Below are 56,819 nucleotides of genomic sequence, written 5' to 3'. Positions count from 1 at the left end.
CGACCTTCATCATCGGGCCGGGCTTGGTGCCGGGATTGGTCTGCGCCCAGAACTCCACGCGATCGGTGCCGGCCGGATCGCGCGAATCCGGATCGGTGGCGATCTCGGTGATGAACCGGGCCCGCTCCAGCTTCAGCGGCGGCAGCTCGGCCTTCACGGCGGCGTCGAGCTGCTTGGCCGCCCGGCGGCGCCCGGCGCTGAGTTTCTCGGCCGCCTCGGCGTAGTCGGTTTCCGCCTTCGCGAGCGCCTGCTCGAGCCCGGCCAACGCCGCCTCGCCGGCATCGATCGCCGCGACATCCCCGGCGTAGCGCTCCGCCAGCGCGGCGAGATCATCGGCCGCGACATCGTACTTGCGGGAGGCCGCCCTCAGGGCGAACAGCCGCTCCTCCACCCGCTCCAGGTCGCGGGGATCGAACTCGGTCTCGGACACGGCCGCGTCCAGAACCGCGCGGGCTTCGTCGAGGGCGACCATCGCGGCGTCGAGGGCGTTCACGCAGGGATCGACGAGGGCCGGCAACTGCGCCGCGCGGCGCTCCAGCTTGCGCAGGGCGGCCGAGAGATGGGGCACGCCGGAATGGGGGCCGCCCACGGCGTCGAGCGCCTCGTTGAGCTCGCGGGCGACCTTCTCCGACTGCTGCATGATGCTGCGGCGCTCCGCCAGCTGTGCCTCCTCACCCGGCAGCGGAGCGAGCGCGGCCAGCTCCTCGACGGCGTGGCGCAGGAAGTCGGACTCCTTGCGGGCCGCCTCCACGCGGGCGCGATGCTCGGACAGCGCGGTCCGCGCTGTCCGGACCGCGCGCGACGCGTTCCCCACTTTGGCGAGGTGGGCCTGGAGACCGCCGAAGGCATCGAGGATCGCCCGGTGCGAGGCAGGATCGGCCAGCGCCCGGTCGTCGTGCTGGCCGTGGATCTCCACGAGCGCGGCCCCGATCGCCCGCAGCACCTGGACGCCCACCGGCTGATCGTTGACGAAGGCGCGGGTCCGCCCGTCGGCCATCTGGGTCCGGCGCAGGATCAGGTCGCCCTCGGTGTCGATCTCGGCCTCGGCGGCGATCCGGCGCGCCGGATGGTCGACGGGCAGGTCGAACACCGCGGTGACGACGCCCTGCGCCTCGCCGTGGCGGACGAGGCGGCCGTCGCCGCGGCCGCCGAGCGCCAGGGCGAAGGCGTCGAGCAGGATCGATTTGCCCGCGCCTGTCTCCCCGGTCAGGACGCTGAGCCCCGATCGGAAATTCAGTTCGAGCCTATCAATCAGGACGATGTCGCGGATCGCGAGCTGCGCCAGCATGCGGCGACGGGGATTCCTCAGGACGGGACCGCAGACATAAGGCCGCCGCGGCGCGGATTCACCCGAAAAATGCGTCGCACCGGACGTCTTGGATGCGACAACGGAAAGGCCCGGAGCGGCGGCTCCGGGCCCTGAGTCTTCGCGGGTCGGGCCCGACCGGACCCGGCCGCCTTACTCGGCCGAGGCGGTCTTGCCCGTGACCGTGCGGTAGATCTTGGAGAGGAACGAGGACTTCTCCTCGCGGGGCTCGACGCCGCCCTGAGCGAGCAGCGCGTGCGCGTCCTTGTACCAGGAACTCTCCGGGAAGTTGTGCCCGAGCACCGCGGCGGCGTTCTGCGCCTCCTGAGTGATGCCGAGCGCCCAGTAGGCCTCGGTCAGGCGCTCCAGAGCCTCCTCGGCGTGGCGCGTGGTCTGGTACTTGGCGACGACGTCGCGGAAGCGGTTGATCGCGGCCGGGAAGTTACGCCGCTCCAGGTAGAAGCGCCCGACTTCCATCTCCTTGCCAGCGAGCTGGTCGCGGGTGATCTGGATCTTGGCCTTCGCATCCGCGGCGTATTCCGAGGTCGGATACTTCTGGACCAGCTCCTGCAGAGATGCGAGCGCCTTCTCGGAGCGTTCCTGGTCGCGGGTCACGTCCGGAATCTGCTTATAGTTCGACATCGCCATCAGGTACTGCGCGTAGGCAGCATCCTTGCTGGCCGGGTGCCGCTGCAGGTAGCGCTTCGAGGCGCTGATCGCGTCGTCGTACTTCTGGCCCTCGTAGTTGGCGTATGCCGTCATCAGCAGCGCCTTCCGGGACCAGTCGGAATACTGGTACTGCTTGTCGAGGCTATCGAACTTCTTGACGGCGCCCTCGTAGTCGCTGTCCTCGAGCTTGGCCAAGCCGTCGCTGTAGAGCTTGTCGGCCGGGACGTCCGGCACGACCTCGGGCTTGTATTTCTCGGCGAAGATTTGGGTCGGGTCGAAGTCGCAGCCGCCGAGGCCCAGGCCGAGGATGGCCACGAGCGGCGCCACGAAGGCCGCCGCCCGGCGATGACGAATGGTGACAGGCATCTGGCGCTCTTTCCCGAACCGGCGCCGTCTCGCGCCGTCATGCCATCGCGTGGGTGGATCCGGCCCGTCCGGGCCGCGCCCGCCGTTCACGGACCGTTAAACCGTGACGTTTGATTCGGGCACGAAAACGGCAAGGCTGCGGGCGGCCAGGATCGGTTGACGGCTGTGTCCCGCAGGACACAAGTTGCCGTTCAGAGGTCTGCCGCGAAGGCGGCGATCCCGAGGCCGGCGCCGAGCTCGGAGAGGACGGTCTCGCGCCGCGAGCCCTGCGCCTCGACGATCGCGTAGTTGGACCGGTCGGCGAAGAGGGCGGAGAGCACGCCGACATTAATCCGGTGACCGCCGCAATAGGAGCGGTAGGCGCCCTGGATCGGCAGGCCGGCCAGCGCGAGGTCGCCGATGGCGTCGAGGATCTTGTGGCGGACGAACTCGTCCGGGAAACGCAGGCCCTCGGGATTGACCACTGCGCTCTCGCCGACCGCGACGGTGTTCTCCAGCGAGGCGCCGAGGGCGAAGCCCGCCTTCCAGTAGCGCTCCACATCCCGCATCATCCCGAAGGTGCGGGCGCCGGCGATCTCGCGGCGGTAGGAGGCCGGCGACAGGTCCATGGCCTTGCGGGAGCGGCCGATCACCGGGCTCTCGAAATCGATCTCGACGTCGAGGCGGAAGCCGCGATCGATGGGCCGCAGCTCCGCGAAGGACGTCCCGGTCTCGATGCGGACGTGGCGGAGGATCTTGAGCCAGCGCCGCGGCGTGTCGCAGGTCGCGATCCCGACCTGATCGATCGCCTGGACGAAGGGGAGCGCGGATCCGTCGAGGATCGGCATCTCGGGGCCGTCGATCTCCACCAGGGCGTTGTCCACGCCCAGCCCGTAGAGGGCGGACATCAGGTGCTCGACGGTGGCGACGGCACCGGTCTCGATGTCACCCAGAACGGTGCAGAGTTCGGTGGCCGAGACGAGGGCGTGATGCGCCTTGATCAGGCGGTCATTGCCATGGGTGGTGCCGGTGCGGAGGAAGGCGATGCCGTGATTGGCGGGAGCGGGCCGGATCGTGATCTCGGCCGGGTTCCCGGAATGGACCCCGATGCCCGAGAGCGTTGCCGGCCCCTTGAGGGTCGTCTGTTTATGCGTTCGCATTCCTTAGCCCCCGGGCGCGATCAGGTCCCGCCATCTCGACTGAAGATGACAAGAAAACTGACTGATCCGTCCGCTGCTTGATGCCCCTGCCCACGCTACCAGGTTGTGTCCCGATGCGTGTGTCGTCGGTCTTGAGGTTCTATAGCTGCACCGCACAGGGCAGCCAAATCACGGATTCTTACGCTGTGTTACAGACACGCTTGCGGCGACGCCGTCGCAAACTGCTGATCCCCCAAAGGCTTAAAGGTTGGTTAATGCGTGGCTAACCAGCGACCGTTCTGTGGCGCGGATGCACCACGCCCCCAGGGATCACAGGATCCAGGCGAGCCCGGCTGCACCCGCACGCAGGTCAAAAAGCAACCGTTGGTTGTCTTGCTGCAGCGCGAAGAGCCGGCGGTTTCCCGCCGGCTCCCTCGATTCGCGTCCGGGTTCGCCGGCGCTCAGTTCGCCTGACGACGCAGGAAGGCGGGGATCTCGAGCTGGTCGTCGTCCATCATCCGCGGCTGCGGCGCCATCCGGCCCTGGCCATCGAGATTGCCCTGGGCCGGGCGGTATTGCGGGACCGCGGGAGCGGCCGGAGCGCGCGGGGCCTGCGGGATGGGGGGCTGTGCCATCTGAGGCTGCGGCGCGGCCGGAGCGGCGGGCCGGGCTGCCGGGGCGGCAACCTCCATCTCGTCGCGGCGGCCGCCGAAACCGACCGTCGCGAGGCGACGGAGGAGCGAGGTCCGCTTGGATTCCGGGGCGGCCTCCTCGGCGGCGCGGTTCGCCATGATCTGGTTCTGCGCGATCGGCGGCAGCTCGTGGATCTGCGGCATGCGCGGGGCCCGGGCGAGCGGCGTGCCGGCCGGAGCGGCCGGGCGCGGCGGGACGAACGGACCGGCCGGGAGCTGCGCCACGGGCTCAGATTGCTGGGGCGCCGGAGCCGGGACGAAGGGCGCCGCGGCCCGGGGCTGGACCGGGGCGAGCACGACGTCGTCGCGGGTCACCGGAGCGGGCGCCTCGATCCGCGGCTCGGCGCGCATCTCGGGGGCCGGCTGCGGCGCGTGGACCGGAGCGGGAGCCGGCGCCGGGGCGGCCGCCTCGGTGCGGATGCTCGGCACCGGCGAGGCGGCGCGGGCGCGAGCCTCGGCGCGCAGGCGCTCGGCGACCTCGGCGATGCGCTGCTCGGTCTCGGCGATCGCCGGGTTGTTCGGCGAGTTCGCCGAGATCAGCAGCGGCTCGATGCCGGTGGCGACCACCGACACGCGGATGATTCCGTCGAGGCTCTCGTCGAAGGTGGCGCCCAGGATGATGTTGGCGTCCTGATCGACCTCCTCGCGGATGCGGGTGGCGGCCTCGTCGAGCTCGTACAGGGTCAGGTCGGAGCCGCCGGTGATCGAGATCAGCAGGCCGCGGGCGCCCTTCATCGAGACGTCGTCGAGGAGCGGGTTTGCGATGGCGGCCTCGGCGGCGCGGTTCGCGCGCTTCTCGCCGGACGCCTCGCCGGTGCCCATCATGGCCTTGCCCATGCCGCGCATGATCGCCCGCACGTCGGCGAAGTCGAGGTTGATGAGGCCTTCCTTCACCATCAGGTCGGTGATGCAGGCGACGCCCGAGTAGAGCACCTGGTCGGCCATCGCGAAGGCGTCGGCGAAGGTGGTCTTCTCGTTGGCGACCCGGAACAGGTTCTGGTTCGGGATCACGATCAGCGTATCGACCGCCGCCTGCAGCTCCTGGATGCCGAATTCGGCGGTGCGCATGCGGCGCATGCCCTCGAACTGGAACGGCTTGGTCACGACGCCGACCGTCAGGATGCCCATGTCGCGGGCCGCGCGGGCGATGACCGGGGCCGCGCCGGTGCCGGTGCCGCCGCCCATGCCGGCGGTGATGAAGCACATGTGGGCGCCCGAGAGCTGGTCGCGGATCTCGTCGATCACCTCGTCGGCGGCGGCCGAGCCGACCTCCGGGTGCGAGCCGGCGCCGAGGCCCTGCGTGACGCCCAGGCCCATCTGGATCACCCGCTCGGCCTTCGAGGAGGTGAGCGCCTGCGCGTCGGTGTTGGCGACGACGAACTCGCAGCCGAGCAGGCCCGACTCGATCATGTTGTTGACGGCGTTGCCGCCGGCGCCGCCCACGCCGAAGACGGTGATACGGGGCTTGAGTTCCCGGATGTCCGGCGCCTGGAGTGTGATGGCCATGGTGTCGAGCCTCTCGCTAACTGTGCTGTCCGTGCGACGCTGAAAGCGCCGGATCCTCGTCGACACACCCGCCCGCAGGGGCGGATGTGGAATTTCAGAAGCTGTCCGAGAGCCAGCGGCTGACTCGGCGGATGTAGCTGTCGGTGCCGGTCGCCGCGAAGGCGCCGTGCCCCCGCGGCTCGAAATGCTCGGCATGGGCCACCTGCGGGTAGACGAGCAGGCCGACCGCCGCCGAGAAGGCCGGGCCCTTGGCGGCTTCCGGCAGGCCCCGGATGCCGAGGGGCCGTCCGATCCGCACCTGACCCTGGAGGACGCGGCGGGCGACCTCCGGCAGACCGACGAGCTGGCTGGCGCCGCCGGTGAGGACCACGCGCCGCCCGGCCTGGGCGGCGAAGCCCGCCTCCCGCAGACGGTCGCGCACCAGCTCGATCACCTCCTCGACACGCGGCTTGATGATCCGCACGAGCTGTGAGCGCGGGATGTGGGCCGGTGCCTCGCCCTCGTCCTCGCCGACGCCGTGCACGGCGATCATGTCGCGGTCGTCGGAGGGGGTGGAGAGAGCCGAGCCGTAGAGGGTCTTCAGCCGCTCGGCCGCCGCCATGCGGGTGGAGAGGCCGCGGGCGATGTCCATGGTGACGTGGTGGCCGCCGACCGCCAGGGCGTCCACGTGGACGAGGTGACCGCCCGAGAACACGCCGACGCTGGTGGTGCCGCCGCCCATATCGACGACGCAGACGCCCATCTCGGCCTCGTCGTCGACCAGGGCCGAGAGGCCGGCCGCGTAGGGCGTGGCGATCACCGCCTCGACCCCGAGATGGCAGTGCTCCACCGCCAGCATGACGTTGCGGGCCGCGGCGAGCTCGCTGGTCACCACGTGCAGGTCGACGCTGAGCGCCTCGCCGATCATGCCCGACGGGTCGATCACGGCGCCCTGCCCGTCCAGCGCGTAGCCGGTCGGCAAGGCGTGGAGCACGGCCCGACCGGGGCTGACGCCGTGGGCGCTCGCGGTCTCGAGCACCCGCTCGACGTCGCTGCCCGTGACGGTGCCGGAGCGGACGTTCACCCGCGCCTGGAAATGCTGCGAGGCGAGCCGGCCCCCCGACATGTTGACGATGACCGACTGGACCTCGACCTTGGCCATCCGCTCGGCGGCGTGGACCGCCTGACGGATCGCGCCCTCGGCGGCGGCGAGGTCGACGATGGCGCCGCCCTTCAGACCGAGGGAGCGCTGGTGGCCGATGCCGATGATGCGCGCGAGGTGCGTGCGGCCGCGGAGCGTCGTGAGCGCCTCGGCGGGCTGCAGCTCGGCGATGAGGCAGACCACCTTGCTCGTGCCGATGTCGAGCACCGAGAGGGTGGTCGAACGCCGGGCGGAGAGCGGCTTCAAGCGCGGCGTGAGGCCGTGTTGGCTGTGCATTGACGCTACCGGACGCGGGATGCGGGACGGGCGGAGATCTTGGTCGAGGGCATCAGCTGGCCGTGCCCTTCTTCTTCGCCTTCTGGGCTTCCGCGCGGGTGGCGGCAGCCTCTTCGGTCAGGCGCACCACGAGGCGGTCCGGCATGCGCAGATCCACGGCGATGATGTCCTTCTCGAGCAGGCCGGCCTCGCGCTCGAACCGGACGAGGCGGGCGAGCGCGGCGGCCGGATCGGCCTCGGGCAGGCGCACGTCGACGCCGTCGAGCTTGAGGGTCCAGCGCCGGCCGGACACGTAGGTGCCGGCCTTGATCCGCTCGGCCAGCGGCCCGGCGGCCGCGATCAGGGCGAGGTACTCGGGAAGCTTGGTGTTCGCGTCCTCGCCGACGACCAGCGGCAGGCTGGCATAGCGGTCGTCACGCATGGCATCGATCACCGTGCCGTCGGCGGCGATGACGCTGATCTCGCCGTTCTTCTGCCAGAGGGCCGCGGGCTCGCGCTCCACCTGGGTGATAGCGATCTCGTTGGGGTAGATCTTCCGGACCGAGGCCTGGGCGATCAGCGGCACGCGCAGCAGCTTCTCGCGCACCGCGCTGACGTCGATGAACGGCACGGAGGAGCGCCAGTCGATGCCGGCGGCCGCCAGAACCTCGCGCTCATACATCCGGGAGATGCCCGAGATGGTCACGCGCTCGACGCCGAAGCCGGTCAGGCGTGCGGCAATGTCCAGCGGGCGGCCCTGCTCGGCCACGAAGGCGTCGTAGCGCCCGCTCGCCACGAAGCCGGCGAGCGCCACGGCGGCGAGAGATACCGAGACCCCGACGACGCCGACGCCGCAGGGCAGGCGCTCGCCCAGGCGCTGGCCGGGGCGGGCGCGGCGGACCGAGAGCGAGCGCGCAGGGCGGCCGATGAGCCGGCCCAGGGCGGCGCCGAGGCGGCGCGCGGGACCGATCCGGCCGGCGGCGTCGCCGCTCAGCGATTCAGGGAAGCGTCCTCCACCATCCATCGGACGAGCTCACCGAAACTCAGGCCCGCATGGGCCGCCATCTCCGGCACAAGGCTCGTCTGGGTCATGCCGGGTTGCGTGTTGACCTCCAGCACGACGAGCAGACCGGTTCCACCCGGTGTGTCGTCGAATCGAAGGTCGGCACGGCTGACGCCCCGACAGCCCAGTGCTTGATGCGCCGTTAACGACAGTTCTTGGACACGCTGGTAAACATTTGGTTTAAGTTCGGCCGGGAGGACGTGGATCGACCCCCCCGGGGCGTATTTGGCGTCGTAGTCGTACCAGTCGCCCGTCGCGGCCTTCACCTCGATCACGCCGAGGGCCCTGTCGCCCATCACGCCGCAGGTCAGTTCGCGGCCGGCTATGTAAGGTTCTGCAAGGACTTGCTCGCCGAACGTCCACTCCTCGGAGGCGAGGATCTGGGGCGGGTGCGAGCGGCCGTCGCGCACGATGATCACACCCACCGATGACCCTTCCGCGATGGGTTTCACGACGTAGGGTGGCGGCAGGGGGTGTGTCTTTGCGGCCGCATGACGGTTAACGATCCGGCCCTCCGGCACGTCGACGCCGGCGGCGCGCATGACGGTCTTGGCCCGCTCCTTGTTCATGGCGAGCGCCGAGGCGAGGACACCGGAATGGGTGTAGGGGATCTTCAGGATCTCCAGGAGACCCTGGATCGTGCCGTCCTCGCCGTCCGGGCCGTGCAGCGCGTTGAAGGCGACGTCCGGCCTGAGCGCCGACAGCACCGAGGCGATGTCGGGACCGACATCGACCCGCGTGACCCGGTAGCCCTCGCCTTCCAGGGCGTCGGCGCAGGCCTTGCCGGAATTGAGCGAGACTTCGCGCTCGGCGGAGGTGCCGCCCAGAAGGACGGCGACGTGCTTGGACATGGTGCGCTCCGGGGCGAGGCGGTGGATGACGGGCCGGCTCATGCCGCGCCGATCAGGCTTCGGATCGTGGTGTAGACCTGCGCGGCCGTCTGATGAGGCAGCGTTCCGATGCGGCGCAGGATCCGGCTCGGTTCGATGCAGGCGAGTTTGAGCGGGCGCACGACGGAGGCGACGCCCAGGCCGGCCGACATCAGGTCATCGATCCGGACATCGCCCGCAGCGTGCGTGTTGCGGGCACTCGTGATCATCGCGATCCACACGTAGCCGGCAGCGGCGACAGCCTCTCCCGACACGACGAGAGCGGGCCGCCTCTTCTCTGCCAATCGGTCCGAATAGGGGAACGGCACGACGACGACCGTGCCGGCCGGTAGATCCGCTGTCTCAGAGGCCGGCATAATCTTCATCATCGATCGGGCCGGCCCACTCCGTGAAGGCCACGAACGGATCCTCACCCTCCGGCGGAGCCTTGTCGATGCGGATGCCGTCCGGCGTGATCCGGTAACGCAGACGATCGCCGGGTCGGATCGCCAGATGTTCGCGAACCTCCGCCGGCAGCACCGTTTGGCTCTTCACCGAGACTTTGGAATAGGCGGTCCGGGCTGGCTGTTCCGGCATGTCCTTCGTCCCTGCCGATAAACTTACATCTTACCGACTTACAGCCTGCGCCGCCAAGCCGATCCGACGGATCTCCCAGCGCAGCTCGACCCCGCTCGTCTCGCGCACCCGCCGACGAACCTCCTCGCCGAGTCCCTCGATATCGGCCGCGGTCGCGCTGCCGATGTTGATCAGGAAGTTGCAGTGCATCTCGCTGACCTGGGCGCCGCCCCGCCTCAGCCCGCGGCAGCCGGCGGCGTCGATCAGCTGCCACGCCTTCCCGCCTTCCGGGTTGGCGAAGGTCGAGCCGCCGGTGCGCTCGCGGATCGGCTGGGCGGCCTCGCGGGCGGCGGTGACCCGCTCCATCTCGGCCTCGATGGCGGCCCGTTCGCCGGGCCTGCCCCGGAACAGGGCGCTCGTGAGGATCACGTCCTCCGGCACACCCGAATGCCGGTAGGAGAAGCCCATGTCGGCGTGGGTGAAGGTGCGCGCCTGCCCCTGGCGATCGATGCCGCGAGCCTCAACCAGCACGTCGGTCGTCTCGCCACCATGCGCGCCCGCGTTCATGCGCAGCGCCCCGCCGATCGAGCCCGGGATGCCGCGATAGAAGGCGAGCCCGTCGAGACCCGCCTCGGCCGCGGCCTTGGCGAGGCGCATGTCCGGCACCGCGGTGCCGACCGCCAGCGTGTCGCCGTCGATCGCGACGCTGCCGAAGGCCTTGCCGCCGAGGCGCACGACGACACCGGGGATGCCGCCGTCCCGCACGATCAGGTTCGAGCCGAGCCCGATCACCGTGACGGACACATCGGGATCGAGGGCCGCGAGGAGGCAGGCGAGATCCTCCTCGTCGGCCGGCGTGAACAGCACCTCGGCCGGTCCGCCGACCCGGAACCACGTCAGGTCGGCGAGCGGCTGGTCGGCGAGCAGGCGCCCGCGGAGGTCGGGCGCGGCGGCCCGGATGCGATCGTGCAGAGAGGCGGTCATCTGTGTGTCTCCCCTCGCCCCGCCTGCGGGGAGAGGGATGCGGCGATCCTGGTGTCGTCGCATCGGGGTGGCAGCGGACGCTGCGAGGCCGGGGTCCGGAGAGTCACCGCCGGGTTCATCCTCAGAGCGCAGCCCAGTATAGACGGTCGAGGGTGCCGCCGACCCGAGAGGCCTCCCGGGGCGGACTCACGCACCGCGCCTACCGTCCCCGCGCGGCGAGTTCGTCCGGCAGGGCGTAGGCCCACTGCGTGATCGTGCCGGCGCCGAGGCAGACCACGTAATCACCGGGCTTGGCGAGGTCCGCGATGATCCCCGCGAGCTCCTCCGGCCGCTCCAGGGCCCGGGCGTCGCGGTGACCGCGGGAGCGCAGGCCGGCCACGAGGCTGTCGCGGTCGAAGCCCTCGATCGGCTGCTCGCCGGCGGCGTAGACCGGCGCGACGATGACCGTGTCGGCATCGTTGAAGCAGGTGCAGAAATCGTCGAACAGCGATTGGAGGCGGGTGTAGCGGTGCGGCTGCACGACCGCGACGACGCCGTGCTCGGTCGAGGCGCGGGCGGCCTTGAGCACCGCCTTGATCTCCACCGGATGGTGTCCGTAATCGTCGAAGATCGTCGCGCCGTTCCACTCGCCGGTGCGGGTGAAGCGCCGCTTCACCCCGCCGAAGCTCGCGAGCGCCTGGCGGATCGCGTCCGGCTTGACGCCGAGCTCGTGTGCGACCGCGAGCGCCGCCGTGGCGTTGAGCGCGTTGTGCTTGCCGGGCATCGGCAGCACGAGATCCTCCATCTCCATCCGGTAGCCGGGCCGACGGTCGCGGATCATCACCCGGAAGCGGCTCTGGCCGCCGCGCAGGTCCACGTCGATCAGGCGCACGTCGGCCTGCGGGTTCTCACCGTAGGTGATGATTCGCCGGTCCTCGATATGGCCGACGAGGTCCTGCACCACCGGGTGATCGATGCACATCACCGCGAAGCCGTAGAACGGGATGTTGTCGATGAAGCGCCGGAACGCGTCCTTGATCGCGTCGAACGAGCCGAAATGATCGAGATGCTCGGGGTCGATGTTGGTGACGATCGCGACATCGGCCGGCAGCTTCAGGAAGGTGCCGTCCGACTCGTCGGCCTCCACCACCATCCACTCGCCCGCGCCCATGCGGGCATTGGTGCCGTAGGCGTTGATGATGCCGCCGTTGATCACCGTCGGGTCGAGGTTGCCGGCGTCGAGCAGCGTCGCGACCAGCGATGTGGTCGTGGTCTTGCCGTGCGTGCCCGCGATGGCGACGCAGGACTTGAAGCGCATCAGCTCGGCCAGCATCTCGGCCCGGCGCACGACCGGGAGGCGGCGCTCCCGTGCGGCTTGCAGCTCGGGGTTGTCACGCTGGATTGCCGTCGAGACCACGACCAGCGCGGCCTCGGCGACATTGTCGGCGTTGTGGCCCACGAAGGTGCGCATGCCCTTCTCGGCCAGACGGCGGACATTGGCGTTGTCGGACGCGTCCGACCCCTGCACCGTGTAGCCGAGATTGTGCATCACCTCGGCGATGCCGGACATGCCGATGCCGCCGATGCCGATGAAGTGGATGGGTCCGAGCTTGTCGGGCAGCTTCATGGGTCGAACCGTCTGGTGGCGGGATCGCCGGTGCGAAATCCCTTGATGATCAGGTGCGGGCGGCCGTCTGGATGACGACCTCGGCCAGCCGCTCGGCGGCGTCGTGGATGCCGGCGCTTCTGGCCGCATCGGCCGCCGCGGTCAATTTTGCCGGCGTCTCGAAGCAGGCCGTGAGGTCCGCCGCGAGGCGATCCGGCGTGAAATCGGCCTGCTTCACGGCCAAAGCCGCGCCGATCGCGTCGAGGGTCGCGGCGTTGGCGGCCTGGTCCTGATCCAGCGAGCCGGGCAGCGGCACGAGGATCGCCGGGCGGCCGATCGCCGCCAGTTCCGAGACCGTGGAAGCGCCCGATCGCGAGACCACGAGGTGGCTCGCGGCCATGCGGCCGGGCAGGTCCTTGAAGAACGGCGCCGCCTCGATCCCGGCGAGCCCCATGGCGAGGTAGCGGTTCTGCACCGCCGTCAGGTCCTCCGGCCGGACCTGCTGGACGAGGTGGAGGCGGGCGCGCAGCGCGTCGGGCAGGCGCGCGATCGCTTCCGGTACGACCTCGCCCATCACGCGGGCGCCCTGGCTGCCGCCGAACACCAGGAGCCGCAGGACATCGCCCTCGCCGAAGGTGGGATACGGAACCTTCGCCGCCTCGATCACTGCCGGGCGGAGCGGGTTGCCGGTGTGGATCCGCGGGGCTTTGGCCTTGTCGGGCACGCCGCGCACGACCTTGAAGCCGGTGGCGATGGTGCGGGCGCCCCGCGCCAGGAAGGCGTTGGCCCGGCCCATCACGGCGTTCTGCTCGTGCAGGATCGTCGGCACGCGCAGGATCTGGCCGGCGAGCACCGGCGGGACGGTCGGATAGCCGCCGAAGCCCACGATGGCGGCCGGGTTGATCCGGCGGATCTCCTTGGCGGCGACACCGAAGCCGCGGCCGAGCGTCAGCACGGCGCCGGCCCGCTTCAGCGGCGAGCGGCCGGACGGCGTCGCGGACGCGATGGTCACGACCTCCGAGGCCGGGAACTCGGACGCGATCGCGTCGACCCGCGCGTCGGTGGCGAGCGCCACCCTTATGCTGCGGGCGCGCAGCGCGTGGGCGAGACTCTCGGCCGGGAACAGGTGCCCACCGGTGCCGCCCGCGCAGAGCAGGATCGTGGGGGTGAAGACCGTCACCGCATCACCCCGGCGACGGTGGCCGGCGCGGTGCCGGGAGGCTTCTGGCTGAGCATCACGGTGCGGGGGCGCTTGCGGGTCAGGGCGACGAGGAAGCCGGTGCCGAGCGCCAGCGAGATCAGCGAGGAGCCGCCGTAGGAGACGAAGGGCAGCGTCATGCCCTTGGCGGGCATCAGCTGGGTGTTCACCGCCATGTTGATGCAGGCCTGGAGGCCGAACAGCGTGGTCAGGCCGGTGATCGCCAGCCGTGAGAAGGTGTCGTCCGTGCGCCGGGCGAGCTTGAGGCCGCGCAGCACGATGAAGGCGAACAGGGCCACGAGGCACAGGCAGACGATCACGCCGAATTCCTCGCCGGTGACCGAGAAGATGAAGTCGGTATGCGCGTCCGGCAGGTGGCGCTTGGCCACGCCCTCCCCCGGGCCCGTGCCGAACCAGCCGCCCGAGCGGAACGATTCGCGCGACCAGAAATCCTGGAAGCCACCGCCGGAATCCCGGTCGAGGAACTTGTTGAAGCGCTCACGGACGTGATGGAAGAACAGGTAGGCAGCGAAGACACCCCCAAGGCCCAGCACGCCGAGGACGGCCACCCAGATCAGGTGGAGGCCGGCCACGAAGAACAGCGCGCACCACACCATGGTAATCAGCATGGTCTGGCCGAAATCGGGCTGGAGCAGCAGCGGCACGATGGTGATCGGCAGGAGCAGCAGCGCCAGGATGCCGCCCGGCATGTCGCGGCGCTGCGCACCCTCCGAGAAGGCCCAGGCGGCCACGACCACGAAGGCCGGCTTCACGAATTCCGAGGGCTGCAGGCCGAAGGAGCCGAACTGGATCCAGCGATGCGCGCCCTTGATCTCGGGGCCGAACTTGCCGGCGAGCAGGCACAGGACGACGCCGCAGACCCAGGTGATCAGCGCGAGCCGGCGGATGCCGCGCAGGGACAGGAACGAGACCGCGCAGATCAGCAGGATCGTCGGGGCGAGATACATCGCCTGCCGGTTCAGGAAGTAGAAGGTCGGCAGGCCGATCCGCTCGGCCACCGGCGGGCCGCCGCCCATCAGGAAGACGAGCCCGGCCACCATCAGGGCGAACAGGGCCGCGAGGAGCCCGCGATCGACCGTCCACCACCAGTCCGTCAGGGGGGTGCGTTCCGCGCGTGACATCATGCCGGGCAACGACTCCAGGCCACGCGGATGCCGATCCGCGCGGGTCGGAGTCGATCCTGTGCAGGAATGGTAAACGGAGACTTATGCGTGACGACGCTGCGCCGCCGACCGTGTCCGTGCCGGGGCGCCGGCCGACCGCTCAAGCCAGATGCCGGTGCTGCCGACACCGCCCGAGAGGCGCTGAAAACCTCACGCGTATCGTTCGAGTTCAATCGTCCAAAGAACAGATAATACTCTATGTTAATACCAGACGTGCAACCTTTGGGTGTAAGTTGCGGATCGGCGAGCAACCTGAACCGGGTGCCGCTCGGCGATGCCGGATCCGCCAAGCGGAAGCTCCCTCGCCATGTTCTCTGCCCTGAACAACCGTGAAGCGCAGGCCAAGCTCGCGGCCCTCGACCGCGTTCAGGGCGTCATCGAGTTCGACCTCTCCGGGAAGATCCTCTCGGCCAACGGCAATTTCCTGGCTGTGGTCGGCTACACGCTGCCGGAGATCGTCGGGCAGCACCACAGCCTGTTCATGGATCCGGCGCAGCGGGACTCGCCCGAGTACCGCGCGCTCTGGGAGCGCCTGCGTTCGGGCACATTCGAGAGCGGGCAGTTCCAGCGGGTCGGCCGGGGCGGCCGCAGGATCTGGATCCAGGCGTCCTACAATCCGGTGCTCGACAGCCGCGGTCGGCCCTACAAGGTGGTGAAATTCGCCACCGACATCACCCAGCAGAGGACCGAGGAGGCCGACCGCGCGGGACAGATCGAGGCCATCCACAAGGTACAGGCTGTCATCGCCTTCGACCTTGACGGTACGGTGCTCGAGGCCAACGACAACTTCCTGGCCGCGATGGGCTACACACGAGGGGAAGTGGTCGGGCAGCACCACAGCCTGTTCGTCGAGCCCGGCCAACGCGACAGCGAGGCGTACCGCGCGTTCTGGGCGGCGCTGCGGAACGGAACCTATCAGGCGGCGCAGTTCCGACGCGTCGGCAAGGGCGGTCGCGAAGTCTGGATCCAGGCGTCCTACAACCCGATCTTCGATGCCGCCGGCCGGCCCTACAAGGTGGTGAAGTTCGCCACCGACATCACCGACCAAGTTCGCCTGCTCGCCGACCTGCGCACGCTGATCGACCGGAACTTCGGCGAGATCGAGCAGGCGGTGACGCACTCGACGCGGGCGGCCGCCCTGGCCTCCTCGGCCGCGGATTCGACCTCCGGCAACGTCCAGACCGTGGCGGCGGCGGCCGAAGAGCTGGCCGCGTCCGTGGCGGAGATGTCGCAGAGCATCGTCCGCTCGCAGGGCGCCACCGACACCGCCTATGCCTGCGTCCAGGAGGCGGACGGCCACACCAAGCGCCTGGCCGAGACCGCGACCGCGATGACCAGCATCGTCGGCCTGATCCAGAACATCGCCGGCCAGATCAACCTGCTGGCGCTCAACGCCACGATCGAGGCGGCCCGCGCCGGCGAGGCGGGCCGCGGCTTCGCGGTCGTCGCCTCCGAGGTGAAGGCGCTGGCCGATCAGGCGGCGCGCGCCACCGGGCAGATCAACGGCGAGATCGCCAGCGTGCAGCGCGTCTCGCAGGAGGTGGTGGGAGCGCTGACTTCGATCGGAACTTCGGTCTCGGTGATGCGCGAGACCGTCGTGGCGACCGCGGCGGCCATCGAGGAGCAGAGCGCGGTCACGCGCGACCTCGCCGAGAACATGCAGAGCGCTGCCGGGGCGGTCACGGCGATCACCGGCAATATCGGGGCGATCGTTCAGTCCGTGGCCGACGTCTCGCAGGCGGTGGGCACCACCCGCGACGCCGCCAAGGTGCTGGCGCGCTGAGGCGGCGCTGCCTCAGGGCAGCGCCTGCACCAGCTCCCGGAAACGGTTGCCGCGGATCTCGAAGTTCCGGAACTGGTCGTAGGAGGCGCAGGCCGGCGAGAGCAGCACAACGGGCTCCGGGGCGCCCGAGGCGGCGGCGTTCTCGGCGGCCTTCGGGACCGCCACCTCCAGGGTCTCGCAGCGGGTGTAGGGAACGGCGCCCTCCAGCGTCGCCGCGAAGGCATCGGAGGCGGCGCCGATCAGGTAGGCGTGGGCGACCCGCTCGAAATACGGCACCAGCGGGAAGATGCCGCCGTCCTTCGGCTTGCCGCCGAGGATCCAGTGGATGTCCCGGAAGGCCGTGAGCGCCTTCTCGGTCGAATCCGCGTTCGTCGCCTTCGAATCGTTGACGAACAGCACGGGCCCGCGCCGCCCGACCTCTTCCATCCGGTGCGGCAGGCCCGGGAACGAGGTCAGCCCGGCCTGGATCTCCGCGGGTGAGAGGCCGAGCGCCCGCGCTACCGCCACGGCCACCGCCGCGTTCTGCCAGTTATGGGCGCCCCGGAGCGAGCCGATTCCGTTCACGTCGGCGAGCTCCGTACCATCCGGATCGCGGACGATCCCGTCGCGCACGGTCAGCGCGTCGGTGCAGAGTGTCTCGCCGTGGGGCACGTGCACGCGCACGAGGTCGGCCCCGCGCCGGTCGGCAATGGCCCGGCTGGGCGCATCGTCGATGCCGACCACCGCGAGGGCCGAACCGCGGATCAGGCGCTCCTTGATGGCCGCGTACTGCTCCATGGTGCCGTGGCGGTCGAGGTGGTCGGGGGTGATGTTCATCAGGACGCCGACGCTCGGATCGAGGCTCGGCGTCAGGTCGATCTGGAACGACGACATCTCGATCACGTGGCCGCGGCCGGCGGCGGGCGGCTCCAGGGACAGGATCGCGGTCCCGATATTGCCGCCCATCTGCACGTCACGGCCTCCTTGCGCGAGCACGTGGGCGATCAGCGCTGTGGTGGTCGACTTGCCGTTGGTGCCGGTGATCGCCACGAACGGCGCCCCGGCGGCGTGCGCCCGGCGCTCGCGGCAGAACAGCTCGATATCGCCGATGATCTCGATATCCGCGGCGCGGGCGAGCCGGACGCTCCAGTGCGGCTCCGGATGGGTCAGGGGCACGCCGGGGCTGAGCACGAGCGCGGCGAAGCCCGACCAGTCGGCCTCGCGCAGATCCTGCGTCTCGATCCCGGCCTCCCGGGCCCGGGCGAGGCTGTCGGCATTGTCGTCCCAGGCCCGCACGCCGGCACCGCCCGCCTTCAGCGCCAGCGCGGTGGCGAGACCGGAGCCGCCGAGCCCGAACAGGGCGACGGTGCGGTCGGCGAAGGTGGTGATGGGCGTCATGGGAAGCTCGAGAAGCGAAAGGGGCCGGGCCGATCCCATCCAATCCCCTTATCCTGAGGTGCTCGCGTCAGCGAGCCTCGAAGGAGCCCTCCAGCCAGCGCGCGATCCCTGGAGGGCTCCTTCGAGGCCGCCGCTGCACGACGGCACCTCAGGATGAGGACCTGGGTGGGATCAGCCAGTTAAGGCGGCTCTCTATCACATTTTCTCAGCGCAGCTTCAGCGTCGCCAGGCCCGCCATGGCCAGGATGACGGCGATGATCCAGAACCGGATGACCACCTGCGGCTCCTTCCAGCCCTTCTGCTCGAAATGGTGGTGGATCGGCGCCATCCGGAAGACGCGCTTGCCGGTGAGCTTGAACGAGGCGACCTGGATGATCACCGACATCATCTCGAGGACGAACAGGCCGCCGACGATCGCCAGGACGATCTCGTGCTTCGTCGCCACCGCGACGGTGCCCAGGAGCCCGCCGAGAGCCAGGGAGCCGGTATCGCCCATGAAGATCTGGGCCGGCGGCGCATTGAACCAGAGGAAGCCGAGGCCGGCGCCGATCACGGCGCCGCAGACCACGGCGAGCTCGCCCGAGTCGCGGACGTAGTTCACCTGCAGGTAGCTCGCGGTGAACGAGTTGCCGACCAGATAGGCGATGAACCCGAAGGTGGCGCAGGCGATCATGACCGGAACGATGGCCAGGCCGTCGAGGCCGTCGGTCATGTTCACGGCGTTGCCGGCGCCCACGATCACGAAGGCGCCGAACAGCGGGTAGAACCAGCTGAGGTTCAGGAGCGCGTCCTTGAACACCGGGAAGGCGAGCTGGTTCTGCAGCGCGGCCGGCGAGTAGACCGCGATCGTCAGGCAGGCCGCCATCGCGATCACCGCCTCGAGAGCCAGGCGGAACTTGCCCGAGAACCCCTTGTGCGACTGCTTCGTCACCTTGAGGTAGTCGTCGTAGAAGCCGATGGCGCCGAAGCCGAGGGTGACGGTCAGCGTCACCCAGACATAGTGATTGCGCGGGTTGGCCCAGAGCAGGATCGCCACGATCGCGCCCGCCAGGATCATCAGCCCGCCCATGGTCGGCGTGCCGCGCTTGGTCAGCAGGTGCGTCTGCGGCCCGTCCTCGCGGATCGGCTGCCCCTTGCCCTGGCGCAGGCGCAGCAGCGAGATGATCCACGGCCCGAACCAGAACACGAACAGGCCCGCCGTGAACAGCGCGCCGCCGGTGCGGAAGGTGATGTAGCGGAACACGTTGAGCGGCGTGAAGCTGCTGCTCAGGTCCGAGAGAAGGTACAGCATACGGGCGCTCGGCCCCTTTGTTCAGGCGCAGGTTTCGGGGGGCGTTACCGCGCGCTTCGAACGCGCGGGCCTGCCGGTCAGGGGGCCGTCGCCAGGGCGCGCCGCGCCTCGTCGACGGCGTAGCGGGCTTTCAGGGCCTCGACAATCCGGCCCATGCGGCTGCCGTTCGATCCTTTGACCATCACGGCATCGCCGGGCCGGAGCGTCCGGGCGAGCGGCTCCAGCAGGTCCACGGAGGTGTCCGCCACAGCGCCGCGGCGGCTCACCGGCAGGGCCTCGAACAGGTGGCGCATCAGCGGGCCGGCCGCGAAAACGAGGTCGATCCGGGCCGCCTCGATCGCGTCGGCAAGGCCGCGATGCAGGTCGGGGGCGGCGGCGCCCAGTTCCAGCATGTCGCCCAGCACCGCGATGCGGCGGCCGCGGGGCCCGGTCTCGATCCCCGCGAGCGTCGCGAGCGCTGCCCGGACCGCCACGGGATTGGCGTTGTAGCTCTCGTCCACCAGGTAGGCGGTGCCGCCGCCGATCTCGAGGGCGGTGCGCTCGCCGCGCCCCGCCGGCGGCGTCAGCCCGCCGAGCGACAGGGCGGCGCGGGCGAGGTCGGCCCCGAGGCTGTGGACCACCGCCATGACACCCAGTGAATTCAGCGCCGCGTGCCGGCCGGCCGTGCCGAGCTTGTAGGTGACGGGCTGGCCCATCACGAGGGCATCGACGACCGACAGGTCGGGGCGGAGCACGATCTTCAGGGCGCGCACGTCGGCATCCGGGTGCTCGCCGAAGGTGACCACCCGTCCCGCCCGGGAGGCCTGCGCGTGGGCCGCGAGCCGGTCGAAATGCTGGACGTCGCGGTTGATGATCGCAACGCCGCCGGGCTGGAGGCCGGAGAAGATCTCGCCCTTGGCGTCCGCGATGGCCGCGAGCGAGGCGAAATGCTCGATATGGGCGGGCGCGATCGTGGTGATCAGCGCGATGTCGGGCCGGACCTGGGCGGTCAGCGGCACGATCTCGGCCGCGTGGTTCATGCCGATCTCGAACACGCCGTAGCGCGTGGCTTGCGGCATCCGCGCCAGCGTCAGGGGCACGCCCCAGTGATTGTTGTAGGAGGCCGCCGAGGCGTGGGTCTCGCCCTGCCCGGAGAGCACGTGGCGCAGGGCCTCCTTGGTCCCGGTCTTGCCGACCGAGCCGGTCACCGCCACGACCTGGGCCTTCGTGCGGGTACGCGCCGCCGCTCCGAGCCGGGTCATCGCCGTCAGCACCGGATCCGCACCCGTCTCGGGGACAGCCAGGACCGGGCCATGAGGCGCGAGGTCGCCGGCGCGGGCTTCGGCCACCACGGCGGCGCCGGCCCCGCGGCCGAGGGCGTCGGCCACGAAGTCGTGGCCGTCGCGGGCGTCGCCCCGGATGGCGAAGAACAGGTCGCCGGGCTGGAGCGTGCGGGTGTCGATCGAGGCGCCACCGATCGGGCGCTCGGCGCCGATCAGGCGCCCGCCCGTCGCGGCCTCGAGTTCCTCCCGCGTCCAGAGTGCGGTCATGGTCAGCCCCCGGTCACCCTCAGGTCGCCTCGGTGATCGCCGCGCGCAGGACCTCGTGGTCCGAGAACGGCAGCGTCCGATCCCCCACGATCTGGCCGGTTTCATGACCCTTGCCGGCCACGACCAGAACGTCGCCCGGCCCGAGACGCCGCACGGCCGTGCGGATCGCCTCGGCGCGGTCGCCGATCTCTTCTGCGCCCGGCGCGGCGTCGAGGATCGCCCGGCGGATCGCGGCGGCCTCCTCGGTGCGCGGATTGTCGTCGGTGACGATCACGGTGTCGGCGAGGCGCTGCGCGATCGCGCCCATCAGCGGCCGCTTGCCCCGGTCGCGGTCGCCGCCGCAGCCGAACACCACGACTAGGCTTCCGGAGGCGAACGGGCGGAGCGCGGTCAGCACGCTCTCCAGCGCCTCGGGCTTGTGGGCGTAGTCGACGAGGCAGAGCCCGCCACGGGCCTCGCCGATCCGCTCCATGCGGCCCGGCACGCCGGTGAGATGGTCGAGGGCCGCGAACACGCCGTCGGGATCGGCGGCGCCCGCCGGGGTCGCGAGGGCGAGGCCGGCCGCCACCAGGGCATTCTCGACTTGGAATTCCCCGACGAGCGGCAGGCGCAGTTCCCGGGCCCGCCCCTGGAAAACGAGGCGCACGGCCTGCGCGAAGCCCTCCGTCCGGACCGACTCCACGTGCAGATCCCGGCCGCCGCGTCCGACCGTCCGGACCGGCCGCCCGGCATCCTCGGCCGCGGCGATCACCCGGTCCGCATAGGCCCCGTCGGCGTTCACGATCGCCGGGCATCCGGATGGCAGCAGGTCGGTGAACAGGCGCAGCTTGGCCGCGAGGTAATCCTCGATGCTCGCGTGGTAGTCGAGATGGTCCCGCCCGAGATTGGTGAAGCCCGCCGCGTCGAGCCGCACGCCGTCGAGACGGCGTTGCTCGATCCCGTGCGAGGACGCCTCCATGGCGAGGTCGGTGATGCCGTCCGCCGCGAGGCGCGCCAGCGTCTGGTGCAGCGTCACCGGATCCGGGGTGGTGAGCGAGCCGTACTGCGCGCCGCGGTTCGTGACGATCCCGACGGTGCCGAGGCTCGCGGCCTCGCGGCCGAGGCGTGCCAGAATCTGGCGGACGAAGTCGGCCACCGAACTCTTGCCGGCGGTACCGGTCACGGCCACCACGGTGTCGGGCTGCCGGCCGGCAAGCCGCGCCGCCGCCAGGGCCAGGGACCGGCGCGCATCCGCGACCGCGATCCAGGCGATCGCCTCCGGCAGATCGGCGGGGCGCGTCCCCTCGCCCGCCACCGCCACCGCGCCGCGGTTGGCGGCCTGCGCGGCGAAGCGGCGACCGTCGGCCTTGGTGCCCGGCACGGCCACGAACACCGTGCCGGTCGCGACCTGCCGGCTGTCGGCGGTCAGGTCCGACACCGTCAGGTCGGCGGCCGTTCCGGAGGCTTCCGGGAAGAGGTCGGCGAGCCGCGCGCTCATGACGCCACCATCACGGGCCGCCGAGCTGGTTGATGTGGTAGGCGTTGAGCTTGACCATCTGCGGGAACGGCCTCACCGGCGGCTCGAATTGCGGCGGCAGGCCCAGGATCGGCGCCACCCGCTCGATCACCTTGCCGGTGACCACGCCGGAGTTCCAGGCCGCCGTGGCGTAGCCGCCGGATTCCGGCAGACCCTGCGGCTCGTCCATGATCGTGACGAACAGGTACTTCGGGTCGTTCATTGGCGCCGCCGCCATGAAGGTCGTGAACAGGCGGTTGTGGATGTAGCGGCCGCCGATCACCTTCTCGGCCGTGCCGGTCTTGCCGCCGACGAAGTAGTACGGGATTGCGGCCTTCTTGGCCGAGCCCTCGGAGGCATTAAGGCGCATAATGTAGCGCATCGCCTCGGAGGTCTGGGACGAGAGCACGTGCGTGGCGCGGGCCTTGTCGTCCGGGTTCGCCTTCAGGAAGGTCGGGGTGATCAGGTCGCCGCCATTGGCGATGGCCGCGACAGCGGCCGCCGCCTGGATCGGCGCCACCGCGATGCCGTGCCCGAACGCGATGGTGATGGTGTTGATCTCGGTCCAGCGGGACGGGACGATCGGCGCCGCGCTCTCGGGCAGCTCGGTGCGCAGCCGGTCGAGCAGGCCCATCTTCTTCAGGAAGGCCTTGTGGCCGGTCACGCCGACGCCGAGCGCCATCTTGGCCGAGCCGATGTTCGACGAGTGGGTGAACACCTCCGGCATGGTGATGACGCGGTTGGTGCCGTGATACTCGTGGATCTTCTGCCGACCCCAGTTCAGCACGCCGCCGCGGGTGTCGAAGGTCGAGTTGACATTGTACTTGCCGGAATCGAGCGCCATGGCGAGCGTCATCGCCTTGAAGGTCGAACCCATCTCGTAGACGCCGACATTCATCCGGTTGATCCGGTCGGGCGAGAGCGCGTCCTTCGGATCGTTCGGGTCGAAATCCGGCATGGAAACCAGCGCGATCACCTCGCCGGTCTTCACGTCGAGGATCATCGAGGCGCCGGCCTTGGCCTTGAAGTGGTCGATGCCCCAGGCCAGCTCGTCGCGCACGGCAAACTGGGCGCGCAGATCGATCGAGAGCTGCACCGGCTTCAGGTCGGCCTGCTTGTTGACCAGCCCGAAGCTGTTGAGCGCCTGGAGGCCGGTGGAGTCGATGTACTTCTCCATCCCGGCGATGCCGATGCCGTCGAGATTGGTCGCGCCCAGGATGTGGGCGGCGGCCGTGCCGTTCGGATAGACCCGCTTGTGGTCGGGCAGGAAGCCGATGCCCGGGATGCCGAGCCGGTGGACCTCGGCCTGCTGCTTCGGGGTCAGCTCGCGCTTGACCCACACGAAGCCGGCGCCGCTCCGGCCCTTGCGCGAGGCCAGCTTGGCCCGCAGCTCGGTGGCGTTGAGTTCCGGCAGGACCGCGGTGAGCAGCTCCACCGCTTCGTCCTTGTCGTAGATGTTGCCGGGCTCGGCGAAGACCGAGACCGTGCGGATGTCGGTGGCCAGGATCTCGCCGTTGCGGTCGACGATGTCGGGCCGGAACGCCGTCGAAGAGGCGGCCGCGACCCTGTGCTCCTGGCTGGGCGGCTCGCCGAAGATCGCCATCATCAGGAGCTTGGCCGAGATCGTCCCGAACACGGCGACGAAGACCAGGCCGACCAGGGCGACGCGCATGTGCGACCGCTCGATCGCCAGTCGGAACATGCTGCGCAGGAACGCTTTGGCCCGCTCGGCGCGATCCACCGGGACGGGCTCGTCCTCTGCGAGGACGCGCGGCGCGTTGGCGGCATGCGCCAGCGCCGCCGCCTCCAGCAGGGCGGCCTCGTGCTCCGCAATATGCGCCTCGGCCGCCTGCGTCTCGGCTGCCGCGTATGCGATCTGGTCGGCGTCTTCGGACACGGGGGATTACCTCGAAGCCGTCGTCGGGGTGCGGGTCGTGGTGACGGTGCGGGTGATCGAGCCGGTCGTGCGCGGCTCGATCGCACCCTTGTCCTTGGGCGTCGCGGTGGCCGCGAGCAGGCGTCCGATCTCGTCGCCGCGCTCGGGACGGGCGGGCAGATCCGAGAGGCGCGCCAAGTGGCTGGTGCCGATCGGCTCCAGGGCGAGATGCTTGTCGACCGCCGCCTGCAGCCGGTCGGGCCGGGTCAGGAGCTGCCACTCGGCGCGCAGCACCGCGATCGCCTGCCGTTCCGCGTGCAGGGCGGTCTGCAGCTTCGACACCTGACCGCCCTGATAGAGCGTGTCGTACTTGATCGAGTAGGCGTAGATCGCCGAGGCGACGAGGCCGGCCACGGCCAGCAGGTTCAGGAGGCGGATCATCGGCGCTGGCCCCCGCGGGCGGCTTCGGGCAGGCTTGCCAGGGCGGTCAGCGCCGCCAGCGGCTCGGGCACGTCGGACTCCGTGCGCTCCGCCGCGCGGAGCTTGGCCGAGCGGGCGCGCGGGTTGCGCGCGGTCTCGGCCTCGCTCGGCAGGACCGGGCCCTTGGTCACGAGGTTGAAGCTGCGGACCACCTCGGCCGGAGCGCCCGGCAGGTGGCGCGACCCCTGCGCGGAGCGGCCGCTGCGGGCCGCGAAGAACTGCTTGACGATCCGATCCTCGAGGGAGTGGAACGTCACGACGGCGAGCCGGCCGCCGGGCGTGAGCACCCGTTCGGCCGCGTGCAGGGCGCGCACCAGCTCGCCGAGTTCGTCGTTCACCGCGATGCGCAGGCCCTGGAAGGTCCGCGTCGCGGGGTGGATGTGGCTGCCGGGCTCCGCCCGCACCACGCCGGCAACAAGCTCGGCGAGCTGCGCGGTGGTCTCGATCCGGCCGCGGCGGCGCGCCTCGTGGACCGCCCGCGCGACGGCGCGCGAGCGCCGCTCCTCGCCGTAATGGTAGATGATGTCGGCGAGCACCGTCTCGTCGGATTCGTTGACGATGTCGGCGGCGCTGGGGCCGTCGCCGCCCATGCGCATGTCGAGCGGGCCGTCGTTGCGGAACGAGAACCCCCGCTCCGGTACGTCGAGCTGCATCGACGAGACGCCGATGTCGAGCACCACCTGATCGGCCTGCGCCACGCCGGCCTCGGCCAGGAGGGTGTCGAGGTTGCCGAAGTGGCCCGGGACCAGGCGGAGGCGCCCCCGCGACTCGGCGACCAGGCTCTGCCCGGCGGCGATCGCCGTGGGATCGCGGTCGATCGCCACGATCTGCAGGGCCGGATCCCGATCCAGCAGGGCGCGCGTGTAGCCGCCCGCTCCGAACGTGCCGTCGACGGCCAGTCCGCCGTCGGTGCTGAGCGCCGCGACCACCTCCTCGAGCAGCACCGGCACGTGCGGCTGAGCCGACGGGGACGAGGCCTCGGACTCGGTGCCGCTGCGCCGGACGGAGGTCGGAAGCTCAGCCGGAGGGCGGCGGCGGGTCATGGGCACCTCCGCCGGGAGACGCAGTCCGGAGCGGAAGGGCGACGCGGACCGGGGAACCGGTCGCGGATGCGGCTCGTGCGTCTCATGATGCCCTGGACCGGGCCGCGCGAGCGCGGCGCGCGTGACGGGAACGGCATCGAATTCGGAGCGCGCAAAACGCCGCGCTCGGACGGGACCCGCACTGAGGCAGGTTGCGCCCGGCGATCCGATACACGCCGTTGACGGGAGGATGCCGGGTATCATGGGCCTCGGAGGATCGTCAACGCACAAGCCTGGCGCTGCCGCGCGATCCGATCTGACCCTGGCAAGGTTAACCGAAGGTTTTCGTCGCGCCGGAAATTTGATCGAACCCGACGTCCGGTTGCGGGGCCCGCGTCGCCTGTAAGGCGCTGGCGGGGCTTCTGTTTTGAGGGCTGGTGGATCAGCCGGCCTGTAAGCCGGGTTCTGTAGGGCCGGAGCGCTTGCACGCCCCGACGTGGCAGCCATTCCTCTGGGACGGTCGTTGCCGACCGCCTCGAGCAACCAACCCGGGCGACTGGCCTGGAGAGCGGGCCTGCCCTTCTCGCGAAGGGCGCGCCGCCCCTATTCGGTCTTGCTCCCGGTGGGGTTTGCCGTGCCGTCCGCGTTGCCGCGTCCGCGGTGCGCTCTTACCGCACCCTTTCACCCTGACCCCGGACGGATCCGGGGCGGTCTGCTTTCTGTGGCACTGTCCCTGGGGTCGCCCCCGCCGGACGTTATCCGGCACCGTCTCTCCATGGAGCCCGGACTTTCCTCCCCGGACGCTCGCGCGTGCGGAGCGGCCGCCCGGCCGGCTGATCCGCGGGCAGATGCGCCCGCGCTGCCGTCCGGGTCAAGGCCGGTTACCAGGTCCCGGTGTTCTCCATCGACGCCCAGGGCTCCTGCGTCGGCTTCGCGCCGCCCTTCTGGAGGATCTCGATCGAGATGCCGTCGGGCGACTTCACGAAGGCCATGTAGCCGTCGCGCGGCGGGCGGTTGATGGTGACGCCCTTCTCCTGCAGCCGGCTGCAGAAGGCGTAGATGTCGTCGACCTGATAGGCGAGATGACCGAAATTGCGCCCGCCCGTGTAGGTTTCCGGATCCCAGTTGTAGGTCAGCTCCACGAGCGGCGACTTCGTCTCCTTCGCGCGCTCGGCGTCTCCGGGGGCGGCCAGGAAGACCAGCGTGAAGCGACCCTTCTCGTTCTCAACGCGGCGGACCTCCTGGAGGCCGAACGTGTCGACGTAGAAGGCGAGCGCCCGGTCGAGATCGGCGACCCGGACCATGGTGTGAAGAAATTCCATCGGGCGACGATCCCTCTGTTGGCGAGGGCTCTGACGGCGCCCTCAGCGGATACGGACATGACCGGCCGTGCCTGGGCGGCATCGGGAGGCGGCCACGAGGGTGGCCGGCCGGTTGCTGCGCTAGCTAGGGCCGCGGCGCCGGTCGAGTAGCCCGCTTCGACGGCAAACGCCCGCTCCGCTCCAGCGAGGCGGACCCGTGGGCCTCCGTCAGGGCTTCGCGAGGCCGATATCGGCGGCCAGTTCCGTCATCCGGTCCTGCGCGGATGCCTTCCGCTCGCTGTAGCGATCGACCAGATAGTCCGCCCGCTCGCGGGTCAGCAGGGTGAACTTCATCAGCTCCTCGCACACGTCGACGACGCGTTCGTAGAGGGGGCCCGGCTTCATCCGACCGTCGTCGTCGAACTCACGATAGGCCATCGGCACGGAGGATTGGTTGGGGATGGTGATCATCCGCATCCAGCGACCGAGCAGGCGCAGCGAGTTCACCGCATTGAAGCTCTGCGATCCGCCAGAGACCTGCATCACCGCCAGCGTACGGCCCTGCGTCGGGCGCACGCTGCCCTCGCTCAGAGGCAGCCAGTCGATCTGGCTCTTCATCACGCCGGTCAGGTTGCCGTGGCGCTCAGGCGAAACCCAGATCTGGCCTTCCGACCAGAGCGAGAGCGCCCGCAGCTCCTGAACCTTTGGATGATCCGCCGTGCTGTCGTCGGGCAGCGGCAGCCCGTGCGCGTCATAGATCCGGACGTCACCGCCCAGGGCCTCCAGCAGCCGGGCCGCTTCCTGCGCCAGGAAGCGGCTGTGCGAGCGCGCGCGCAGCGAGCCGTACAGGATCAGGAAGCGCGGCGCGTGTGTGAACGGTTCGCAGACGTGTAGCTGCGCTGCTGTCGGCACCGGGAGATGCGCCGCGCTGAGATGGGGCAACTCGTCGGTCAGACGAAGCGTACGCGCGGTCGGCTCGGACTTGTCCACGATGCAGCAATCTCGTATGTTCAAACGATGGTTTGAATGTAGAAGTGTAGATGGACGAACCGCAAGCCCTGGCGGCCTTTGTGGCGCTGGGTCAGGAGCACCGGCTCAGAGCGCTGCGCGCGCTGGTTGTGGCTGGGCCGGACGGCATGGCGTCCGGAAACCTTGCCGGGGCGATCGGTGTGTCGCCCTCCACGATCTCCTTCCACCTGAAGGAGCTGCAGCAGGCCGGGCTGATCCGGTCTCGCCGCGCCGGGCGCTCGATCATCTACAGCGCCGCCTACCCGGTTCTCTCCGGGTTGATCGCATTTCTCATGACGGATTGCTGCCAGGGCCGTCCCGAAGTCTGCGCGCCGGCCGTGGCGGCCTTCTCGAACCCCGACCCTGCGGCACGTGAGGTGGACCATGCCTGACAGCGTCTTCGACGTCGTGATCTATCACAACCCATCCTGCGGCACGTCGCGGAACGTGCTGGCGATGATCCGCAATGCCGGGATCGAGCCGCACGTCGTCGAGTACCTGAAGACGCCGCCGAACCCGGCCCTGCTCGTGCAGCTGCTGGCCCGTGCCGGTCTCTCGGTGCGCGACATCCTGCGCGAGAAGGGCACGCCGTTCGCGGAACTGGGGCTCGGCGATCCGGCCATCCCGGACGACCGGCTTCTGGATGCCATCGCGGCGCATCCGGTTCTGCTGAACCGGCCCCTGGTGGTGAGCCCTTTGGGCGTTCGTCTGTGCCGGCCATCCGAGGCCGTGCTCGATCTCCTTCCCCCGCAGCAGGGGGCGTTCATCAAGGAGGACGGAGAGCCGGTGGTGGACGAGCACGGCCGCCGCGTCGGTCTGGCGTGAGGGGCGCCTCTTCGTCGAGGATCGCCGCGACGGGTCGATCTTCGCGCGGCGGTCCCGGCTCGGGGCCGACGCCCTGATGGCCACCCGCGCCGAGCGATGGCCTGTGATCTCCGCCCTCGGCGTGGTGCAGATCCTCGCCTGGGGTTCGTCCTACTACCTGCCCGCCGTGCTGGCCGAGCCGATCGCCCGGGACACCGGCTGGCCGCTGGCCTGGATCGTCGGCGGTCTGTCGGTCGGCCTTCTGGTCGCGGCCGCGGTCTCGCCGCGTGTCGGGGCAGCCATCCAGCGGCGCGGAGGCCGCCCGGTCCTGGCGCTGGCGGCCCTGCTCCTGGCCTCCGGGCTGACGATCCTCGGTCTCGCCCCTGCCCTGCCGGTCTTCCTGGCCGGGTGGCTCGTGATCGGGTTCGGCATGGGTTGCGGGCTGTACGATCCCGCCTACGCGACGCTCGGCCGGCTCTACGGCGCAGAGGCGCGCCCGGCTATCACGGCCCTGACGCTTCTGGGCGGTTTCGCCAGCACCGTCTGCTGGCCGCTCTCGGCGGTCCTGGTGGCGCATGTCGGCTGGCGCGGCGCCTGCCTTACCTATGCGGCGCTGCATCTGACGGTGACGCTGCCCCTCGTGCTTCTGGCGATCCCCGCGGCGCCCGGACACGCCCTCGGGGCCGGCGGCGTGACCCGGCCGGTGCCGCCGCTGGTCGCCTGGCAGCGCCGAGCGGTCCTGCTGATGGCCGGCGTCCTCGTGCTGGGCGGCGCGATCATGGCGCTGGTGTCGGTCCACCTGATCACCCTGCTCCAGTCGCGCGGTGTCGGTCTCGCGGCGGCCGTCGGCTACGGCGGCCTGATCGGCCCGGCGCAGGTCGGGGCCCGGCTGATCGAGATCTCCGGCCGCGGGCGTCACCATCCGCTCTGGACGCTGACCGCCGCCTTCGCGCTCGTCGCCCTCGGCCTGGTTCTGCTGGCGGCGCACCTGCCGGTGATCGGGCTGGCGCTCGTCCTCTACGGCGCCGGGAACGGCGTCTACTCGATCGCCCGCGGCACGGTTCCGCTCGCGCTGTTCGGCCCGGACCACTACGCCGGTCTGATCGGCCGCCTGGCACGGCCGGGGCTCGTCGCGCAGGCGCTCAGCCCGCCGCTGGGAGCCTACCTGCTGACCCGCATCGGTCCCGATGCCCTTTGGGGCGTGCTCGCCCTGCTGGCCGCAGCCAATCTCGGCCTTATCGGCGGCCTGTGGCGCCAGAAGACGCGGTCCGACCGCGTTGCGCCCGGCGGCGCGAAGGACCAGAACGAGCCCGAACCGCACCCGGAGAGAGAGCCGCATGCGCACCGAGACGCCGCCGCTGATCCGCCTCGAGGAATATCGGCCGAGCGACTACCTGATCGACCGCGTCGACCTCGACATCCGCCTCGACCCGCACGCGACCCGGATCCACGCGACCCTGGCGCTCCGCCCGAACCCGGCGGGTGAGACAGGAGCGCCGCTCAACCTCGACGGCGATGACCTGCGGCTGGTCTCGGTCGACCTCGACGGCACGGCCCTCGCGGCCGATGCCTACACGGCGAGTCCGGCCGGCCTGAGCCTTGTCGCGCCGCCCCGGACGCCCTTCACCCTGCGGCTCGTCACCGAGGTCGACCCGACGGCCAACTCCAAGCTGATGGGGCTCTACCGCTCGAGCGGGGTCTACTGCACGCAGTGCGAGGCCGACGGCTTCCGGCGCATCACCTATTTCCTCGACCGGCCCGACGTGATGGCGGTTTATACCACGCGTATCGAGGCGGATCGGGCCGAGGCGCCGGTTCTCCTCGGCAACGGCAACCTCGTCGAAGCGGGATCCGTCGGCGCGGATCGGCATTTCGCCGTCTGGCACGATCCGCACCCGAAGCCGGCCTACCTGTTCGCCCTCGTGGGCGGCCGCCTCGGCAAGGTCGAGACGCGGTTCACCACCATGGACGGGCGTCCGGTCACCTGCGCGGTCTATGTCGAGCCGGGCAAGGAGCCGCGGGCGGATTACGCCCTCGACGCGGTGATCCGCTCGATGGCCTGGGACGAGACCGCCTTCGGCCGCGCCTACGACCTCGACGTGTTCAACGTCGTCGCCGTGTCCGACTTCAACATGGGCGCCATGGAGAACAAGGGCCTCAACATCTTCAACGACAAGTACGTTCTGGCCAGCCCCGACACGGCGACCGACGGGGATTACGCCGCGATCGAGGCGATCATCGCCCACGAGTATTTCCACAATTGGTCGGGCAACCGCGTCACCTGTCGGGACTGGTTCCAGCTCTGCCTGAAGGAGGGTCTCACGGTCTTCCGGGACCAGGAATTCTCCTCCGACATGCGCTCCCGGCCGGTGCACCGGATCGGCGAGGTGCGCTCGCTCCGGGCGCGCCAGTTCCCGGAGGATGCCGGGCCGCTGCGCCACCCGGTGCGGCCCCGGGCCTACGCGGAGATCAACAACTTCTACACGGCGACCGTCTACGACAAGGGCGCCGAGATCGTCCGGATGCTGCGCACGCTGCTGGGTGCCGAGGCGTTCCGGTCCGGCATGGACCGCTACTTCGCCGACAATGACGGGCGCGCCGCCACGGTGGAGGATTTCCTGGCGGCCTTCGCGGCGGTCTCGGGACGCGACCTATCCGCCTTCGCCCGCTGGTACGAGCGCCCCGGCACGCCCCGCCTTGCCGTGACGGCCACCTACGATCCGGCGGCGGCACGCTACGCGCTCCGGTTCGCCCAGAGCCTGCCCGGAGAGGCGGGGCAGGACGGGCCGCCGCTGGTGATCCCGGTCGCCCTCGGTCTCGTCGGCGCGTCCGGCCCGCTCACCGAGGCGAGCTGCCCGGACGTGCGCGACGGCGTCTATGTCCTGGACCGGGCCGAGGCCGAGATCGTTTTCGAGGGCGTCACCGAGGAACCGGTCCCGTCGATCCTGCGCGACTTCTCCGCGCCGGTTCGGCTCGATCTCACCCTCGCCGATACAGAGCGCATGCGGCTGCTCGCGCGGGACAGCGACCCGTTCAACCGGTGGCAGGCCGCCCAGGACGTGAGCCTCCGCCTGATCCTCGAACCCGATCCGGGCCGTGCCGATGCCTTCGCGGCCGCGCTCGGACGATTCCTCGACGACGAGGCCCTGGCCGACCCGGCCTTCGCCGCCCTCGTTCTGGCGCTGCCGAGCGAGGGCGAGGCGGCGGATGCCGTGCCGTCCGATGTCGATCCCGACGCGATCCATCGGGCGCGGCATGACCTGCGGGCGCATCTCGGGACGGCGCTGCGGTCACGGCTCGAGCGCCTCGATGCGGCCCTCGCTCCTGCCGCAGGTGCTGCCTACAGCCCCGACGCGGCCTCCGCTGGTCGCCGATCGCTGCGCAACGCCGCCCTCGACCTCGTCGCGGCGGGCGATCCGGAGGCCGGTGCGGCGCGGGCCGCCGCGCGCCTGGCCGAGGCCACCAACATGACGGACCGCCTCGCCGCCCTCGGCACCCTCGCGCTGATACCCGGGGAGACCCGGGAGACCGCCTTGGCGGAATTCGCCGCGCGCTACGCCGACGAGCCCCTCGTGCTCGACAAGTGGTTCGCCATCCAGGCCCAGATCCCCGAGGCCGGGACGCTGGAGCGGATCGCCCGGCTGCAGAGCCACCCCGCCTTCACCATCACCAACCCGAACCGGGTCCGCGCCCTGATCGGAAGCTTCGCGTTCGGCAATCCGACCCAATTCACCCGGAAGGACGGGGGCGGGTTCTCACGCGTGGCCGAGACGGTTGCGGCCCTCGATTCGGCCAACCCACAGGTTGCCGCGCGGCTGCTGACGGCCTTCGGATCCTGGCGCCGGCTGGAAAAATCGCGTGCCGCCAAGGCGGTCGAAATGCTTAATTGGATCAAGGCGATCCCAGGCCTTTCGCGGGACTCCGCCGACATCCTCGCACGGACTCTCGGAGACGGCTAAGTAGCTGAACTTACGGTAGAAAACTCTAACCGGGCGACCCAGCAACACCGGGTGCCCGTCAATCCCTCGGGCCAAAAAACCCGTGGACAAATGGCCCCCCGAGGTGATTGTATTCACACAGATTCGGGGGGCAGGACGCCTCGACCGGTTCGCAGCTCCCACGGGCGAGGTTCGGCCATGCCGGAGGCGGGTTCCGCTTCCTTCTCCGCGCGTGCGGATTCGAGTCTCACCGTCTCGTGGCCGATGCGGGCGCGGGATCCGCGGCTCGGCCAAGCGGAGCGCTGGTTGCGCTATGCCGTGCCGGGCACGCTCGCGATGTTCCTGGCCTGCCTCGTCGGACTGGCGGCGCTCCACATCCAGGGGCAACGCGCCGAGATCCTGGCCGGCGCGCGTGCCGAGATCGAGGGCTTCGCCCGGCTGGCCGCGCGGGCGGTCGCGCCCGCCGGGACCGTCGCGTCGGACCTCCAGACCCTGATGCCGGAAAGCGGTCGCCATCCGGGCCGGCGCCTGCTGCTGGTCCGGCCCGACACGCGCATCGCCGCCGCCCATCCGCCGCTTCCGGCCGACCTGACGACCCTCGCCCAGGTGCTCGGCGACGGCGAGCCGCTCTCGGGCCTCGGCGAGCGCGCCGGCGCCATGGCTCTTGAGCTTCCGGGCGGCGAGAGCGTGCTGGCCGCGGTGCACAGCCTGCCCGGCGGCGCCGGCCAGGTGGCGGTCCTCCAGCCGGTCGAGCCACTGCTGCGCGGCTGGAGCGCGCGGACCCGCGACCAGATCGTCCTGATCGCGGCTGCGGCCCTGGTCATCGTCGGCGTCGGCCTCGCCTACGGCCTGCAGACCCGGCATGCGGCACGGGCCGACCGGGCCCGTGAGCAGATCCGCGGCCGCCTCGAGACGGCCCTGCGCCGCGGCGCCTGCGGCCTCTGGGATTGGGATGTCGCCCGGGGGCGGATCTACTGGTCCGACTCGATGTACAGCCTGCTCGGCTACCGGCGGCAGCACGAGTACCTCTCCTTCGGCGACGTCAACGGCCTGGTTCACCCCGACGACGGGGATCTCTACAGCCTCGCCCGCGGGCTGGCCGCCAACCAGACGTTCATCGACCACGCCTTCCGCATGCGCGGCGCCGACGGGGCCTATGTCTGGCTCCGCGCCCGGGCCGAGGTCGTCGCGGACGCGGCCGATGGCGGCCGCCACCTTGTCGGCATCGCCACCGACATCAGCGAGCAGCGGGCGCTCGAAGAGACCAACGCGGCGGCCGACATGCGCCTGCGCGATGCCGTCGAGGCGATCTCGGAGGCCTTCGTCCTCTGGGACACCGGAAACCGGCTGGTCCTGTGCAATTCCAAGTTCCGGCATCTCCACGCCCTCAGCCCCGAGGATGCCCAGGCCGGCCGCAGCTACATGGACGTGATGGGCCGGGGCGTGCTGCCGCAGGTCCGCCGTGAATCGCCCGATGCCGGCCGGGCCCTGATCGGAATGACGTCGCGCACCTTCGAGGCCGAACTCGCGGACGGCCGCTGGCTCCAGATCAGCGAGCGGCGCACCAAGGATGGCGGCTACGTCTCGGTCGGGACCGACATCACGAGCCTGAAGCGCAATCAGGAGCAGCTCCTGGCGTCGGAACGGGAATTGATCGAGACGGTCAAGGACCTCAAGCGCTCCCGCCGGACCCTCGAGCTGCAGACCCAGCAACTCGCCGACCTCGCCGAGCGCTACCTCGACCAGAAGGCCGCTGCCGAAGCCGCGAGCCAAGCCAAGTCCGAGTTCCTCGCCAACATGAGCCACGAGCTGCGCACGCCGCTCAACGCCATCATCGGCTTCGCCGACGTGATGGAGAACGCGGTGCTCGGGCCGCTCGGGACCCCGCGCTACACCGAATATTGCCGCGACATCCGGGAGAGCGGCTCGCACCTGCTCTCGATGATCGACGACATCCTCGACATGGCGCGGCTCGAGGCGCGCCGGGTGCGGCTGGATCCCCGCGCGATCTGCGCCGAAACGGCCATCGCGGCCGCGCTCGCGCCCGTCGAGGCCGCGGCCCGCGAGAAGGCCATCACCATCAGCGTCGACGTCCCGCAGGGACTCGACCTGCTGGCCGACCCGAACGCGATGCAGCAGATCCTCGCGAATCTCATCCAGAACGCCCTGAAGTTCACGCCGGCGGGCGGTCAGGTCGTGGTGCGCGCCCGGCGCGCCGGGACACGCACGCACCTGTTCGTCGAGGATAACGGCATCGGGATCCCGCGCTCCGATCTCGCACGCCTTGGTCGCCCCTTCACGCAGGTGGAGACCCAGATGACCCGCAGCCACAAGGGATCGGGGCTCGGTCTCGCCATCACGCGGTCGATGGTCGAGTTGCATGGCGGCTCGCTGCGGATCCGCTCCGAAGTCTCGGTCGGCACCATCGTCCTCGTGCGCCTTCCGGCCCCCAGTGCCGAGCGCTCGGATCAGACCCTTCCTGAGGTCTCCGCCCCTCGCCCGGTCGCGGCAGCCCGGACCGGCCGGCGCGCCGCGCGCCCGGTCGCGGCCTGACGCGCCCTAACGGCGCGGATCCAGGCCGCCGAGGCGAGCGACCCGGCCTTGCTCCGCGTGCCAACGTGCATCCGCCACGGCCCGGGTGAGACGCCGGATGCGCCAGCGGCGGTACGGCGCCAGCATCGGATTGCCGCCGAGCCTGGCCTGATGCCGCTGCAAACGCCGGAGCAGGGCCGGCAATTGTGCCGCGGCCGCGTCGCCGGTGGCGATCTCGATGGCGCGCAGTTCCGCCCAAAGCCCCGCCTTCCAATCTTCCATGACGGGTCCGCCTCCGCGCTGGTATCCCGGTCGAGGCAGCTCGGCCTGTCCGGGCTTTTGAATCGCCCGGGTGCCGCCGCGTCCGCGGCGTGACGGCACGCTGCGAAAACCCGCGGCCCGGTCGGGTGTTTGCTCGCCATAGGATCGGACATGGAGGATACGGACGATGCCATCGCGAACAACCCTGCGCTTCACTCTGGCGACCCTGGTTGGGCTCGCCGCGGGTCCGGCGCTCGCGCAGAGCACCGGATACGTGACAGGTTTTCCGGGCAAGGATCCTGCGGGTGACGAGGAGATCGGCTGGGGGCCAGCCTATCGTCCGGAGACGAGTTTTTCTCAGCCCGGCACACCGCCGACCCCGGGGGAGATCGCCGGCCGCGCCTACCGGGCGCGCACCGGGCACGGCGTCTATGACCGGGTCGAGGGCGACGGTCCGTACCGGAGCCGCTGAGGCCGGCAGCTGGGCCGCGTCGCATCGGCAGGTTGGATTTTGAGCCAAGGCGCCGAGAAGAGAGCGTGTTTCCCTCCCGAAAAGGTCTACGGAAAACACGCCTCAGAATTTCCAGCTCGCCCTGACGAGACGTTCTCAGTCTTGCTCTCCGGATTAGGGCTGCCGAGACGATCCCGCCCCGTCATTCCGGGGCCGCGCAGCGGAGCCCGGAATCCAGAGCCGCCGACGCGGCAAGCATCTGCACCGAGGGTGGTTCTGGCTTCCGGGCTCGCCTTCGGCGCCCCGGAATGACGGCGGGGGTCATCACCATGTGCGAAGGTCGATCGCTGTTAGGGAACAGCGGCCAGGCCCAGGCGACATCCGCTGGCCTCCCTGCTGAAGCCAAAGCTCTGCAGAATCCTCAGCCGCGTCTGTAGAACCGGCCTAGCGCCGCCCGAGGGCGCGCTTGGCCGTGCTGCGCGCCTGCGCCTCGAAACGCGCGAGCCGCAGGCGCCGCTCTAGGGAGAGGGCGTGGCTGCCGGGCGGCACGGCGATGATCTCGGCGATCCGCGTCCGGTCGCGATAGAGGCTTTCCAAGGCCGATCCCTCAAGCGTCGCCGAATCCAGTCGGTCGGCGAAGCCGGTCTCGTGACAGGCGCGCACGATCTCGGCCTCGAGCAGGAGCCCCGGTGCGTGGCTGCGGAGAGTCTCGTCGTAGGCCGTCTTGAGCAGGGTCGCGGTGCCGGCACCGACAAGGGCGAGGCTGATCGCGATGGGGCGCCCGTCAAGGGTCAGCGCATCCGCGCGGACGCCGACCGGACCGGATCCCGCGGAGAACAGGGTGTGGGCAAGCGCGACGGTCTCCGGCCGGCATGCCATGGCCGTGCCGGCCTGTCCTTTCCAGCCCGCGCGCTCCAGGTCGAGAAATGCCGCGACGAGGCGTTCGAGATCCGCCCCGCAGGCGGCGCTCTCGTGTGCGACGGTGCCGGCCTCCGCGAGCCGGCGGGCCCGGCGGCGCAGATCCTTGAACCGCGCGCGGTTCGGATGGCCCGCCAGGAATGCGTCGTGATCGGCCCGCCGCTCCATGACGGGACGATCGAAGTCCGACACCGTGCCGATCGCCCAGCCGCGGGCCCGCATGGCCGCCAGCATGACCGGTCCGGCGCCGTCCTCGGTCGGCAGCAACGGCCACCGCCAGGCGCGCCCGCCGGACGCGGACGCGAGGCCGTCCACCAGGGCCTGCGCGTGCGCGGCCCGGTGTGGCCCGTCGGCGATCAGCGGTGCCGAGGCTGTCATGAACGGAGACAGGACGGGCCGTGCGACCCGGCCGCTAAGCCCGGTGATGTCGCGGGCCATCGTATAGGGCAGGAGCGCGACGAGCTTCGCTCCGTTCCGGATGGTCACGAATCGCAGGCCGTTCGGCAGCAGGCCGGCGCTCCGGTGCGCCGCGATCACGTGCCGCGAGACGTGCGGGTGCGGCGCGACGCCGGAGGCGAACAGGGTATCCCAGTCGGCCGCATCCGGAGGTCCGTCGCAGGCGTGTGACAGACCGAAGCTGCCCTGGGCGGCCGCCGCGACCGGGCTCATCCGACCGCTCCCGCCGACCAGACGGGTGTCGGGAGCCCGTGAAGCTGCCCGGCGGCGCGGGCGAGAAGCCAGGCCCGCGCGACGGTGGCGAGGGCGACCGCCAGGGCGGCCCCGAGCGGTCCGAAGGCCGGAACAAGTGCGAAGCACAGGCCCGCGGCCGCGATCAGTGTCCCGGCGGTGAGGCCGGCGCAGAGGCGCTCGCCGCCCAGCATGGTCAGCAGATCCTCGCCCGGCCCGAACAGGCTCGCCGCGACGCTTCCGGCCAGGAGCACGCACAGGATCGGCACGCTCGCGCCGAGATCCGCGCCGAACATCGCCAGGAGCAGCGGGCTCGCGGCCAGGATTGCGCCCCCGACCGCGAAGGTCGCGGCCGCCGTGGTCCGTCCCTGGCGCCGGACCAGTTCGGCCAGCAGGAAGCGGTTGGCCTGGGCCTGGGCGGCGCTGTAGCGCTGAAGCGTCGCCGCGCTGATCGCGAAATGCACGAACACGACGAATTGCTGGATGCGCGTCGCCGCGAAATAGAGGCCGACTTCGGCCGGGCTCACCAGCGCCCCCAGCACGATCACGTCGACGAAGGTGAAGCCGGCATTGGCGAGGTCGATCGCGGCGATCGGCAGGCTGACGCCGAGCCAGTTCCGCCAGCGGTAGCGGTGCGGGCCCGCGGGAAGGGCCTTCCGGAGCCGTGCGGCGAGGAGGCCGGCCTGCAGCGCCGTCGCGGCGGCCGCGGCGGCCAGCATGCAGGCCATCGCGACTTCCGCGCGCGGCGGCGCGCCGACGAGGACGGCCCCGGCCATGCAGGCCATCATCAGGGTCTGCCGAAGCAGATAGGGCGGCGCGATGGCGAGACCGACCCAGTTCTGGCTACGCGCCACGCCCTCCAGATAGTCCTGAAGCGCGAAGAACGGCATGACGCAGAGGGCGACCGCGATCGGCGCCCGGTAGGCCGGCGCGAACAGGTTCGGCTCGAGGATGAGCAGCGCCGCGCCGAGGCCCGCGACGGCGAGCGCCGCACCGCCGGTCATCAGCGCGCCGGCCCGGATGTAGCCGCGCGCCAGGTCGAGATCGCCCTGCGCCTGATCGCCCGGCACGAACCGGCAGGCGCCCTGCGACAGCCCCAGGGTCAGGGTATGGCCGAGCATCGCGGTCCAGACCCAGACGGAGGCGAAGATGCCGTAGGCATCCCACCCCATCAGCCGCGCCGCCAGGACCTGGGAGCCGTACGCGAAGCCGGCCGAGCCGACCCGGATGGCGAAGACCGTGAGGGCTGCTCGCTGCGGTCCGCTGCGCAATCCGCGGAGGCGTCTCATCGCGCGGGCGGGGAGAGCCGTGGCTGACACTACGCGCTCCGCGCCGGACCCGGGTCCGGCGGGACGCCGACCTCTGGTTGTCGGATCTAGCCCGGGGCGCGTTGCGGCTCGGTTAAGGGCTGTGTCGACGGATTGGCCTTCGGCTCCGCGGGCACGTCCATCCGCATCAGCGAGGTGGCGATCGTCAGGGCCACGTGCTCGGCCATGCACCGCAGGCCGAGATCGTTGAGCCGGAACTGGCGCCCGAGCATATGGCCTTCGCCCTTGTCGCTGCGCCGCGACAGGTACCGGAGGGCCTCGTAGCGCCGCACCAGCGGCACCTGCTGCTGTGTCGCGACCGTGCGCACCGCCTCGACGATCCGGTTGTAATCCGCGTCGGCCGCCATGCTGGCGGTGTAGAGCGGATCGACCAGCACCACGTCGATTCCGTGAGACCGGATCCAGGCGACCGCCTCGTTGAGCGCGCTCGCGAAGGCGTCGGCATCGACGCGGGCGATGGCGTCGTGCGTCCCCACCTGCCAGACGACCAGATCGGGCTCGGCCTCGGCCACCATGGTGCGGACGCGCTCGGCGGCTCCGGAGGCGATCTCGCCCGGCAGGCCGCGGTGGTCGATCACGACGTCGACCTTCGGAAGCGCCTGTTCCAGGGCCGCTTCCAGCTTCGCCGGATAGGAGGCCGACGCGCCCGGTGCCGCGCTGCCGCCGATCGCCAGGATTTTGATCGGCCGGTTCTCCGTCAGCGCCGCCTTGACGCTCCCGAGCTTGGCGGCCGTGTAGAGCTGCGCACCCGGGACGCGGCATTCCATGGACAGATCCGGCTCGCCGGATCCGGCATCGGCGGGTTGCTGGGCGACGACCGGTGCGCCCAGGATCGCCAGCAGGATGGCTGCGGCCCCGAACAGGCCGGTGCGGAGCGGCAACACGGAGCGACACGCCTGCATCACGGGCGCGGTCGTGACGACTTGCTGCGGCTGCGCCATTCGACGAACCATGCCGTAAACCCCAGCCCCACGAGGCCCGAGCCGGCGACCAGCATATCGATCAGCAAGCCGCCGCCGGTCTGAAAACGCACGAGCTGCCCGATCAGGCTCAGGATCGAGCCCATCGAGAAGACAGCCAGGGAGTTCCGGCCCATCTGAGAGAGATAACCGGCGATGCGGCCGATTCGCGGGACCAGTACTGCGTAAAGCGGTGCAAACGCTAACAATACCCCCAGAAAATGAACCAGTCGGGCCGGCGTCAGATAGGTTTTCTCGAAAGTGAAGAGCAGGCGCGGCTCCGGCACCACCATCGGGTCGGGGCGGATCTCGGTCACGGCGAGCACGATCCCGAGGAGCACGATGGCGATGCCGGCGGGAAACAGCCGGCGCGACCAGCGGCGCAGGGCGTCGGAGCGCAGGTTCCAGCCCTGGAGCACGAAGCCCAGCACCAGCAGGAGCTGCCAGCAGAGCGGGTCGAAGAACCAGTCGCCCTCGCCGGGCCAGGACGGCACGTTCCACTCGAACACGAGGCTCGCGAGATAGATGCTCCCGGACAGCGCCAGGGCCGCGATCAGGCTGAAGCGGCCGACCAGCACGAAGACCGGCGCGACGCCGATGAGCAGCACGTAGAGCGGCAGGATGTTGAAATAGCCGAGCTGGTAGGTCAGCAGGGCCATGCCGCAGACGGACTGGATCGGGTCCGCGAAGAACCCGCCCGCATTGTGCCATTCGAGGATGAGCGGGTTGTCGAGCAGCAGGGCCGCGCCGGCGATGATCGCGAGCGCCAGCAGCATCACGGTGAGCTGGGCGCGGTAGACCTCGACGGTGCGCGCCAGGAGCCGCACCACGCTGCGTCCCGGCGGCTCCGGCACGCCGTCGCGCCCCCGCGTGGCGATGCCGATCGACCAGCCCGCCAGGAAGACGAACAGCTCGGCCGCGTCCGAGATGCCGTACTGCGAGAAGGTGTACCGCTCGAAGGTATTGCCCGGGATATGATTGATGAAGATCGTGACCAGGGCGAAGCCGCGCCAGAAATCGATCGCGTTGGGGTCCCGCATCGTCGCGGCGGCTCCGAGGTTCCGGCTCTTCAGATCGTCGACGGGCGGCTGTCGGCCCCTGATAAGGGGCCGCGCCGGGTCTGCAAAGGCGGACGAAGGTGGAGGACGTGCGCCGCGTCGAACCCGGCGGTCACGGTCGCGTTACGCTCCGGCACGGAGCCCTTCGCACGATGACCCGCCCGATCACGATCCTCGGTCCCTCGATCCTCGCTCTGCTCCTGATGTCGGCCCTCGATCCGGCCCAGTCTCAGACCGGCACGGGCCGCGGTCCCGCCTCGACCGCAGCCGCGCCGAACACCTCGTCGGTCGGTCGCGTCATGCCGCCGAGCCGCGGCGCCGGGGCGGCCATGCCGAACGCCAGGCGCGACCGGACGAAGCGCGAGGTTCAGAACGACCGGCTGATGCGCGGGATCTGCATCGGCTGCAACGCCCGGTGATCCAGCCCGGACTGTCGACCGTCGGTCGGACCGCTACTTGCCCCGGCGCAGGCGCAGGTCGTCCTCGCTCTCGCGGGCGAGCCGCAGCAGGTTCTGGCCGTAGGCGGTCTTGGCGAACATCTCGCCGCGGGCCACGAGCTGGTCGCGGGTGATGAACTTCTGCAGGTAGGCGATCTCTTCCAGGCAGGCCACCTGGAGGCCCTGGCGGTGCTGCAGGGTGCGGACGAACTCGCTCGCCTCCAGCAGGCTGTCGTGGGTCCCGGTATCGAGCCACGCGTAGCCGCGCGACATCCGCTCGACATGAAGCTGGCCGCGCTGGAGATAGGCCTCGTTGACGCTGGTGATCTCCAGCTCGCCGCGCGGCGAAGGCTTCACGTCGGCGGCGATGTCGAGCACCTGGTTGTCGTAGAAGTACAGGCCTGTGACCGCCCAGGTCGATTCCGGGTTCTGCGGCTTCTCGACGATCTTGGTCGGGCGGCCCGACTTGTCGAGGTTGACCACGCCGTAAGCCTGCGGGTTGTCGACGTGATAGGCGAACACCGTCGCGCCCTGCCGACGCGCGGCCGCCCGCTCCAGAAGCTCGCCCATGCCGGCGCCGAAGAACAGGTTGTCGCCGAGGATCAGCGCCACGTCGTCGTCGCCGACAAAGTCGCGCCCGATGACGAACGCCTGGGCGAGGCCTTCCGGCCGCGGCTGCAGCGCGTAGGAGAACTGAAGCCCGAACTGCTCGCCGGTGCCGAACAGCCGCTTGTAATTGTCGAGATGCTCGGGCGAGGAGATGATCAGGATCTCGCGGATGCCGGCCAGCATCAGCACCGAGACCGGGTAGTAGATCATCGGCTTGTCGTAGACCGGCAGCAGCTGCTTGTTGATCGACAGCGTGGCCGGGTGCAGCCGCGTGCCGGAGCCGCCGGCCAGAACGATGCCCTTCATGGCTTGGAAACTCCCTCTGAGACCGGCCCGACGAGCCGGTCCAGGATGTCGTCGAGCGCCGCCTGCCAGGGCCGCGGCGCGACGCCGTAGGCGTCCGTGAGGCTGTCTGTGGACAAGCACGAATTGGCCGGCCGCCGGGCCGGGGTCGGGTAGGCGGAGGTCGGGATACCCTTGACCGGCACCGCGCGGCCGCCGCGGCGGGCCGAGCCCGCCACGATCGCCTCGGCGAAGCCGCGCCACGTGGTGTCGCCCGCGTTCACGCAGTGGAACGTGCCGGTGGGTGCCGCCGCATCGGTGGCCAGGCGCCGCGCAATCACCGCCAGCGCGGCCGCGAGGTCGGCGGCGGAGGTCGGGCAGCCGTGCTGGTCGTCGACCACGGTCAGGGCGTCGCGCTCGGCCGCGAGCCGCAGCATCGTCTTGACGAAGTTGCCCCGGTGCGGGCTCACCACCCAGGCGGTCCGGACGATCACGTGGCGCGGGTTGCCGGTGCGCACCGCCAGCTCACCGGCGGCCTTGCTGGCCCCGTAGACGCTCTGCGGGTCGATGGCTTCGTCCGGCACGTAGGCCCCGTCCGGCTTGGTGCCGGCGAACACGTAGTCGGTCGAGACGTGGACCAGCGGGATCTGCCGCGCCGCCGTGGCGGCCGCCAGGATCGCCGGCGCGAGCGCGTTGAGGCGCCACGCCGCGACCACGTCGGATTCGGCCTTGTCGACGGCCGTGTAGGCGGCGGTGTTGATCACGACCCGATAGTCCCGAGTCGCCAGCGCCGCCGCGACGGCGTCCGGGTCGGTGATGTCGAGCTCCGCGCGGCCGGGCGCGTGAACGGACATGTCGCCGGGCCAGGACAGCGCCTGCAGTTCGGTGCCGACCTGGCCGGCGCCGCCGAGGACGAGGATGTCCATCAGCCGTTGAGTCCCAGGCGCTCGCCCTTGTACCGGCCCTCGCGGATCGGGCGCCACCAGCTCTCGTTGTCGAGGTACCACGCCACGGTCGCCTCCAGCGCCTGCTCGAAGGTCTTCTGCGGGCGCCAGCCGAGCTCGGTCTCGGCCTTGGTGCAGTCGATGGCGTAGCGCCGGTCGTGGCCCGGACGGTCGGCCACGAAGCTGATCAGCTGCTCGTGCGGGGCGTTCTCGGGGCGCAGCCGGTCGAAGGCCGCGCACAAAGCTTTCACCACCGCGAGGTTGTTGCGCACCGCGCGGCCGCCGAGGAGGTAGGTCTCGCCGATCCGGCCGCGCTCCAGCACGGCGACGAGGCCCTTGGCGTGGTCCTCCACGTGGATCCAGTCGCGCTCGTTCAGGCCGTCGCCGTAGACGGGCAGCTTCTTCCCCTCGAGGGCGTTGAGGATCATCAGCGGGATCAGCTTTTCGGGGAAGTGCCGCGGCCCGTAATTGTTCGAGCAGTTGGTTACCAGCACCGGCAGGCCGTAGGTCTCATGCCAGGCGCGGGCGAGGTGGTCGGAGGCCGCCTTCGAGGCCGAGTACGGCGAGCGCGGATCGTAGCGGCTGTCCTCGGTGAAGAACGCGTCCGGCGGCAGCGAGCCGTAGACCTCGTCGGTGGAGACGTGGAGGAAGCGGAAGGTCTTCTTCTCGGCCTCCGGCAGGGCCTCGTAATGGCCGCGGGCGCCGTCGAGCATGGTCTGGGTGCCGATGACGTTGGTGCGCACGAAGGCGCCCGGATCGGTGATCGAGCGGTCGACATGGCTCTCGGCGGCCAGGTGCATCACCGCCTGCGGCTTGACGTCGGCATAGGCCTTCTGGACGGCATCGCGGTCGCAGATATCGGCCTCGACCAGGCGGTGGCGCGGGTTGTCGGCGAGCGTGGCCAGGGAGACCGGATTGGCCGCGTAGGTCATCGCGTCGAGGGTGCAGACCTCGTGGCCGAGGTCGTTGACGAGGTGCAGCACCAGCGCCGAGCCGATGAAGCCGCAGCCTCCGGTCACCAGGATGCGCATGGCGAATAACCCTCTTATGAATCGTCTTGAGCAGAATGACGGGGCAGAAGACCGGCCGGCGTGACCAAATTACGGCCGCGTCCCGCGGATATCAGAACACCCGCCCGAGATCGGCGAGCTTCGGGGCGCGGCGGTCCTTGTCGGAGAGGATCGCCGCCTCGGACGAGACCGGCCACGGGATCCCGACCTCCGGATCGTTCCAGGCGAGGGCCCGGTCGTGCTCGGGGCTGTAGTAATCGTCGACCTTGTAGGCGACCATGACGTCGGGGGTCAGGGTGCAGAAGCCGTGCGCGAAGCCGTGCGGGATGAACAGCTGCTCGCCTTTGTCGGCATCGAGCGTCACGGCCACGAACTTGCCGAAGGTCGGCGAGCCGCTGCGGATGTCCACCGCCACGTCGAGGATCGCGCCCTGCAGGACGCGGATCAGCTTGGCCTGCGCCCGGGGGGCGATCTGGAAGTGCAGGCCGCGGATCGTCCCCTGCGGCGCCGAGAAGGACTGATTGTCCTGGACGAAGGCGGTGGTGATGCCGGCGCGTGCCAGGGCATCGGCCCGGAACGTCTCGGAGAACCAGCCGCGTGCGTCGCCGAAGCGCTTGAGCACGATGTGCTTCACGTCCGGAATCTCGGTCTCGATGACGTCCATGCCAGCGCCCTTCCCGCCGATCCTGTCGCGAGGCTCAGCGGATGCCGCTTCGGCGGCTCCGAGCCGTGCCGCCGCCGCGCCGAACGCAACCGCGATGATCGGCCCGCGACTTCCGGTCATTCGCCGGCCGTGTCAAGGCGTTGTCCATGCGCTGCCGTTCGCGAGGAGAGCTGATGACGGGCGGATCGGGACATCCCGTGCCCGCCCTGCTGCTCGAGCAACTCGCCGATCCGGCCTGCGCCTGGAGCTTGGGCAGCTACGGAGCTGTCGCGGTCTTTTGCCGGGGTCCAGGAGAGGCGGTTCGGACCCTTGCGGATGGCCGGATCGGCCTGGTCACCGGCCGGGGAGCCGTGGCGCTGACCGCGTCTCCCGATCTGAGGCCGTTCGCCTACGAGACCGGCTTCTCGGGCGGCTGGAGCCAGACGGTCGCTTTGTGCCTGCCGACGGATGCCTGTGCGATGGGCCGACGCACCGTCCTGACCGAGCTCGGACCCGACACGGCGGCTGCGCGGAAGCAGGATCGCGACGGCATCCTGTTCGATCTCGGGTTGGGCCTCGAGGCGGTGGATGCCTGCGTGCGCGTGGCCGAACCGGCGGCCATCGATCGCCTCCGGGCCGGACTCGGCCGCCCGCTCCTTGCCGCGGGCGACACGCTCCGCGCTGCCCTGGCGGCCTTGAGCCCGCATCGGGTATTCGTCGCCCGGTTCGGGCGGATTGAGGTCTACACGCCGATCCCGCCGGCGGGCGGGACGATGCCCCCGGGGCCGCACAGCCATGTGCTGCCCCAACTCCTGCGGCTCCGGCGGACGCACGCGGCAACCGCGCCGATCCCGTCCGGCTGGGTGCCGTGCGCCAGCCTGCACCCGGGCCATCCCTGCAAGGATGCCATGGGCCGACCCGTGCCGTTCGATGCCGAGCGTCACGCCGCCTTCGGTCGCCTGCTCGAGGACTGGGGCGATCCGGCGCTGGCCGCTCTGCGGCGCGCGGTGCTGGCCGGCCACGAGCCCGATCCGCACTCGGTCACCGGACGTGCGGCGCGGTCCGCGCTGCGGGCCGCACGGGCCCAGCGCCGAGCCATGCCCGGGTGAGCGCGCCTCAGGGAATGCCGATGATCTTGTGGGTCTGCAGCGACAGGCGCCAGCGGGCGTCCCGGCGGCAATAGGCGATTGCGGCCTCCGTGCTGGCGACCCGGTCCGGCCCGTCCATCGGCTGGAGGAAGCGGTGGCGGAAGCCGAGGCCGACGAAGTCGGCGGGGTCGGCGTCCGCCTGCGGGTAGACCAGCTTCAGCTCGTGGCCGGTGGTCTGCGCGAGGGCGTTGCCGCCCTTCGGGCTGACGCAGATCCAGTCGATGCCGGGTGGCGCCGGCAGCGTGCCGTTGGTCTCGATTGCGATCTCGAAGCCGCGGGCATGGACCGCCGCGATCAGAGCCTCGTCGAGCTGCAGCAGCGGCTCGCCGCCCGTGAACACCACGTAGTGGTTCTCCGGCCCGCCGGCCCAGCTCTGGGCGATCGCGTCGGCCAGCGCGTCGGCGTCGGCGAAGCGCCCGCCGCCCTCCCCGTCCATGCCGATGAAGTCGGTGTCGCAGAAGCGGCACGCCGCCGCTGCGCGGTCGGCCTCGCGCCCGGACCAGAGGTTGCAGCCGGCGAACCGGCAGAACACCGCCGCGCGCCCCGCCTGGGCGCCCTCGCCCTGAAGGGTGTGGAAAATCTCCTTGACCGCGTAAGCCACTGTCGTCCCAGCCATCGTCCCGCGCGACGCGCCGCCTGCACATAGGCGGTGGACGGCTTGTGGACCACCGACAACCACGCCGCGCAGACCCGCCGTGCGGTCTCGCCTTGCTCTTGCCACGGTGGACCCGTTCATGCCGTGATGCAGCGCGGCGACCTAACGCGGCCGTCCGGGTTGTGCCTGTATCCGGCCGGCGGCCGGAAGGCCGACGCCTCGGCGTCGACCCTGGCGATCCTCTGACGAGTCGGGCTCGAATGTCCTCTTCTCTCCTCCGGCGATTGTCCGTCGGGCTTGCGGCGCTGACGGGTCTCCTCGGCACGAGCCTGATCGGGATCCGCGCCGCGGACGCCGTCACCGTGCCGATCCTGGTGGCCGACGTGGATTCCGGCAAGGTGATCTACGCGCAGGCGCCGACCGATCCCTGGTACCCGGCCTCCATCACCAAGCTGATGACCACCTACGTCGCCCTCGATCTGGTGCGGCAGGGGAAGGTCTCGCTCGATTCGATGATCACCATCTCGGCGGCCGCCGCCGCGGAGCCGCCCTCGAAGATGGGCTTCAGGCCGGGGACGCAGCTCACCCTCGACAACGCCCTCAAGATCATCATGGTGAAGTCGGCCAACGACATCGCCTACGCGATCGGCGAGAATCTCGGCGGCTCGATCGACACCTTCGCCGCCATGATGAACGAGACCGCGGTGCGGATCGGCATGCGCGACAGCCACTGGTACAATCCCAATGGCCTGCCCGACCCCCGCCAGTGGACGTCGGCCCGCGACATGGCGGTGCTCGCCCGGGCGCTGATCCGCGACTTCCCGGATTCGCACGACCTGTTCTCGATCTCGGCGATCCAGTTCGGCCGCGCCGTGATGCCGAACCACAACGGCCTGCTCGGCCGCTATCCCGGCACCGACGGGATGAAGACCGGCTTCATCTGTTCGGGCGGCTTCAACGTGGTGGCGACCGCGACCCGCAACGGCCGCCGGATCGTCACCATCGTGATGGGCCAGCCGAGCCCGCGCGAGCGCGACGTGAAGACCGCCGACCTGTTCGACTACGCCTTCGGCCAGAGCGCGGGCTGGACCAGCCCGACCCTCGAGGCGCTGCCGGCCTCGGCGCTGCCGGCGCCGCCGGACATGCGGCCCTTCGTGTGCGGTGGCAAGAAGCCGCCCGCCATCGAGGACGGGCCCGGCGCGCTGAGCGCCCCCGGGTCGGCAGCGCAGCTGATCGGCGGCTCGGCGGCCAATTCTCCGGCCCTCGCGCTCGCCGCCTTCTCGAACCCGGCATTGCGCGCCCGGAGCCTGCCGCCCCGGGCTCCCCTCCAGCCGATCGCAGTCTGGATCGGCCGCAATCCGGCCGAGGGTCAGCAGATCCTCGAGAGCCAGGAGGCCGAGCAGAAGGCTGCGGCCGCCAACACCCGCGCGGCGAAGCTCGAGGCCGCCAAGGCCAAGCGTCTCGCCGCCCTCGAGGCGGCCAAGCAGGCCCGCGAGGCGCGGGCGGAGCGTGCCCAGGCTGCCCGAGAGGCTGCTAAGGAGGCCGCCAAGACGACGGCCAAGCCGGCGCCGAAACTCGCCGCGAAGGCGGGCCGCCCGCTGCCGCACGCCGCCAGCGCCTATACCGCCGTCGAGACGCCGTCGATGCCTGAGGCCAAGCCCGGCAAGGGCCTGTCGAAGCCGGCCGCGAAGGCCACCGCGCACAAGCCAGCGCCCGCCAAGGCGGCGCCTGCCAAGGAGTCATCCGGCAAGTCGGCGGCAAAGTCGGCGGCCAAGAAGCCGGCGGCCAAGAAGGCCGCGGCCGACGAATAGGACGTGCCGCTCGGCGCCGGCGCGTTGCCGCGGGCGCCGGCAGACCCCACTTCGACGCCCATGTCACTCAGTCCCGCGCCTGCTCCGGATCCCCGCCGCCCGGAGCCGATCCCGCTCACCGTGCTCACCGGATTTCTGGGCGCCGGCAAGACCACGCTGCTGAACCGGCTCCTGCGTGACCCCGCCCTCGCCGACACGGTGGTGATCGTCAACGAGTTCGGCGAAATCGGTCTCGACCACCTCCTGATCGAGACGGTCGACGAGGATATGATCCTTCTGGGCGCCGGCTGCCTGTGCTGCACGGTGCGGGGCGACCTGATAGCGACGCTGGAGGATCTTCTGCGCAAGCGCGACAACGGCCGGATCCGGCCGTTCCGCCGCGTGGTGATCGAGACCACCGGCCTCGCCGACCCGGCGCCGATCCTGCACGCGCTGATCTATCACCCGTATCTCGTGCTCCGGTATCGGCTTCAAGCCGTCGTGACCGTGGTGGATGCCGTCACGGGGGCGGCGACCCTCGACGCCCATCCGGAGGCTGTGCGGCAGGCCGCGGTCGCCGACCAGCTCGTCCTCACGAAGGCGGATCTGGCGGTCGATACGTCCGGGATCCGCGCACGGCTCGCCGCGCTCAATCCGGCGGCCCCGATCGTCCTGCCGGAGGAACCCGCGGACGCGCTGCTCGGCGGGCTGTTCGGTCTCGACGGCAAGGCGGCCGACGTCCGGGCCTGGCTCGGTGACGCGACGCTGGTGGAGGCGGATCCCCACGCGCACGACGTGAACCGGCACGACGCGTCGATCCGGGCCCTGTGCCTGACCAGCGAAGCCCCGGTGCCCCGCCCCGCCTTCGAGATGTTCATGGACCTGCTGCGGTCAGGCCATGGGCCGAAGCTGCTGCGGCTCAAGGGTATCGTCGCGCTCGCCGACGATCCCGACCACCCCATCGTGGTCCATGGAGTGCAGCACGTGTTCCACGCGCCCCTGACGCTGCCGGCCTGGCCCGATCCCGACCACACGTCCCGGCTCGTGCTGATCCTGCGCGACCTGGATCCGGCCTTCGTGCATCAGTTGTGGGACGCGTTCCTGGGGCGCCCGCGTGTGGACGCCCCAGATGCCGCCGCCCTCACCGACAATCCCCTCGCGCTGTCGGGTTTCTGAGGGCCGGCGCGCGGCATCGTCCTTGAACCCATCGACCCGAATGGCGCTTCCGCAGCGCCGGATCGTCCCGAAATGGGACGACGCGTCGACAGGCAGGACAGGCGATGGCGCCACGCTTCACCGTGATACAGGGCGGCCTGCTCGAAAGGCCGGCGCCCGCGACGCAGGCGATTTCCGGCTTCGGCGAGAGCAGCGCGGTCTGGCGGGTCGATCTCCGCAGACCCGGCGCCGTGGATGCGACGTCCGTCTCCGCCTGGCGGGCCCTGCTGGTCAGGAATGCCGTAACCGATCCGCTGCGCGATCCCGATCACCTGCTGCCGCTCGCCCAGCACCGTCCGGCCGGGCGCCGGATCGCGGTGGCCCTCGCCTGGGACCGGGATGCCGAGACCGGTCTTGAAGCGCTGCGCGGCGTGGTGCCACTGGCGATGCCCCACCCCGTCCTGGGCGGCCGTGCCAGGGCTTGGCAGCCCGTCGAGGCGGAGATCGCCGCCATGGTCGAGCCGGCGGCCGCAGAGGCGGTGGATCGCGCCCTGCGGGTCCGGCTCGGAGCGCTGCGCCGCCCGATCCGCCTCGCTGGAGCTGTCGAGCCCGTGCGCAACCCGGTGCCGTTCCGCCCCGTCCTCGCGGCGCGCCGCGCGGCGCAGCCGCGGCCGATTCCGGCCGACAGCCTCATCGGCGTGAGGCCCGAGGGCTGGGAGCTGCCCGGATCCGAGATCCTCGCGGTGACCGGGCCCGAAGCGGTGCGCGATGCGGTCGAGACCTTTCTCACCCTCGACGCCCGGACCGCCAAACGCCCGATCATCGCCGATCCGGCGGAGGCCTCGTTCGTCCGGGTGGTGAGCCGCCTGTTCGCCCGCCGCGGCGCCCTGCGGGTCGAGTTCCTGCGCCGGGCCGGCGAGGTCGTGGCCGGAACCCTTCATCTCGGCGCCGGGCCAAGCGCCGTGCCCTGGCGGCGGGCGAGGGTCTGACCGGTCAATCCGCCGCGCACGTTGCGGCTGTCGGAGCGCCCGCCGGGGCTCTAGCTCGCCTCAATGGCGCGCGACACAACCCACGGTCCTCCGACCGCCTCACGCCGGACGTCCACCGGCCGGGCGATCTCGCCCCCCGAGACCGGAGACGCCGACCGTGTCGCGGCCGTGCTCGCACGTCTGGCCGAGGCCGACCCGGATCCGAAGGCCGGGTTCGACCGGACCGACCCGTTCCGCCTGCTCGTGACGGTGCTGCTCTCGGCCCAATCCACCGGGCCGACCGTGTCCCGCATCGCCGACGTGCTGTTTTCCGAAGTCCGCGATCCGGCCGGTATGCTGGATCTGGGCGAGGCGCGCATCACCGAGATCATCCGCCCGGTCGGGCTCGGGCCGTCCAAGGCGCGCAACATCGTCAAGCTCTCGGCCGCCCTGATGTCGGAATTCGGCGGCGCGGTCCCGCGCAGCGCCGCGGAGATGCGCCGCCTGCCGGGCATCGGCCGCAAGAGCGCGGAAGTCACGGCGAACTTCGCGTTTCATGAGCCGGTGATCGCGGTCGACACGCACGTCTTCCGGGTATCGAACAGGATCTCGCTGGCGCCGGGCGCCAACGTCGATGCCGTCGCCGACGGGCTCGCCCGGATCGTGCCGGCGCGGTTCAAGGACGGCGCGCATGTCTGGCTGTTCCGTCTCGGCCGGGACACCTGCACGGCCCGCAAGCCGGCCTGCCCGCGCTGCCTCATCGCGGATCTGTGCACTTGGCCGGGGAAGGTGACCTGAGAGTCGCTACTCGTCCTCGCCGAAGCGGTTGGCGATCAGTGCCTCGATGGCGTCGAGGCACTGCTCGGCATCCTGACCGACGGCCGTAACGGCGATGCGGGTGCCCATGGCGGCGCCCAGGGTCAGCAGGCCCATAATCGAGCGGCCGCCGACCGTCTCGCCCGCCCGGGTCACCGTGACCGCGGCTTGGTAGCGCTCGACGGTCTGCACGAACTTGGCGGAGGCACGGGCATGCAGGCCGCGCCGGTTGATGATCGGCAGCATCCGGAGGAACCCGCCCTCCGGCACTGGGACGTCGTCGTCCGTCTCGAAAAGCTCGTCCATCGTTCTGGATGTTTCCCGCCCGATCCGCGGCTGCCGCGGCCGCTTGAGCTGAACCTAAACCATTGACCGGGCGTGTCGATCCCGAACCGCCACGCCGATTGGGCCAATCTCCGCGGGTCCGCCGCCGGCTACCATTCATACTCGGCGCCCACGCCGAGGCTGGTGCGGCCGTCGCTGCCCGCCTCACCCTTCAGCTTGATCCGCCGCGTCACGTCGAAATCGACGCCAACCGCCGTGTCGGCGGGCTTGGCACCGGCCTTCACGCCGACGCTGACCCGGTCCGAGATGTAGCGCGAGGCGCCCAACGCCGGCCCGCCGCTGGCCCCGGTCGACACGTCGAGGCTGTCGAGTCCGAGGCCTTTGCGCGCCTGCTCGAACAGGTCCGGTCCGGCGGCGCCGCCCGAGAGCTGCGCGACCGCCTGCGCGAGCTGCAGGGCCTGGAACGGCGACAGGCCGCCGGCCGCCTTCTTAAACAGCAGGCGCGACAGGATCTCGTCCTGCGGCAGGACCGGGTCGGAGGTCAGGGCGAATTGCGGCGCGTCCGCCGGCCCCGAGACGGCGACGCGCGCGGTCACGTCGCCGGCCTTGGTCTCGGCGGCGAAATCGAGTTCGGGCGTGGTCAGACTACCCGCGAAGGTCAGCTTGCCGCGGCTGAAATCGAGGCGCTGCCCGACGAGTTCGAGGCGGCCGCGGCGCATCGCGAAGGCACCGACGGCGTTGGGTGCCGCGAAGGTGCCGGTGACCCGCAGCGAACCTCCGAGTTCCGCGTCGATCCCGCGGCCGCGTACGAAGATGCGGCTGGGTGCATCCACCGTCACGTCGAGGGTGGCGTCGAACGGTACGGCGGGCTTCTTCGGACGCCGCTTCGGGCTGATCGCGGCCTTCCGGTCCGCCCGCTGCGCCAGGCGCGCCCCGACGTCCGGCGAGGTGTTGACGTGGCGCACGCCCGGCAGGGGCCGAACGGTCGCGGGAAGGCGATCCGGCACGGCGACGTCGATCGACACGACATTCACCCGGCCGGCGATGCGCGGCGTCCGCACCAGCGGGCCGGCCAGCGTGAGATCGGCGCTCGACACGGCCGTCATCAGCGGGCTCGAGACCAGCTCGGCCCTGTCGGCCACGACGTGGAAGCTGCCGGGAAAGTCCGGCTGCAGGGCCACACGCCCGGTGACCGAAACCCGGCCGCCGTTGCGGGTCGCGGCGTTCAGCCGCTCGACCACGAGGCTGTCGCCCTGGCCGGTAACCCGCCCCTCGATTGCGGTGAGCCGGATACCGTTGAGCGGGTCGGTGAAGCTGCCGCCGGTCAGCACCGCCGCGCCCTGTGCCCGGGGCGCCGCCAGCGTGCCGGTGACGCCGCCGTCGATCGCGACCCGGCCGGTAACGCTCTGGCCGCCGACGCTCAGCATGGAATTAGCCAGCGCCGCTTCAAGGGTCCCGCGGGCGCGGATGTCGAGGGGACCGCCGGGCTCGACCGGCAGCGTCCCGGCCACCGTCAGGGCGACACCGCGCCCGGCCGTCACGCGCCCGTCGAGGCTGGCCTTCCCATCCGACAGGGTTCCTTTGGCGCTGGCATCGATTGGTGGCAGGCCGGCCTGCCGGGTCTGCGGCGCCACCAGCTTGACGATCGTGAGCGCGTAGCGACCCTCGGGTCGGTCGGCTGGCCCGCGCAGCTCGGCCTCGCCGTCCAAAGTCCCCGACAGCGCGAGATCGGGGGCGGCGATCCGGGCGAGCGAGAGCGGCAGCGCGCGAAGCGCCACCCGCAGGTCGAGGTCGCGCCCGGCCCGGCCCGCGACCGTGATCCGCCCGGAGCCCGCCGCGATCGCGACATTGTCGATCACCGCGCCGCCGTCGCGCAGGGTGATCGTGGCCGGACCGCTCAGGGCGAAGCGGTCAGCGCCGCGGGCGGCCGCGAACCGCTGGATCTCAATGCGCGTCTCCTCGGCCGGAACGAGCCGGGCGGCGGCGTCGAGTCCGAACCCGCGGGCCTTGGCGGTCAGCGTCACGTCGCTGCCGCTCGGGTTGGCGACGGCGGCGAACCGGACCGCATCGATCTGCTGTCCGGCGGCAAGCAGCCGGTCGGCGTCAAGGCGCCCGTCCAGGACCGGATGGGCGCGGAGGTTGCGGCCCCTGAGATCGGCGTCGAGCCGGGTCAGGCCATAGGTCCCGTAGCGCAGGGCAGCCCCGCTCGCCCGGATGACGGCATCCTGGTGCCCGTCGTCCCGGGTGAGGGTCACGCTGGCATCGAGCCGTCCCGCGATCGGCTCCGGCGCCAGCGGTGAGAGATCCTCCAGATTGCCGGCCCGTACCGCAAGCGAACCGGCCGACAGCCAGGTCTCGGCAGCGACCCTGGCGTTCCCCTCCACCGCAACGGAGCCGAGATTCAGCGCGAGCCGGTCGACAACCCAGTCGTCACCGGCGTGCGCGACGTGAGCCTGCCCGGTGAGCGGCTTGCCGGCGATGTCGCCGCCGAGACGCAGGCTGCCGTCCGGAGTCAGAAGTGCGTCCGTCAGGACCGCTTCGACCCGCAGGTCGCGGATCGGCTTGCCGTCGGCCGTGGCCGCGGGCGCCGTCAGGATCGCCGTGAGGTCCGGGTGCTCAAGGGAGCCGGTGAGCCGTACATCGATGCCGGCGCGCCCCGTCAGACGCCCGTCGAGATCGGCGAGGCTCTTCAGGTCGAGCCGGCCGGCCACATCGGCTTTGGCCGAGGTCGCCTCCCCTTGGAGCGTCGCGGTCAGGCCGGTGCCGTCCAGGCGCAGATGGTCGAAGCCGTAACCGGCGTAGGATTGCGCGATCCGTCCTTGAAGGCTCGGCGCCCGTCCCAGGGCGCGGTCCGCGGCCGCGAGTCCGGTGACGAGCTTCGCCGTTGTCAGGTCGAGATCGGCCGCCAGGGCTTTGCGGGCCGGATCACCGCTGAGCCGCGCCTTGGCGTCCAGGCTGCCCGCAAGACCGCGCCCGGCGATACCGGAGAAGACCGCGAGATCCGGCAGGGCGGCGGTGACGGTCCCGGTCAGCGTGTTCTGGCCGATGCGCCCGGCATAGGTCGCCCGCGCCGTTTCGGCGTCGAAGCGGAGCGCGGCGACGTCCACCACTCCGTCCGGGCCGGCGGTCGCCCGCAGCGTGAGCTGCGCGCGGCTGCCGACGGCCCGGCGCAGGGCCGGATCGGCGAGACGCAGCCCCTCGATCGTGCCGTCCGCGCTGATCGCGAAACGCTGCGCCGCGGCCTCGCCCTGCGGCTCGACACCAAGTCGCGCCGCGATGTGCTCCAGGGCCGAGTCGCGGCTACGCAGGCCCTCCGCTTCGAGACTGCCGTGGATCGTCGGCCCCGTGATCGGGCCTTTCAGGCTGCCGTCGAACACGAGCTTGCCGATCTCGGCATCCCCGGCCCGAGTGACCACGCCCTCGGTCGGCACAGCGCGGGCCTGGAGCGTCAGGTCGGCGATCCGGTCCTTGGACAGGCTGCCACCCGCCGCGAGACGGGCGGTGCGCGAGGTCAATTCCAGCCGGTCGATCCGGAAGGCGCCGCTGTCGGCGAAGGCCAGACCACCTTCGAGCTTGGTCGTGCCCGCGAATACCGAGGCCGCCGGCCCCGGCACGAGGCCTTCGATCCGTGCCGCGAGATCGAGGGCGAGCCGGCGTTCGGCGCCGATGCGGGAGATCTTCGCGCCGCCCTTGGCGCCGATCTCCGGCCCGGCGGCGAAGTCGAGCTTGGCGGACCACGCGTCGAGCGTCCCTGTCCCGTCGAGATCGAAGTCGATGGGCGGCGCCCCGGGAATATTGGCCGCCCGCGAGAGCAGGCCTCCCGCCGGCTCGATGAGGTTTGCCTTCACATCAAGACGATCGCCCGTCGGCACGTAGAGCAGGCTGAGCAGGAACCGCCCGGCCGCATCGAGGCGCTGCGCCCGAGCCTGCAGGTCGAGCCCTTCGCTCGCCGCGCCGAGTCGCGCACGCCCCTCGGCCGAGAGCCGGGCCGGCTGCCCAGCGACCGCCTCGCCGAGCACCAGCTCGGCCAGCTTGAACCCCTTGATCTCGACCTTCACGGGCAGGTCCGGCAGCAGCTTGCCGTCGGGCTTGGCCTCGGGCGGGGTCGGACCGGGCACCGGGCGGCGAAGCACTTCGAGACGCCCGATCTCGAGGCTGTCCACCTCCAGCCGCCCCGACAGAAGCGCGAGCCGGCGCCAGACGATCCGCGCCTTGTCGAGCTTCAGCCAGACACCGTCGCGGTCGCTCACCGCGACGTCGCGGATCGTGGCGTCGGACGACAGGGCACCGTCCACCGCGCCGATGGCCACCCGCGACGACGGGGTCGAGAGCGCCCGGGAGAGCAGCCCCCCCAGCACGGACTTGTCGCCCGCGTCGGCGCGCGTCAGCGTGACAGCCGTCGTCAGAAGAACGGCGAGGCCGATCAGGATGCAGGCCAGGCGCCCCGCCCTGCCGAAGGCCCGTCGCGCGTCTGTCAGCCCGTGAATAACAGCCATTCAGAACGCCTGCCCCAGGCTGAGATACAGGACGGCCGGTCGTACGTGGCCGCCCTTATAGGGGTCGAGCGGGAAGGCGAGATCCGCGCGGATCGGGCCGATCCCGGTGTAGTAGCGCAGGCCGATGCCGACCGATTTCCGGATCTTCTCGTCGAAATCCGGCACCGCGGAGGCGAAGGCCGTGCCCGCGTCGAAGAACGGCACCACCCCGATCGTGTCGGTGACCTTGATGCGGGCCTCCAGCGAGGCTTCCAGCAGGCTGCGGCCGCCGATCGGCAGGTTGTAAGGCCCGATCGGACCGAGGGTCCGGTAGGGATAGCCGCGCACCGAGCCGCCGCCGCCCGCGAAGAAGCGGAAATTGTCCGGGATGTCACCCAGCGGCGCGCCGGAGACCGAGCCGAACCCGACCCGGCCCGCCAGGATGTAGCGCGCTTCCGCGTCGAGGGCGTAATAGGTTGAGCCCTGCGCCTTCGCGACGACGATTCCGGGCGACGAGATCGCGCCGGGATAGACCGCGAGCGACGCGATCGCCCGCACACCGCGGGTCGGATCGAGGAGGTTGTCGGTGGAATCGTAGGTCACCGAGGCCGGAACGCCGATCAGCCGGTAATTGACCGTGCCGAGGGCATCCTTCGACCGGCCGACCTGGGCGTCGAGCCCGACCTGCGCCGAGAACGTGTCGGAGAAGCGGTGCCGGATCGCCGCCGACGCGCCGCCGCCATCCACCAGATAGCTCTGCTGCACCTCGCGGGTGACGAAGGCATTGGCGAGAAGGTCGTTCCGGCTGCCCCAGAGCGCCGGCTGGACGTAGGTCGCGGAGAGGCGTCCGCCGAGACCGTTGGTGCCGATCCCGGCGATCTTGCGCTGGGTCGCGAACGGATCGTTGCCAAGGCCGAGATAGTAGATGTCCGCGTCGAGCCGGAAGGTCTCGCCGCCGCCGAACAGGTTGCGGTTGGCATAGTAGGCGCGCACGCCCGGCCCGTCGACCGTCGAGTAGCGCGCCGACACCCCCACGAGGTTGCGCTCGCGCT

General features: G+C 70.9%; 47 protein-coding genes, 1 other RNA gene and 1 pseudogene (2 of these 49 only partly in view). 13 read left to right on the top strand and 36 right to left on the bottom strand.

Translation table 11 applies throughout. The features are described from left to right. The 13 genes from recN to AC3WSN_RS02535 all read right to left on the bottom strand — a co-directional run. Nucleotides 1-1,288, bottom strand: partial view of a DNA repair protein RecN gene (gene recN / locus AC3WSN_RS02595; RefSeq protein ID WP_492536129.1) — the 5' portion only. The gene continues 386 nt to the left of window position 1, outside the view; 1,288 of the gene's 1,674 nt are visible here — the first part of the coding sequence; its start codon is at nt 1,286-1,288; the stop codon falls past the left edge of the window. Between the two features lie 171 nt (nt 1,289-1,459). After that, nucleotides 1,460-2,341 carry an outer membrane protein assembly factor BamD gene (locus AC3WSN_RS02590; RefSeq protein WP_192708531.1) on the bottom strand — a complete coding sequence of 294 codons (882 nt, stop codon included), beginning with the start codon at nt 2,339-2,341 and terminating at the stop codon, nt 1,460-1,462. Between the two features lie 191 nt (nt 2,342-2,532). After that, nucleotides 2,533-3,480: a UDP-3-O-acyl-N-acetylglucosamine deacetylase gene (lpxC, locus tag AC3WSN_RS02585; protein WP_492536127.1), complete on the bottom strand. Its 948-nt coding sequence runs from the start codon at nt 3,478-3,480 to the stop codon at nt 2,533-2,535. A gap of 440 nt (nt 3,481-3,920) precedes the next feature. Then, the gene (gene ftsZ / locus AC3WSN_RS02580; RefSeq protein WP_492536125.1) at nt 3,921-5,657 is read right to left on the bottom strand and encodes a cell division protein FtsZ; all 1,737 of its coding nucleotides are present in this window, start codon (nt 5,655-5,657) and stop codon (nt 3,921-3,923) included. 94 nt (nt 5,658-5,751) lie between these two features. Beyond that, nucleotides 5,752-7,074: a cell division protein FtsA gene (ftsA, locus tag AC3WSN_RS02575; protein WP_192708528.1), complete on the bottom strand. Its 1,323-nt coding sequence runs from the start codon at nt 7,072-7,074 to the stop codon at nt 5,752-5,754. A gap of 52 nt (nt 7,075-7,126) precedes the next feature. Then, on the bottom strand, nt 7,127-8,077 hold the full coding sequence (locus AC3WSN_RS02570; RefSeq protein WP_492536123.1) for a cell division protein FtsQ/DivIB: 951 nt from the start codon (nt 8,075-8,077) through the stop codon (nt 7,127-7,129). Continuing rightward, nucleotides 8,044-8,967, bottom strand: coding sequence for a D-alanine--D-alanine ligase (locus tag AC3WSN_RS02565; protein WP_192708786.1), 924 nt, complete (start codon nt 8,965-8,967; stop codon nt 8,044-8,046). Before AC3WSN_RS02565 ends, AC3WSN_RS02570 begins: the two co-directional genes overlap by 34 nt. 38 nt (nt 8,968-9,005) lie before the next feature. Next, entirely contained in the window at nt 9,006-9,362 is a 357-nt protein-coding gene (locus AC3WSN_RS02560; RefSeq protein WP_192708526.1) for a type II toxin-antitoxin system PemK/MazF family toxin, read from the bottom strand. After that, complete coding sequence (locus AC3WSN_RS02555; protein ID WP_192708525.1) at nt 9,349-9,582, bottom strand: AbrB/MazE/SpoVT family DNA-binding domain-containing protein; 234 nt, start codon at nt 9,580-9,582, stop codon at nt 9,349-9,351. Before AC3WSN_RS02555 ends, AC3WSN_RS02560 begins: the two co-directional genes overlap by 14 nt. 30 nt (nt 9,583-9,612) lie before the next feature. Further along, on the bottom strand, nt 9,613-10,545 hold the full coding sequence (murB, locus tag AC3WSN_RS02550; RefSeq protein ID WP_492536122.1) for a UDP-N-acetylmuramate dehydrogenase: 933 nt from the start codon (nt 10,543-10,545) through the stop codon (nt 9,613-9,615). Between the two features lie 199 nt (nt 10,546-10,744). Then, on the bottom strand, nt 10,745-12,151 hold the full coding sequence (gene murC / locus AC3WSN_RS02545) for a UDP-N-acetylmuramate--L-alanine ligase (protein WP_192708523.1): 1,407 nt from the start codon (nt 12,149-12,151) through the stop codon (nt 10,745-10,747). 49 nt (nt 12,152-12,200) lie between these two features. Then, nucleotides 12,201-13,310, bottom strand: a complete 1,110-nt coding sequence (murG, locus tag AC3WSN_RS02540) for an undecaprenyldiphospho-muramoylpentapeptide beta-N-acetylglucosaminyltransferase (protein WP_492536121.1) — start codon at nt 13,308-13,310, stop codon at nt 12,201-12,203. After that, the gene (locus AC3WSN_RS02535; protein WP_192708521.1) at nt 13,307-14,473 is read right to left on the bottom strand and encodes an FtsW/RodA/SpoVE family cell cycle protein; all 1,167 of its coding nucleotides are present in this window, start codon (nt 14,471-14,473) and stop codon (nt 13,307-13,309) included. The genes murG and AC3WSN_RS02535 overlap by 4 nt, the downstream gene beginning before the upstream one ends. A 346-nt stretch (nt 14,474-14,819) precedes the next feature. Between AC3WSN_RS02535 and AC3WSN_RS02530 the strand changes: the two genes are divergently transcribed. Next, entirely contained in the window at nt 14,820-16,295 is a 1,476-nt protein-coding gene (locus AC3WSN_RS02530; protein WP_192708520.1) for a methyl-accepting chemotaxis protein, read from the top strand. Between the two features lie 12 nt (nt 16,296-16,307). Here AC3WSN_RS02530 and murD read toward each other — a convergent pair whose 3' ends face one another. From murD to arsH, 10 genes are all read right to left on the bottom strand, one after another. Further along, on the bottom strand, nt 16,308-17,672 hold the full coding sequence (gene murD, locus AC3WSN_RS02525; RefSeq protein WP_492536120.1) for a UDP-N-acetylmuramoyl-L-alanine--D-glutamate ligase: 1,365 nt from the start codon (nt 17,670-17,672) through the stop codon (nt 16,308-16,310). Nucleotides 17,673-17,877: 205 nt separating this feature from the next. Then, nucleotides 17,878-18,963, bottom strand: coding sequence for a phospho-N-acetylmuramoyl-pentapeptide-transferase (gene mraY / locus AC3WSN_RS02520; protein ID WP_192708518.1), 1,086 nt, complete (start codon nt 18,961-18,963; stop codon nt 17,878-17,880). A 77-nt stretch (nt 18,964-19,040) separates the two neighbouring features. After that, a complete protein-coding gene (locus AC3WSN_RS02515) occupies nt 19,041-20,492 on the bottom strand; it encodes a UDP-N-acetylmuramoylalanyl-D-glutamyl-2,6-diaminopimelate--D-alanyl-D-alanine ligase (protein WP_492536119.1) in 1,452 nt (483 codons plus the stop codon). Between the two features lie 19 nt (nt 20,493-20,511). Beyond that, nucleotides 20,512-21,969 (bottom strand): UDP-N-acetylmuramoyl-L-alanyl-D-glutamate--2,6-diaminopimelate ligase, encoded by a 1,458-nt coding sequence (locus tag AC3WSN_RS02510; protein ID WP_492536117.1) that lies wholly within the window; start codon nt 21,967-21,969, stop codon nt 20,512-20,514. Between the two features lie 10 nt (nt 21,970-21,979). Next, a complete protein-coding gene (locus AC3WSN_RS02505; RefSeq protein ID WP_373622884.1) occupies nt 21,980-23,821 on the bottom strand; it encodes a peptidoglycan D,D-transpeptidase FtsI family protein in 1,842 nt (613 codons plus the stop codon). A 69-nt stretch (nt 23,822-23,890) separates the two neighbouring features. Continuing rightward, the gene (gene ftsL / locus AC3WSN_RS02500; protein ID WP_192708515.1) at nt 23,891-24,304 is read right to left on the bottom strand and encodes a cell division protein FtsL; all 414 of its coding nucleotides are present in this window, start codon (nt 24,302-24,304) and stop codon (nt 23,891-23,893) included. Continuing rightward, on the bottom strand, nt 24,301-25,386 hold the full coding sequence (rsmH, locus tag AC3WSN_RS02495) for a 16S rRNA (cytosine(1402)-N(4))-methyltransferase RsmH (RefSeq protein ID WP_492536115.1): 1,086 nt from the start codon (nt 25,384-25,386) through the stop codon (nt 24,301-24,303). Before rsmH ends, ftsL begins: the two co-directional genes overlap by 4 nt. A gap of 417 nt (nt 25,387-25,803) precedes the next feature. Continuing rightward, an RNA gene (gene rnpB, locus AC3WSN_RS02490) (RNase P RNA component class A) lies at nt 25,804-26,202 on the bottom strand. Nucleotides 26,203-26,246: 44 nt separating this feature from the next. Beyond that, complete coding sequence (locus AC3WSN_RS02485) at nt 26,247-26,687, bottom strand: VOC family protein (protein WP_492536113.1); 441 nt, start codon at nt 26,685-26,687, stop codon at nt 26,247-26,249. 207 nt (nt 26,688-26,894) lie between these two features. Continuing rightward, nucleotides 26,895-27,656 (bottom strand): arsenical resistance protein ArsH, encoded by a 762-nt coding sequence (gene arsH, locus AC3WSN_RS02480; protein WP_492536111.1) that lies wholly within the window; start codon nt 27,654-27,656, stop codon nt 26,895-26,897. Between the two features lie 50 nt (nt 27,657-27,706). Here arsH and AC3WSN_RS02475 point away from each other — a divergent pair, with 50 nt between their 5' ends. From AC3WSN_RS02475 to AC3WSN_RS02455, 5 genes and pseudogenes are all read left to right on the top strand, one after another. Next, nucleotides 27,707-28,066 carry an ArsR/SmtB family transcription factor gene (locus tag AC3WSN_RS02475; RefSeq protein WP_492536109.1) on the top strand — a complete coding sequence of 120 codons (360 nt, stop codon included), beginning with the start codon at nt 27,707-27,709 and terminating at the stop codon, nt 28,064-28,066. Continuing rightward, nucleotides 28,059-28,499 carry an arsenate reductase (glutaredoxin) gene (gene arsC / locus AC3WSN_RS02470; protein WP_492536107.1) on the top strand — a complete coding sequence of 147 codons (441 nt, stop codon included), beginning with the start codon at nt 28,059-28,061 and terminating at the stop codon, nt 28,497-28,499. The genes AC3WSN_RS02475 and arsC overlap by 8 nt, the downstream gene beginning before the upstream one ends. A gap of 76 nt (nt 28,500-28,575) precedes the next feature. Continuing rightward, a pseudogene (locus AC3WSN_RS02465) lies at nt 28,576-29,808 on the top strand (MFS transporter); the annotation flags it as partial. Nucleotides 29,809-29,815: 7 nt separating this feature from the next. Next, nucleotides 29,816-32,437, top strand: coding sequence for an aminopeptidase N (gene pepN, locus AC3WSN_RS02460; protein WP_492536105.1), 2,622 nt, complete (start codon nt 29,816-29,818; stop codon nt 32,435-32,437). Between the two features lie 177 nt (nt 32,438-32,614). Further along, nucleotides 32,615-34,969: a PAS domain-containing sensor histidine kinase gene (locus tag AC3WSN_RS02455; protein WP_492536103.1), complete on the top strand. Its 2,355-nt coding sequence runs from the start codon at nt 32,615-32,617 to the stop codon at nt 34,967-34,969. A 6-nt stretch (nt 34,970-34,975) separates the two neighbouring features. Here AC3WSN_RS02455 and AC3WSN_RS02450 read toward each other — a convergent pair whose 3' ends face one another. After that, the gene (locus AC3WSN_RS02450; protein ID WP_192708783.1) at nt 34,976-35,230 is read right to left on the bottom strand and encodes a hypothetical protein; all 255 of its coding nucleotides are present in this window, start codon (nt 35,228-35,230) and stop codon (nt 34,976-34,978) included. A 166-nt stretch (nt 35,231-35,396) separates the two neighbouring features. Here AC3WSN_RS02450 and AC3WSN_RS02445 point away from each other — a divergent pair, with 166 nt between their 5' ends. Continuing rightward, nucleotides 35,397-35,681 (top strand): hypothetical protein, encoded by a 285-nt coding sequence (locus tag AC3WSN_RS02445; protein WP_492536100.1) that lies wholly within the window; start codon nt 35,397-35,399, stop codon nt 35,679-35,681. A gap of 423 nt (nt 35,682-36,104) precedes the next feature. Here the strand turns inward: AC3WSN_RS02445 and AC3WSN_RS02440 are convergent, their stop codons facing one another. From AC3WSN_RS02440 to AC3WSN_RS02425, 4 genes are all read right to left on the bottom strand, one after another. Next, nucleotides 36,105-37,247 (bottom strand): GNAT family N-acetyltransferase, encoded by a 1,143-nt coding sequence (locus tag AC3WSN_RS02440; RefSeq protein WP_192708507.1) that lies wholly within the window; start codon nt 37,245-37,247, stop codon nt 36,105-36,107. Next, nucleotides 37,244-38,554, bottom strand: coding sequence for a lipopolysaccharide biosynthesis protein (locus AC3WSN_RS02435; RefSeq protein WP_210331778.1), 1,311 nt, complete (start codon nt 38,552-38,554; stop codon nt 37,244-37,246). Before AC3WSN_RS02435 ends, AC3WSN_RS02440 begins: the two co-directional genes overlap by 4 nt. Nucleotides 38,555-38,640: 86 nt before the next feature. Beyond that, nucleotides 38,641-39,360, bottom strand: coding sequence for an SGNH/GDSL hydrolase family protein (locus AC3WSN_RS02430; protein WP_492542988.1), 720 nt, complete (start codon nt 39,358-39,360; stop codon nt 38,641-38,643). Between the two features lie 134 nt (nt 39,361-39,494). Then, the gene (locus AC3WSN_RS02425) at nt 39,495-40,592 is read right to left on the bottom strand and encodes an OpgC family protein (protein WP_192708504.1); all 1,098 of its coding nucleotides are present in this window, start codon (nt 40,590-40,592) and stop codon (nt 39,495-39,497) included. Nucleotides 40,593-40,762: 170 nt separating this feature from the next. Between AC3WSN_RS02425 and AC3WSN_RS02420 the strand changes: the two genes are divergently transcribed. Further along, nucleotides 40,763-41,029: a hypothetical protein gene (locus AC3WSN_RS02420; protein WP_492536098.1), complete on the top strand. Its 267-nt coding sequence runs from the start codon at nt 40,763-40,765 to the stop codon at nt 41,027-41,029. 33 nt (nt 41,030-41,062) lie between these two features. On the opposite strand, the gene rfbA is transcribed toward AC3WSN_RS02420, so the two are convergent. The 4 genes from rfbA to rfbC all read right to left on the bottom strand — a co-directional run bounded on the left by rfbA (nt 41,063) and on the right by rfbC (nt 44,556). Next, entirely contained in the window at nt 41,063-41,962 is a 900-nt protein-coding gene (gene rfbA / locus AC3WSN_RS02415) for a glucose-1-phosphate thymidylyltransferase RfbA (protein WP_238196579.1), read from the bottom strand. Further along, a complete protein-coding gene (gene rfbD, locus AC3WSN_RS02410) occupies nt 41,959-42,864 on the bottom strand; it encodes a dTDP-4-dehydrorhamnose reductase (protein WP_492536095.1) in 906 nt (301 codons plus the stop codon). The genes rfbA and rfbD overlap by 4 nt, the downstream gene beginning before the upstream one ends. After that, nucleotides 42,864-43,913: a dTDP-glucose 4,6-dehydratase gene (gene rfbB, locus AC3WSN_RS02405; protein ID WP_492536093.1), complete on the bottom strand. Its 1,050-nt coding sequence runs from the start codon at nt 43,911-43,913 to the stop codon at nt 42,864-42,866. The genes rfbD and rfbB overlap by 1 nt, the downstream gene beginning before the upstream one ends. Nucleotides 43,914-44,004: 91 nt before the next feature. Further along, the gene (rfbC, locus tag AC3WSN_RS02400) at nt 44,005-44,556 is read right to left on the bottom strand and encodes a dTDP-4-dehydrorhamnose 3,5-epimerase (RefSeq protein ID WP_492536091.1); all 552 of its coding nucleotides are present in this window, start codon (nt 44,554-44,556) and stop codon (nt 44,005-44,007) included. A 173-nt stretch (nt 44,557-44,729) separates the two neighbouring features. Between rfbC and AC3WSN_RS02395 the strand changes: the two genes are divergently transcribed. Beyond that, nucleotides 44,730-45,644: a DUF6925 family protein gene (locus AC3WSN_RS02395; RefSeq protein WP_492536089.1), complete on the top strand. Its 915-nt coding sequence runs from the start codon at nt 44,730-44,732 to the stop codon at nt 45,642-45,644. Between the two features lie 7 nt (nt 45,645-45,651). Here AC3WSN_RS02395 and queE read toward each other — a convergent pair whose 3' ends face one another. After that, entirely contained in the window at nt 45,652-46,284 is a 633-nt protein-coding gene (gene queE, locus AC3WSN_RS02390) for a 7-carboxy-7-deazaguanine synthase (RefSeq protein WP_192708782.1), read from the bottom strand. Between the two features lie 254 nt (nt 46,285-46,538). Between queE and AC3WSN_RS02385 the strand changes: the two genes are divergently transcribed. The 4 genes from AC3WSN_RS02385 (at nt 46,539) to AC3WSN_RS02370 (ending at nt 50,989) form a co-directional block, all read left to right on the top strand. Continuing rightward, nucleotides 46,539-48,089, top strand: a complete 1,551-nt coding sequence (locus AC3WSN_RS02385; protein WP_492536087.1) for a D-alanyl-D-alanine carboxypeptidase family protein — start codon at nt 46,539-46,541, stop codon at nt 48,087-48,089. Between the two features lie 60 nt (nt 48,090-48,149). Continuing rightward, entirely contained in the window at nt 48,150-49,244 is a 1,095-nt protein-coding gene (locus AC3WSN_RS02380; protein ID WP_492536085.1) for a CobW family GTP-binding protein, read from the top strand. A gap of 104 nt (nt 49,245-49,348) precedes the next feature. After that, nucleotides 49,349-50,212 (top strand): GNAT family N-acetyltransferase, encoded by an 864-nt coding sequence (locus tag AC3WSN_RS02375; protein ID WP_492536084.1) that lies wholly within the window; start codon nt 49,349-49,351, stop codon nt 50,210-50,212. Between the two features lie 63 nt (nt 50,213-50,275). Then, nucleotides 50,276-50,989 (top strand): endonuclease III domain-containing protein, encoded by a 714-nt coding sequence (locus tag AC3WSN_RS02370; protein ID WP_492536082.1) that lies wholly within the window; start codon nt 50,276-50,278, stop codon nt 50,987-50,989. Between the two features lie 6 nt (nt 50,990-50,995). Here the strand turns inward: AC3WSN_RS02370 and AC3WSN_RS02365 are convergent, their stop codons facing one another. From AC3WSN_RS02365 to AC3WSN_RS02355, 3 genes are all read right to left on the bottom strand, one after another. Then, nucleotides 50,996-51,313 (bottom strand): HPr family phosphocarrier protein, encoded by a 318-nt coding sequence (locus AC3WSN_RS02365; RefSeq protein ID WP_492536080.1) that lies wholly within the window; start codon nt 51,311-51,313, stop codon nt 50,996-50,998. 128 nt (nt 51,314-51,441) lie between these two features. Further along, nucleotides 51,442-55,788, bottom strand: coding sequence for a translocation/assembly module TamB domain-containing protein (locus AC3WSN_RS02360; RefSeq protein WP_492536078.1), 4,347 nt, complete (start codon nt 55,786-55,788; stop codon nt 51,442-51,444). After that, nucleotides 55,789-56,819, bottom strand: the 3' portion of a protein-coding gene (locus tag AC3WSN_RS02355; protein WP_192708492.1) for an autotransporter assembly complex protein TamA. Its footprint extends 925 nt past the window's final position; the window shows 1,031 of its 1,956 coding nt (coding positions 926-1,956); its start codon lies off the right edge, out of view; its stop codon occupies nt 55,789-55,791.

This window comes from Methylobacterium sp. FW102-HT35C08 (assembly GCF_058790235.1).
This window is presented reverse-complemented; position numbering and strand designations above follow the sequence as displayed.

Coding starts and splice junctions, on each gene's coding strand:
- AC3WSN_RS02590 (WP_192708531.1), bottom strand. CDS start 2,341: ATGCCTGTCACCATTCGTCATCGCCGGGCGGCGGCCTTCGTGGCGCCG.
- lpxC (WP_492536127.1), bottom strand. CDS start 3,480: ATGCGAACGCATAAACAGACGACCCTCAAGGGGCCGGCAACGCTCTCG.
- ftsZ (WP_492536125.1), bottom strand. CDS start 5,657: ATGGCCATCACACTCCAGGCGCCGGACATCCGGGAACTCAAGCCCCGT.
- ftsA (WP_192708528.1), bottom strand. CDS start 7,074: ATGCACAGCCAACACGGCCTCACGCCGCGCTTGAAGCCGCTCTCCGCC.
- AC3WSN_RS02570 (WP_492536123.1), bottom strand. CDS start 8,077: ATGGATGGTGGAGGACGCTTCCCTGAATCGCTGAGCGGCGACGCCGCC.
- AC3WSN_RS02565 (WP_192708786.1), bottom strand. CDS start 8,967: ATGTCCAAGCACGTCGCCGTCCTTCTGGGCGGCACCTCCGCCGAGCGC.
- AC3WSN_RS02560 (WP_192708526.1), bottom strand. CDS start 9,362: ATGCCGGCCTCTGAGACAGCGGATCTACCGGCCGGCACGGTCGTCGTC.
- AC3WSN_RS02555 (WP_192708525.1), bottom strand. CDS start 9,582: ATGCCGGAACAGCCAGCCCGGACCGCCTATTCCAAAGTCTCGGTGAAG.
- murB (WP_492536122.1), bottom strand. CDS start 10,545: ATGACCGCCTCTCTGCACGATCGCATCCGGGCCGCCGCGCCCGACCTC.
- murC (WP_192708523.1), bottom strand. CDS start 12,151: ATGAAGCTGCCCGACAAGCTCGGACCCATCCACTTCATCGGCATCGGC.
- AC3WSN_RS02535 (WP_192708521.1), bottom strand. CDS start 14,473: ATGATGTCACGCGCGGAACGCACCCCCCTGACGGACTGGTGGTGGACG.
- AC3WSN_RS02530 (WP_192708520.1), top strand. CDS start 14,820: ATGTTCTCTGCCCTGAACAACCGTGAAGCGCAGGCCAAGCTCGCGGCC.
- murD (WP_492536120.1), bottom strand. CDS start 17,672: ATGACGCCCATCACCACCTTCGCCGACCGCACCGTCGCCCTGTTCGGG.
- mraY (WP_192708518.1), bottom strand. CDS start 18,963: ATGCTGTACCTTCTCTCGGACCTGAGCAGCAGCTTCACGCCGCTCAAC.
- AC3WSN_RS02515 (WP_492536119.1), bottom strand. CDS start 20,492: ATGACCGCACTCTGGACGCGGGAGGAACTCGAGGCCGCGACGGGCGGG.
- AC3WSN_RS02510 (WP_492536117.1), bottom strand. CDS start 21,969: ATGAGCGCGCGGCTCGCCGACCTCTTCCCGGAAGCCTCCGGAACGGCC.
- ftsL (WP_192708515.1), bottom strand. CDS start 24,304: ATGATCCGCCTCCTGAACCTGCTGGCCGTGGCCGGCCTCGTCGCCTCG.
- rsmH (WP_492536115.1), bottom strand. CDS start 25,386: ATGACCCGCCGCCGCCCTCCGGCTGAGCTTCCGACCTCCGTCCGGCGC.
- AC3WSN_RS02485 (WP_492536113.1), bottom strand. CDS start 26,687: ATGGAATTTCTTCACACCATGGTCCGGGTCGCCGATCTCGACCGGGCG.
- AC3WSN_RS02475 (WP_492536109.1), top strand. CDS start 27,707: ATGGACGAACCGCAAGCCCTGGCGGCCTTTGTGGCGCTGGGTCAGGAG.
- arsC (WP_492536107.1), top strand. CDS start 28,059: ATGCCTGACAGCGTCTTCGACGTCGTGATCTATCACAACCCATCCTGC.
- pepN (WP_492536105.1), top strand. CDS start 29,816: ATGCGCACCGAGACGCCGCCGCTGATCCGCCTCGAGGAATATCGGCCG.
- AC3WSN_RS02455 (WP_492536103.1), top strand. CDS start 32,615: ATGCCGGAGGCGGGTTCCGCTTCCTTCTCCGCGCGTGCGGATTCGAGT.
- AC3WSN_RS02450 (WP_192708783.1), bottom strand. CDS start 35,230: ATGGAAGATTGGAAGGCGGGGCTTTGGGCGGAACTGCGCGCCATCGAG.
- AC3WSN_RS02445 (WP_492536100.1), top strand. CDS start 35,397: ATGCCATCGCGAACAACCCTGCGCTTCACTCTGGCGACCCTGGTTGGG.
- AC3WSN_RS02440 (WP_192708507.1), bottom strand. CDS start 37,247: ATGAGCCCGGTCGCGGCGGCCGCCCAGGGCAGCTTCGGTCTGTCACAC.
- AC3WSN_RS02435 (WP_210331778.1), bottom strand. CDS start 38,554: ATGAGACGCCTCCGCGGATTGCGCAGCGGACCGCAGCGAGCAGCCCTC.
- AC3WSN_RS02430 (WP_492542988.1), bottom strand. CDS start 39,360: ATGGAATGCCGCGTCCCGGGTGCGCAGCTCTACACGGCCGCCAAGCTC.
- AC3WSN_RS02425 (WP_192708504.1), bottom strand. CDS start 40,592: ATGCGGGACCCCAACGCGATCGATTTCTGGCGCGGCTTCGCCCTGGTC.
- AC3WSN_RS02420 (WP_492536098.1), top strand. CDS start 40,763: ATGACCCGCCCGATCACGATCCTCGGTCCCTCGATCCTCGCTCTGCTC.
- rfbA (WP_238196579.1), bottom strand. CDS start 41,962: ATGAAGGGCATCGTTCTGGCCGGCGGCTCCGGCACGCGGCTGCACCCG.
- rfbD (WP_492536095.1), bottom strand. CDS start 42,864: ATGGACATCCTCGTCCTCGGCGGCGCCGGCCAGGTCGGCACCGAACTG.
- rfbB (WP_492536093.1), bottom strand. CDS start 43,913: ATGCGCATCCTGGTGACCGGAGGCTGCGGCTTCATCGGCTCGGCGCTG.
- rfbC (WP_492536091.1), bottom strand. CDS start 44,556: ATGGACGTCATCGAGACCGAGATTCCGGACGTGAAGCACATCGTGCTC.
- AC3WSN_RS02395 (WP_492536089.1), top strand. CDS start 44,730: ATGACGGGCGGATCGGGACATCCCGTGCCCGCCCTGCTGCTCGAGCAA.
- AC3WSN_RS02385 (WP_492536087.1), top strand. CDS start 46,539: ATGTCCTCTTCTCTCCTCCGGCGATTGTCCGTCGGGCTTGCGGCGCTG.
- AC3WSN_RS02380 (WP_492536085.1), top strand. CDS start 48,150: ATGTCACTCAGTCCCGCGCCTGCTCCGGATCCCCGCCGCCCGGAGCCG.
- AC3WSN_RS02375 (WP_492536084.1), top strand. CDS start 49,349: ATGGCGCCACGCTTCACCGTGATACAGGGCGGCCTGCTCGAAAGGCCG.
- AC3WSN_RS02370 (WP_492536082.1), top strand. CDS start 50,276: ATGGCGCGCGACACAACCCACGGTCCTCCGACCGCCTCACGCCGGACG.
- AC3WSN_RS02365 (WP_492536080.1), bottom strand. CDS start 51,313: ATGGACGAGCTTTTCGAGACGGACGACGACGTCCCAGTGCCGGAGGGC.
- AC3WSN_RS02360 (WP_492536078.1), bottom strand. CDS start 55,788: ATGGCTGTTATTCACGGGCTGACAGACGCGCGACGGGCCTTCGGCAGG.